At 60.6% G+C, this 56038-nt stretch carries 56 protein-coding genes, 4 tRNA genes and 2 pseudogenes (2 of these 62 only partly in view); 40 read left to right on the plus strand and 22 right to left on the minus strand.

Annotation, left to right across the window (positions count from 1 at the left end; translation table 11 throughout):
* A protein-coding gene (gene nadC, locus M6E97_RS29710; protein ID WP_023100228.1) for a carboxylating nicotinate-nucleotide diphosphorylase crosses the window boundary here: on the plus strand, positions 1 to 473 show its 3' portion. Its footprint begins 376 nt before the window's first position; only the last 473 of its 849 coding nucleotides appear in the window; the start codon falls outside the window, past its left edge; its stop codon occupies positions 471 to 473.
* A 221-nt stretch (positions 474 to 694) separates the two neighbouring features.
* Positions 695 to 1909 carry a site-specific integrase gene (locus M6E97_RS29715; RefSeq protein ID WP_023082006.1) on the plus strand — a complete coding sequence of 405 codons (1215 nt, stop codon included), beginning with the start codon at positions 695 to 697 and terminating at the stop codon, positions 1907 to 1909.
* Position 1910: 1 nt separating this feature from the next.
* Here M6E97_RS29715 and M6E97_RS29720 read toward each other — a convergent pair whose 3' ends face one another.
* Positions 1911 to 2453 carry a hypothetical protein gene (locus tag M6E97_RS29720; RefSeq protein ID WP_123809552.1) on the minus strand — a complete coding sequence of 181 codons (543 nt, stop codon included), beginning with the start codon at positions 2451 to 2453 and terminating at the stop codon, positions 1911 to 1913.
* 143 nt (positions 2454 to 2596) lie between these two features.
* Here M6E97_RS29720 and M6E97_RS29725 point away from each other — a divergent pair, with 143 nt between their 5' ends.
* The 12 genes from M6E97_RS29725 (at position 2597) to M6E97_RS29780 (ending at position 9831) form a co-directional block, all read left to right on the plus strand.
* Complete coding sequence (locus tag M6E97_RS29725) at positions 2597 to 2797, plus strand: helix-turn-helix domain-containing protein (protein ID WP_023082007.1); 201 nt, start codon at positions 2597 to 2599, stop codon at positions 2795 to 2797.
* Complete coding sequence (locus M6E97_RS29730; RefSeq protein ID WP_034054964.1) at positions 2794 to 3210, plus strand: hypothetical protein; 417 nt, start codon at positions 2794 to 2796, stop codon at positions 3208 to 3210. Before M6E97_RS29725 ends, M6E97_RS29730 begins: the two co-directional genes overlap by 4 nt.
* Positions 3203 to 3436 carry a hypothetical protein gene (locus tag M6E97_RS29735; RefSeq protein ID WP_031653969.1) on the plus strand — a complete coding sequence of 78 codons (234 nt, stop codon included), beginning with the start codon at positions 3203 to 3205 and terminating at the stop codon, positions 3434 to 3436. The genes M6E97_RS29730 and M6E97_RS29735 overlap by 8 nt, the downstream gene beginning before the upstream one ends.
* Positions 3433 to 3681, plus strand: a complete 249-nt coding sequence (locus tag M6E97_RS29740; RefSeq protein ID WP_031653970.1) for a hypothetical protein — start codon at positions 3433 to 3435, stop codon at positions 3679 to 3681. The genes M6E97_RS29735 and M6E97_RS29740 overlap by 4 nt, the downstream gene beginning before the upstream one ends.
* A complete protein-coding gene (locus M6E97_RS29745; RefSeq protein WP_023109345.1) occupies positions 3678 to 3983 on the plus strand; it encodes a hypothetical protein in 306 nt (101 codons plus the stop codon). Before M6E97_RS29740 ends, M6E97_RS29745 begins: the two co-directional genes overlap by 4 nt.
* Positions 3984 to 3985: 2 nt before the next feature.
* Complete coding sequence (locus M6E97_RS31155) at positions 3986 to 4423, plus strand: hypothetical protein (RefSeq protein WP_305956564.1); 438 nt, start codon at positions 3986 to 3988, stop codon at positions 4421 to 4423.
* A gap of 38 nt (positions 4424 to 4461) precedes the next feature.
* Positions 4462 to 4929: a hypothetical protein gene (locus M6E97_RS29755; RefSeq protein ID WP_031629313.1), complete on the plus strand. Its 468-nt coding sequence runs from the start codon at positions 4462 to 4464 to the stop codon at positions 4927 to 4929.
* A 6-nt stretch (positions 4930 to 4935) separates the two neighbouring features.
* Positions 4936 to 5889 (plus strand): DUF3631 domain-containing protein, encoded by a 954-nt coding sequence (locus M6E97_RS29760; protein WP_371245790.1) that lies wholly within the window; start codon positions 4936 to 4938, stop codon positions 5887 to 5889.
* Positions 5889 to 6182, plus strand: a complete 294-nt coding sequence (locus M6E97_RS29765; RefSeq protein ID WP_023082016.1) for a hypothetical protein — start codon at positions 5889 to 5891, stop codon at positions 6180 to 6182. The genes M6E97_RS29760 and M6E97_RS29765 overlap by 1 nt, the downstream gene beginning before the upstream one ends.
* A gap of 55 nt (positions 6183 to 6237) precedes the next feature.
* A complete protein-coding gene (locus M6E97_RS29770) occupies positions 6238 to 7134 on the plus strand; it encodes a hypothetical protein (RefSeq protein WP_023082017.1) in 897 nt (298 codons plus the stop codon).
* A 923-nt stretch (positions 7135 to 8057) separates the two neighbouring features.
* The gene (locus M6E97_RS29775; RefSeq protein ID WP_153519866.1) at positions 8058 to 8222 is read left to right on the plus strand and encodes a hypothetical protein; all 165 of its coding nucleotides are present in this window, start codon (positions 8058 to 8060) and stop codon (positions 8220 to 8222) included.
* A 16-nt stretch (positions 8223 to 8238) separates the two neighbouring features.
* A complete protein-coding gene (locus M6E97_RS29780) occupies positions 8239 to 9831 on the plus strand; it encodes an anti-phage dCTP deaminase (protein WP_023082018.1) in 1593 nt (530 codons plus the stop codon).
* Between the two features lie 802 nt (positions 9832 to 10633).
* Here M6E97_RS29780 and M6E97_RS29785 read toward each other — a convergent pair.
* Positions 10634 to 11140, minus strand: coding sequence for a GNAT family N-acetyltransferase (locus M6E97_RS29785; protein ID WP_034064628.1), 507 nt, complete (start codon positions 11138 to 11140; stop codon positions 10634 to 10636).
* Between the two features lie 772 nt (positions 11141 to 11912).
* Between M6E97_RS29785 and M6E97_RS29790 the strand changes: the two genes are divergently transcribed.
* A complete protein-coding gene (locus M6E97_RS29790; protein ID WP_224429311.1) occupies positions 11913 to 12182 on the plus strand; it encodes a hypothetical protein in 270 nt (89 codons plus the stop codon).
* Complete coding sequence (locus M6E97_RS29795) at positions 12182 to 12418, plus strand: hypothetical protein (protein WP_034026025.1); 237 nt, start codon at positions 12182 to 12184, stop codon at positions 12416 to 12418. Before M6E97_RS29790 ends, M6E97_RS29795 begins: the two co-directional genes overlap by 1 nt.
* 133 nt (positions 12419 to 12551) lie before the next feature.
* On the opposite strand, the gene M6E97_RS29800 is transcribed toward M6E97_RS29795, so the two are convergent.
* From M6E97_RS29800 to M6E97_RS29815, 4 genes and pseudogenes are all read right to left on the minus strand, one after another.
* On the minus strand, positions 12552 to 12884 hold the full coding sequence (locus M6E97_RS29800) for a hypothetical protein (RefSeq protein ID WP_034064631.1): 333 nt from the start codon (positions 12882 to 12884) through the stop codon (positions 12552 to 12554).
* Positions 12877 to 15546: an RHS repeat domain-containing protein gene (locus M6E97_RS29805; protein ID WP_181855834.1), complete on the minus strand. Its 2670-nt coding sequence runs from the start codon at positions 15544 to 15546 to the stop codon at positions 12877 to 12879. The genes M6E97_RS29800 and M6E97_RS29805 overlap by 8 nt, the downstream gene beginning before the upstream one ends.
* A gap of 14 nt (positions 15547 to 15560) precedes the next feature.
* A pseudogene (locus M6E97_RS31275) lies at positions 15561 to 16112 on the minus strand (RHS repeat protein); the annotation flags it as partial.
* Between the two features lie 997 nt (positions 16113 to 17109).
* A pseudogene (locus M6E97_RS29815) lies at positions 17110 to 17262 on the minus strand (hypothetical protein); the annotation flags it as partial.
* Positions 17263 to 18721: 1459 nt separating this feature from the next.
* On the opposite strand from M6E97_RS29815, the gene M6E97_RS29820 reads away from it, so the two are divergent.
* Positions 18722 to 18964 (plus strand): hypothetical protein, encoded by a 243-nt coding sequence (locus M6E97_RS29820; RefSeq protein ID WP_023109353.1) that lies wholly within the window; start codon positions 18722 to 18724, stop codon positions 18962 to 18964.
* A gap of 130 nt (positions 18965 to 19094) precedes the next feature.
* Here the strand turns inward: M6E97_RS29820 and M6E97_RS29825 are convergent.
* From M6E97_RS29825 to M6E97_RS29835, 3 genes are all read right to left on the minus strand, one after another.
* A tRNA-Thr gene (locus M6E97_RS29825) sits at positions 19095 to 19170 on the minus strand.
* A 36-nt stretch (positions 19171 to 19206) separates the two neighbouring features.
* A complete protein-coding gene (locus M6E97_RS29830; RefSeq protein ID WP_223677410.1) occupies positions 19207 to 19905 on the minus strand; it encodes a hypothetical protein in 699 nt (232 codons plus the stop codon).
* A gap of 63 nt (positions 19906 to 19968) precedes the next feature.
* On the minus strand, positions 19969 to 20508 hold the full coding sequence (locus M6E97_RS29835; RefSeq protein WP_033938465.1) for a pilin: 540 nt from the start codon (positions 20506 to 20508) through the stop codon (positions 19969 to 19971).
* A gap of 228 nt (positions 20509 to 20736) precedes the next feature.
* Here M6E97_RS29835 and pilB point away from each other — a divergent pair, with 228 nt between their 5' ends.
* Genes pilB through yacG form a run of 5 tightly spaced genes read left to right on the plus strand, consistent with a single transcriptional unit; the run spans position 20737 to position 25341 of the window.
* The gene (gene pilB / locus M6E97_RS29840; RefSeq protein ID WP_003116249.1) at positions 20737 to 22440 is read left to right on the plus strand and encodes a type IV-A pilus assembly ATPase PilB; all 1704 of its coding nucleotides are present in this window, start codon (positions 20737 to 20739) and stop codon (positions 22438 to 22440) included.
* A gap of 3 nt (positions 22441 to 22443) precedes the next feature.
* Positions 22444 to 23661, plus strand: a complete 1218-nt coding sequence (locus tag M6E97_RS29845; protein WP_003116250.1) for a type II secretion system F family protein — start codon at positions 22444 to 22446, stop codon at positions 23659 to 23661.
* 2 nt (positions 23662 to 23663) lie between these two features.
* Positions 23664 to 24536, plus strand: a complete 873-nt coding sequence (gene pilD, locus M6E97_RS29850; RefSeq protein WP_003116251.1) for a type IV prepilin peptidase/methyltransferase PilD — start codon at positions 23664 to 23666, stop codon at positions 24534 to 24536.
* On the plus strand, positions 24533 to 25144 hold the full coding sequence (coaE, locus tag M6E97_RS29855) for a dephospho-CoA kinase (RefSeq protein WP_003094654.1): 612 nt from the start codon (positions 24533 to 24535) through the stop codon (positions 25142 to 25144). Before pilD ends, coaE begins: the two co-directional genes overlap by 4 nt.
* On the plus strand, positions 25141 to 25341 hold the full coding sequence (yacG, locus tag M6E97_RS29860; protein WP_003094656.1) for a DNA gyrase inhibitor YacG: 201 nt from the start codon (positions 25141 to 25143) through the stop codon (positions 25339 to 25341). The genes coaE and yacG overlap by 4 nt, the downstream gene beginning before the upstream one ends.
* A gap of 36 nt (positions 25342 to 25377) precedes the next feature.
* On the opposite strand, the gene M6E97_RS29865 is transcribed toward yacG, so the two are convergent.
* The 4 genes from M6E97_RS29865 to M6E97_RS29880 form a co-directional block, all read right to left on the minus strand.
* Entirely contained in the window at positions 25378 to 25587 is a 210-nt protein-coding gene (locus tag M6E97_RS29865) for a hypothetical protein (protein WP_003094660.1), read from the minus strand.
* A gap of 105 nt (positions 25588 to 25692) precedes the next feature.
* Positions 25693 to 26382: an energy-coupling factor ABC transporter permease gene (locus M6E97_RS29870; RefSeq protein WP_003094662.1), complete on the minus strand. Its 690-nt coding sequence runs from the start codon at positions 26380 to 26382 to the stop codon at positions 25693 to 25695.
* Positions 26379 to 26849 (minus strand): hypothetical protein, encoded by a 471-nt coding sequence (locus tag M6E97_RS29875; RefSeq protein ID WP_003094664.1) that lies wholly within the window; start codon positions 26847 to 26849, stop codon positions 26379 to 26381. Before M6E97_RS29875 ends, M6E97_RS29870 begins: the two co-directional genes overlap by 4 nt.
* Complete coding sequence (locus tag M6E97_RS29880) at positions 26846 to 27271, minus strand: GNAT family N-acetyltransferase (RefSeq protein WP_003103865.1); 426 nt, start codon at positions 27269 to 27271, stop codon at positions 26846 to 26848. Before M6E97_RS29880 ends, M6E97_RS29875 begins: the two co-directional genes overlap by 4 nt.
* Before the next feature lie 132 nt (positions 27272 to 27403).
* Between M6E97_RS29880 and M6E97_RS29885 the strand changes: the two genes are divergently transcribed.
* The 4 genes from M6E97_RS29885 (at position 27404) to M6E97_RS29900 (ending at position 30046) form a co-directional block, all read left to right on the plus strand.
* Entirely contained in the window at positions 27404 to 28033 is a 630-nt protein-coding gene (locus M6E97_RS29885) for a DUF1780 domain-containing protein (RefSeq protein ID WP_003094668.1), read from the plus strand.
* Positions 28030 to 28479 (plus strand): MOSC domain-containing protein, encoded by a 450-nt coding sequence (locus M6E97_RS29890; RefSeq protein WP_023100233.1) that lies wholly within the window; start codon positions 28030 to 28032, stop codon positions 28477 to 28479. Before M6E97_RS29885 ends, M6E97_RS29890 begins: the two co-directional genes overlap by 4 nt.
* 25 nt (positions 28480 to 28504) lie before the next feature.
* Positions 28505 to 28675 carry a DUF3094 family protein gene (locus M6E97_RS29895; RefSeq protein ID WP_003094672.1) on the plus strand — a complete coding sequence of 57 codons (171 nt, stop codon included), beginning with the start codon at positions 28505 to 28507 and terminating at the stop codon, positions 28673 to 28675.
* Positions 28676 to 28738: 63 nt separating this feature from the next.
* Positions 28739 to 30046 carry an NAD(P)/FAD-dependent oxidoreductase gene (locus tag M6E97_RS29900; protein WP_003112837.1) on the plus strand — a complete coding sequence of 436 codons (1308 nt, stop codon included), beginning with the start codon at positions 28739 to 28741 and terminating at the stop codon, positions 30044 to 30046.
* 39 nt (positions 30047 to 30085) lie between these two features.
* On the opposite strand, the gene zapE is transcribed toward M6E97_RS29900, so the two are convergent.
* The gene (gene zapE / locus M6E97_RS29905) at positions 30086 to 31177 is read right to left on the minus strand and encodes a cell division protein ZapE (RefSeq protein ID WP_049311027.1); all 1092 of its coding nucleotides are present in this window, start codon (positions 31175 to 31177) and stop codon (positions 30086 to 30088) included.
* 547 nt (positions 31178 to 31724) lie between these two features.
* Between zapE and M6E97_RS29910 the strand changes: the two genes are divergently transcribed.
* Entirely contained in the window at positions 31725 to 33362 is a 1638-nt protein-coding gene (locus M6E97_RS29910; protein ID WP_033938456.1) for a ShlB/FhaC/HecB family hemolysin secretion/activation protein, read from the plus strand.
* Positions 33363 to 33410: 48 nt separating this feature from the next.
* Complete coding sequence (gene tpsA4, locus M6E97_RS29915) at positions 33411 to 37691, plus strand: two-partner secretion system exoprotein TpsA4 (RefSeq protein ID WP_034005155.1); 4281 nt, start codon at positions 33411 to 33413, stop codon at positions 37689 to 37691.
* Positions 37692 to 37922: 231 nt separating this feature from the next.
* Here the strand turns inward: tpsA4 and M6E97_RS29920 are convergent.
* From M6E97_RS29920 to rluD, 6 genes are all read right to left on the minus strand, one after another.
* Positions 37923 to 37998, minus strand: a tRNA-Lys gene (locus M6E97_RS29920).
* A 10-nt stretch (positions 37999 to 38008) separates the two neighbouring features.
* Positions 38009 to 38085: transfer RNA gene (locus M6E97_RS29925), tRNA-Pro, on the minus strand.
* A 9-nt stretch (positions 38086 to 38094) separates the two neighbouring features.
* A tRNA-Asn gene (locus tag M6E97_RS29930) sits at positions 38095 to 38170 on the minus strand.
* 234 nt (positions 38171 to 38404) lie between these two features.
* Positions 38405 to 40969: an ATP-dependent chaperone ClpB gene (gene clpB, locus M6E97_RS29935; protein WP_003094682.1), complete on the minus strand. Its 2565-nt coding sequence runs from the start codon at positions 40967 to 40969 to the stop codon at positions 38405 to 38407.
* A 155-nt stretch (positions 40970 to 41124) separates the two neighbouring features.
* On the minus strand, positions 41125 to 41853 hold the full coding sequence (gene pgeF, locus M6E97_RS29940; protein WP_015503650.1) for a peptidoglycan editing factor PgeF: 729 nt from the start codon (positions 41851 to 41853) through the stop codon (positions 41125 to 41127).
* Positions 41850 to 42812, minus strand: coding sequence for a 23S rRNA pseudouridine(1911/1915/1917) synthase RluD (rluD, locus tag M6E97_RS29945; RefSeq protein WP_003094686.1), 963 nt, complete (start codon positions 42810 to 42812; stop codon positions 41850 to 41852). The genes pgeF and rluD overlap by 4 nt, the downstream gene beginning before the upstream one ends.
* 145 nt (positions 42813 to 42957) lie before the next feature.
* On the opposite strand from rluD, the gene M6E97_RS29950 reads away from it, so the two are divergent.
* From M6E97_RS29950 to pilR, 4 genes are all read left to right on the plus strand, one after another.
* Positions 42958 to 43983 (plus strand): outer membrane protein assembly factor BamD, encoded by a 1026-nt coding sequence (locus M6E97_RS29950; RefSeq protein ID WP_003102590.1) that lies wholly within the window; start codon positions 42958 to 42960, stop codon positions 43981 to 43983.
* A gap of 156 nt (positions 43984 to 44139) precedes the next feature.
* Positions 44140 to 44385 carry a PP0621 family protein gene (locus M6E97_RS29955; protein ID WP_003102591.1) on the plus strand — a complete coding sequence of 82 codons (246 nt, stop codon included), beginning with the start codon at positions 44140 to 44142 and terminating at the stop codon, positions 44383 to 44385.
* On the plus strand, positions 44375 to 45967 hold the full coding sequence (gene pilS, locus M6E97_RS29960; RefSeq protein ID WP_003094692.1) for a two-component system sensor histidine kinase PilS: 1593 nt from the start codon (positions 44375 to 44377) through the stop codon (positions 45965 to 45967). The genes M6E97_RS29955 and pilS overlap by 11 nt, the downstream gene beginning before the upstream one ends.
* A gap of 14 nt (positions 45968 to 45981) precedes the next feature.
* On the plus strand, positions 45982 to 47319 hold the full coding sequence (pilR, locus tag M6E97_RS29965; RefSeq protein WP_003094694.1) for a two-component system response regulator PilR: 1338 nt from the start codon (positions 45982 to 45984) through the stop codon (positions 47317 to 47319).
* 45 nt (positions 47320 to 47364) lie between these two features.
* Here the strand turns inward: pilR and thiO are convergent, their stop codons facing one another.
* On the minus strand, positions 47365 to 48459 hold the full coding sequence (gene thiO, locus M6E97_RS29970; RefSeq protein ID WP_003141551.1) for a glycine oxidase ThiO: 1095 nt from the start codon (positions 48457 to 48459) through the stop codon (positions 47365 to 47367).
* Between the two features lie 139 nt (positions 48460 to 48598).
* On the opposite strand from thiO, the gene M6E97_RS29975 reads away from it, so the two are divergent.
* From M6E97_RS29975 to M6E97_RS30010, 8 genes are all read left to right on the plus strand, one after another.
* The gene (locus M6E97_RS29975; protein ID WP_016254062.1) at positions 48599 to 49099 is read left to right on the plus strand and encodes a GspH/FimT family pseudopilin; all 501 of its coding nucleotides are present in this window, start codon (positions 48599 to 48601) and stop codon (positions 49097 to 49099) included.
* Between the two features lie 122 nt (positions 49100 to 49221).
* Positions 49222 to 49710 (plus strand): GspH/FimT family pseudopilin, encoded by a 489-nt coding sequence (locus M6E97_RS29980; protein WP_003141552.1) that lies wholly within the window; start codon positions 49222 to 49224, stop codon positions 49708 to 49710.
* Between the two features lie 9 nt (positions 49711 to 49719).
* Positions 49720 to 50244, plus strand: coding sequence for a type IV pilus modification protein PilV (pilV, locus tag M6E97_RS29985; protein WP_003116261.1), 525 nt, complete (start codon positions 49720 to 49722; stop codon positions 50242 to 50244).
* A gap of 8 nt (positions 50245 to 50252) precedes the next feature.
* Positions 50253 to 51068, plus strand: coding sequence for a PilW family protein (locus tag M6E97_RS29990; RefSeq protein WP_016254061.1), 816 nt, complete (start codon positions 50253 to 50255; stop codon positions 51066 to 51068).
* Complete coding sequence (locus M6E97_RS29995; RefSeq protein ID WP_003116263.1) at positions 51065 to 51670, plus strand: pilus assembly PilX family protein; 606 nt, start codon at positions 51065 to 51067, stop codon at positions 51668 to 51670. Before M6E97_RS29990 ends, M6E97_RS29995 begins: the two co-directional genes overlap by 4 nt.
* A gap of 13 nt (positions 51671 to 51683) precedes the next feature.
* Positions 51684 to 55160, plus strand: coding sequence for a pilus assembly protein (locus tag M6E97_RS30000; protein ID WP_023100239.1), 3477 nt, complete (start codon positions 51684 to 51686; stop codon positions 55158 to 55160).
* A 2-nt stretch (positions 55161 to 55162) separates the two neighbouring features.
* Positions 55163 to 55489 carry a PilY2 family type 4a fimbrial biogenesis protein gene (locus tag M6E97_RS30005; RefSeq protein WP_016254060.1) on the plus strand — a complete coding sequence of 109 codons (327 nt, stop codon included), beginning with the start codon at positions 55163 to 55165 and terminating at the stop codon, positions 55487 to 55489.
* A complete protein-coding gene (locus M6E97_RS30010) occupies positions 55486 to 55911 on the plus strand; it encodes a type IV pilin protein (RefSeq protein WP_003116267.1) in 426 nt (141 codons plus the stop codon). The genes M6E97_RS30005 and M6E97_RS30010 overlap by 4 nt, the downstream gene beginning before the upstream one ends.
* A 68-nt stretch (positions 55912 to 55979) precedes the next feature.
* Here the strand turns inward: M6E97_RS30010 and ispH are convergent, their stop codons facing one another.
* On the minus strand, positions 55980 to 56038 hold the final stretch of the coding sequence (gene ispH / locus M6E97_RS30015) for a 4-hydroxy-3-methylbut-2-enyl diphosphate reductase (protein ID WP_003094724.1). Its footprint extends 886 nt past the window's final position; the window shows 59 of its 945 coding nt (coding positions 887-945); its start codon lies beyond the right edge, outside the window; it ends in the stop codon at positions 55980 to 55982.

Raw genomic sequence — 56038 nt, forward strand, 5'->3', positions numbered from 1 at the left:
TCGCCGGCACCACGGTGAAGCTCCTCGACACGCGCAAGACCCTGCCCGGCCTGCGCCTCGCGCAGAAGTACGCGGTCACCTGCGGCGGTTGCCACAACCACCGCATCGGCCTCTACGATGCCTTCCTGATCAAGGAAAACCACATCGCCGCCTGCGGCGGTATCGACCGGGCAATCGCCGAGGCCCGGCGCATAGCACCCGGCAAGCCGGTGGAAGTGGAAGTGGAGAACCTCGATGAACTGCGCCAGGCGCTGGAGGCCGGTGTCGATATCGTCATGCTCGACGAACTCAGCCTGGACGACATGCGCACCGCCGTCGCCCTCACTGCCGGCCGTGCCAAGCTGGAAGCTTCCGGCGGAATCAACGAGAGCACCCTGCGCAACATCGCCGAGACCGGCGTCGACTACATCTCCATCGGCACCCTGACCAAGGACGTCAGGGCTGTCGACCTGTCCATGCGCCTCACCCTCTGAACGAATCGCAGGCGAAAAAAAGCCCCGCCGAAGCGGGGCTTTTTATGCGACTGGTGCCGGATAGAGGAATCGAACCCCCGACCTTCTCATTACGAAAGCGATCAAGCCCTCAATCAATTCAATCACTTACGTTATAAATCAGTAGCTTAGCGTATGGTTGTGTCCGACAAAACAGCCTGATACTGTCATTTCTGCTGTCACCATGCTGTCACGGGCTACCAATGAAAACCAAGATCACCAGTCGAACCCTTTCCACACTGACCGCCAAAGATAAGCCCTACCGCATCCATGACACCGCCCAGCCAGGTCTATCGATTCGTGTGCTGCCCAGCGGACACGCCAGCTACATGGTAAGTTGGGGAAGAAACCAAGCCGCGACCCTCGGGCGTGTCGGAGTCATGACGCTGGAGCAAGCCAGACGGGAAGCAGCACAATACCTGGCTGAAGCACATGAGCACGGAGCCCCCCTGGCAGTGACTCTGGGCCGGCGGTCCGCAAACTCCCTAACCCTCCGCGACTTCATTGACGATCATTACTCGCCCTGGATGGCCACCAACCTCAAGAGCGCCGACAAGACCCTGAACCTGCTCAATGTCGGCTTCGCCTCCATCATGGGCAAGCGTTTAAACGAGATCAGCCAGCGCGACCTTGAATCGCAGCGCATGGCCTGGCTGAAGGCCGGGAACACCGACAGCACGGCGAATAGGAAGATGGCTTCGATGCGTGGGGCCCTGTCCAGGGCCATCGAGTGGGGCTTTCTGACCGAGCACCCGATGACACGCCTCAAGCAGCTCAAGACCGACCGCAAGGGCCGCATCCGTTACCTGCTGCCCGACGAAGAGGCTCGCTTACGCCAAGCTCTGGACGACCGCCAAGAGACGATCCGCGCCGAGCGCGACAGTGCAAACAAGTGGCGGGAAGAGCGCCACAAAGCACGTCTACCCGACTTAAGGGAAGTCGCGTTTCCCGACCACCTCAAGCCCCTGGTGCTGTTATCGCTGAATACCGGGATGCGCCGAGGCGAAGTGTTTAACCTGACCTGGGCAGACATTGACCTGGAGAACAAGCTAATAACCGTCGAAGGCGACACTTCGAAGTCAGGACAAACCCGACATATCCCGATGAATAAGGAAACGGTAGCGACCATTGAGGGATGGAGAAAGCAACATCCCCGCAATTCCGGGTATGTATTTCCCGGCAAAGACGGCAAGCGGCTGGATAACGTAAAGAAGTCTTGGGATGGGCTTTTGAAGCTGGCGCGAATTGAGAGCTTTCGGTGGCATGACTTGCGACACACGTTTGCGTCGAAGCTGGTGATGGCCGGCGTTCCCCTGAACACCGTTCGCGACCTGCTAGGCCACTCAGACCTAGCAATGACGCTGCGTTACGCCCACCTGGCACCAGATAGCAAGGCGGCAGCGGTGGAGCTTATCTAGCCTAGTTCTTGAAGAAAATAGTGTGAATGAAGCCTTTGTAGTCAATTTCGATATCTGGATTTTTCTTTATAAAGTCCACATACCGTTTTAGAACGTTTTCCGAGCTTCCAAGTGTTAGCGTATCTATACTTGGCAGCTGCTTTGACTTTACAACCCCCCCGCACTTCTCATCAAAAATCTTTTCCTCTCCTCTAAATATTGATGCTGGCCTAGCCAAGTCCTCAAGAATGATTTCACACATTATTTTATCATCCTCAGACACTGCGTCCGGGACAAGTATAAACAGCCGAAGCTTGAACAATAAAGCATTGTCCGTATATATGGATTCCATTAATTCTTTTAGGTTTATACGGCCATTAACTATTTTCTTTTCCTGAATAAAATTAGGCGCTGGTAATTCTGTCTCCGAAATTGCCAAAGAGAGCAGATCCTCAATTACAGCAGTAGCTGTTTTTCCATTGAGCGCAGCCAATACATCAAGCGTTGACCTGACAAATGGAGTGGTCCGCAAGTGAATTGTCTCTGACCTTTTTCTAACAGCCATTGATCGATCTCCTATCACGTGGTGACGCGAGACTGCCACACGAAGCCACGTCAACACAACCGGATGTGTTGACACGATATGTGGTGCCACAATAGAGTGTTGCCACCTGGCACCTCCCAACCCCGCCAGGCAGGAGAACCCCAATGACCCAAGCAGCACCCCTGGCCCCTCTGGCCGTATCCCCCGAAGACGCTGGCCGCATGAGCGGACACGCCCGTAGCGCGATTTACGAAGCACTGGCGAGCGGCCAACTGCCCTCGTTCAAGTCTGGTCGCCGCCGCCTGATCCTTGTTACTGAACTGAACGCATGGCTGCACCGCCTGGCCAAGGAGAACGCCCGATGAACACGAACGCACCGCAGACAATTGAGTGCCCGGTCTGTGACTGGCTGGAAAACTTGGAAGGTGATGACTGGAACGCCGCGTGCGAAGAGATCGCGGCTTTCGCCAAGCAAGGAGGGAAGGAAGTGCCTGAACAGAGCGGCAACTCTGTCCAGGCGATGACTGTACTGGGAAGCAGAGTCAAGCCTAGTGTGGCAGGCCGAGTGGGGTGTGACAACCGTTCCCCCACCGCCCTGGCAGCTATCGCTACCCTCGGCGCGGAGCTGATCGCTTACCGGGTCAACCGTCGCCCCGAGCAACGCACCCACCTGCTGGCGCTGTTCCGCCGTGCAGCCCGTATCGGAGCCCTTTGTGCGAGTGATCGCGCCACCCTGCGGGCCAGCCTCTTCGCAGGTCAGGAGGTGTCCCATGCGTAACCTGGTGAAGCTCTCCGACTCCATCGGCGGCAACCTGACCGGCGCGGGCTTCGCCTTGGAAACCATCGCCAACCTGCTTGGTGCCGACGGTTGCGAACACTTCCTCAACAAGGACCACATCAACGGTCTGGTCCATGCGGTCCTGACGATCTCGGTCTACGTCAAAGACGCTGGTTACGACCTGTGCGAGGCAGCCGAGATTGCCCAGGAAGGAGGTGTCCAATGAGCATTCGTCCCCTCGAGCGGATCGCCGACGACGCGGTGGAAGCTGTGAGCTATGGTCGGGAGCAGACTCAGTGGCTCGCTGCTCTGGCGGCGGCTATCAAGCTTGACCTCCGGCACGGCAAAGGCGTCCATGCCGAGGCCCTGGCCGGTCTGTCGCACTACTTGAGCTATGACTGCGCGAACTACCTCGACTGCGAGGTCGAGCGCCTGCGCAAAGAGCTTGATGCCGCGGGAGGTGCCCAGTGATTCGGTACTACTGCATCCAGGCCCGCGACAAGACAGCATTCCCCTACGGCAAGGCCGGCCCGATCCGCACCCTGGTTGAGGCAAGCCGGGCCCTGCGCATGCTGCGGCGCGAGCACCCCGGCCAGGCGCTGGAAATCTACGAGTGCGTCTGGTTCCTCGGCGTGGGCGAGTTGGAGTGGGACGAGCGATTCGCCCCCAAGCGAGGTAAGCGCAAAGCCCCGGCGCCCAGGCGCGCATCCAGGGCGGCGGTTCAGACTCCCGCCCTCTCCCCCGGCCTGACCAGCACCGCCCAGGAGGCCTAACCATGACCAATATCCAACAGCGCCGCGAGGCGCTGACGGGATCGGCTTGCCCGGAGAGCGCCGCCCAGCCGGTCGAACTGTTCTACGTCCATCACCCCGAGGTCAGCCGTGCGCTGCTCGGCCCCTTCCTCTCCCGTGCCGATGCCGAGTGCGGTCGGAAACTGCTGCGCAGCGCTGATGCCGTTGTCAGATCCGCCCTGGTCGATGAGGTCAGCCAGTCCACTCGCTGGCATGCCTGGAACAACGGTGAGGTCTGCCGCGCCTTCTTCCAGAGGCAAGAAAGGGTGTCTGCGGCATCCCCATCGCCGAGACAGAGTCGAGATGCTGTGACGGCGAATGCGCCTGAATCGCCAGCCCCGAAGAGGCCACTAAGCAACGGCAGATTCCTGAAAAGCGGAGGAACCAATTGCCGCCCGGATGAACACACGAGCGCGCAATGACCTGTATCGACAGAGCAAGGGTGTAGGGGCGAATAGGCGTGGCCAGAACCCTGAGAAAGTCAAAGGGACGCAACCCAGCGGGAACCTTCGCAGCCTTGCCGCACGTGGTGATGGATAGCGAAGACTTTCGGTCCCTATCAGGAGGTGCGCTCAAGGTGCTGCTGGGTTTGCTCCGGCAGTACCGCGGCGTGAACAACGGCGATCTCAGCGCCACCTTCGCCAGTGCGAGCGAATGGGGCATCGGAAGCAAGGCCACCCTCGCCAAGGCCCTGGAAGAGCTTCAGGAGCGCAACCTAATCATTCGCACCCGAGAGGGCAGGTTTATCAAGCCAGGTGGCTGCTGCGCACTGTATGCGCTCACCTGGCGCCCTATCGATCCGTGTGACGGAAAGATTGAGGTATCGCCTACCACTGCCCCACCACGCAAATTCAGCCTCGAAAGAGCAAAACACCCGGTACAGAAACTGTACCGACAGGGTACAGAAACTGTACCCATGGAGGGCTGACGGACCATGAAAAACACGCTCATGGGTACAGAAACTGTACCGATGGAGAGGTTTCACTTGGTACAGAAACTGTACTCCTTCTTAGATATACCAGGCGCAGCCTGGGATTTAGATCTTCTGATCTACCTCTTTTGCAGTTCAAGAAAGCCCTCAGATGTGCGCGGCATCCGCATCCTCGCTGGCGCTGGAGCCGATCTGGCGCGAGCCCACATCATCCAGGGCCGGATCAACCCTCAAGGTGAGGTCGAGCCATTCGACCCGGCCAGCGATATCGACCTGCTGCGCGAGACCGCTGAGGCCATCGGCAAGGCAAGGCCGGCCCCCATCCCTGGCCTGAACGACCGCGCCAACGACGCTTGGGAGCCTCTGCTGGCCATAGCCGACCAGGCCGGCGACCACTGGCCGAAGTCGGCCCGCAACGCTGCCATCGCCCTGCACGGGCTGGAAGGTGAATCTCCTAGCATCGGTGCCGAGCTGCTGGCAGACGTAAAGGCGGTGTTCGAGGCGAAGAGCGCCAGCAAGGTATTCAGTGCCGATCTGCTCGAAGCACTGGTTGCCGATGAGGAGGCACCCTGGGCGACCTGGAACCGAGGCAAGCCGATGTCGCCCCGACAGCTCTCCGCAAAGCTGGCTGATTTCGGTGTGAAGTCGGGGACTGTCCGCGTCGGTGTCATGACGAAAAAGGGCTACTCCCTCGAGCAGTTCCGTGACGCTTTTGATCGATACCTTTCCCCTAGCACCCCCGTCACAAGCGTCACATCGGCACAAGCCAGTAACGGCGCGGCTTCCAGCCAATCTGGAAGCGTCACACCGCCCCCATCCGTGACGGATAAAAAACAGCTGAAAGCCACGGCTGGCGCGGGCTGTGACGATGTTACGGATAAAACACCCCCTACAAGGAAAGGGACAGGCAAGGCAAAGGCGACTCCCCACGATGAAACCGACCGGGAGGAGCTCTGATGTCTGCTCTCGACTTCCTCACCGAACGCGGTTTCGCCGCCCGCATCAGCGGCAACAAGGTCAGCATTTCACCCGGTAGCCGGCTCACCGAAGAGGTCCGCCAGTACGTCCGCCGGCACCGCCTCGAACTGCTCGCCGAACTGGGCTCGATGGATGGCAAAACGCGCCGCATGCACTGGGCGATCACGCTGGGCGGCAAGCCGCTCTGCACGATGATCACGCCGCCCCTGACATTCGAAGAGGCCCTGATCGAAGCGCGCTGGCGCTGGCCCGGTGCTGGGATCACTGAGTAACACCGACCCTGCGCTGGCCGCAGGGCTGGCGCTTACTTCGACCTATGGAGGTCACATGAAAGCTGCAACCCAGAAACACCCGCGGTCCAACCGCACTGAACAACTGCTCCAACAGCGAGGTGAATACCTGGAAGAGATCGAGCAACTGGAGGCACGAGTCCCAGGCTTGGAAACCAAACTCGCTGAACTGAGAAAGAAGGTCGTGCATACCACCTCGCATCACATCGGCAACGGCAGCCATGAGGTGATGGAGGATCTGTCCAGCACCAGAGCGCGCATCAATGCCCTACGCGGCCACGTGCAGGAGATCGAGCGCAGCTTGGAGCTTGTCGAGAAAGCCGAGTCGGCGGCTGCCGCTATTGCCCAGGCCATGGAGCTGATCAATACCGAACAGCGCCTGCAGGCGTCGCTGCAAGCACGAATCGAACAGGCAGCAACGCGAAGCCAGGGCATCGAAGAGGAAATTGTCACAGCGCAGTCCGCGGCAGAATCGGCTGAGCAAGCTGCCGGCCATGCGCTCGCGCAGGCAGAGGACGCCAAGGCCGAGAAGGCTGCACGTACGCAACTGGAGAAAGCTGTGGAGCTGGCGCTGGCGACCGAGGCCATCATCCGCGTAAAGCGCCGCACCATTGAGACCATGGACGGCGAGGTGGCCAACATGAAGCAGCAGGCCGCCGACTCTAGGCAGCGCGAACAGGTGGCCAAGGCTGCGCTGTCGGAGGCGCTGTGGAGCAAGTACGCCGAGGAGTGGAACGCTGCAGCCAAGACCTTGGCCAGCATCGGCGCTCACCTGGTCGCGGCGGATCGGATCAATGGAGGCTGGGGGACGCACCTGACGAAGCTGCACATCCCACTGTTCGGCACGCTGGACCGGGAAACCCTCACCCGCACTGAAGTGGTGGACGCCTCCGATGAAGTTTCACTGGATGATCTGGTGAAGGGCACGGCATAAGCCCTGTAACGAAAAAGCCCGGCCAGTAGCCGGGCTTTCTACATCGAGTCAATCACTGCCGTCAGGAGCGGCTAATCGAAAGATCCTCTACACCAACCGCCGCCAATCGTGAGTCCACCAACTCATCCACTGAAGCGTTCGACCCAGGACCTTTGTGGTCTGCATCAGGCGCACCTAGGTGGTTCGCGAGCAACACCTTCACCTGCAGATCCGGTAACCCACCGGCTCCTTCCATCACGACGACCTTCGAATCGTCGCCAACCCTGTAGCTAACTACCGTCGCCATAGCCTCGTCCGTGAAGAGTGGATGTCTGGCGACGATAGCATGACGCGATTTGAGGGAGGGACCCTGACCAGCCTCCCCTACCGCGGGGAGGCGTCGAGCCGCGCGGTAGGGCAGAAATTTTCGTTTTTTCGGATGCTCCACCACAGCCCCCTAAGCTAATCGCTGAAAGCCTCGCGGATTCTGGGCTACAGCGATTTTCCAAGTATGAGCAGGTTGAGCATTTCCAGTTTTACGATGTACAAGGGGTAAAAGAGCCAGACTTCTCTGCAAGCCAAAGCAGGCGTGGTCTTCAGCGAGGAGGATGGTTTGCTGCCCTATACATCGCCAGAAAAGGAGGGCAACGCGAATTTTTCACGGACTGCGCCTCAGCGTCTTGTGGTACAGAGGCGCAATTTGAGTGGGAAGCGCTCTGCGAAAACCTCGACTTTTCGGATCACCGGAGTTTTTCGCTTTTGGTGCGCTTTTTGCGTTCATTTCTTTTAGATGCCACTGGTCAGGTAGGTTGCAAAAAATTCGGAGCAAGCTATTCCTACTGGAGGTCTATAAGCATTATTATGCTGCAGCGCCGAAAGTGCGACTCGCTAGCATAATTTGACACAGCAGTCAAGCGATATTGCATAGACGTTGAGAGAAGAAGATGAACAGCCAAGATAGAGCAGCAAGGATAGAGCGGCCGTCTTACAACGCTGAAGAGAAGGCAAAGGTTGTCTATACCGATGCCTTTGAAAAAAAGAAGAAGAAACAGGATTACGATACTGCGCTGGAGCGAATTTTGGCGAGGGCTCGTAAGACCGACTGGTAATTCTCAAGGATGGTCGATGGCTGATGCAGCAGTAGTACAGCTTCCCGCGCAGGGAAAGCAGGGAGAAGAGCCGGATGGTGCCGCTGACAAACGCGGCGACCTGATGCAGAGAATTCGCTCCAGGCAATCCAAAGAGCTAGTTATTGGTCTGGCCGGCGCAGTGGGTTGTAATCTTAAAGATGTATATTCCCAACTTCGACGTCAGTTCGAGAATTTCGGCTATGATGTTCGCCTGGTAAAAATTAGCGACATCATCAAAGATTATTACAAAACTCATCCTATTCCCCCTCAGCTCTCGCATATTAAGGCTGAAAGCCTTGATTCGCTCACGTCCTCTGCCCGTTACAAGGCTCTGCAAGATCTCGGAAACGATATTCGATCTACCATTGCACCTTATGCATTGGCTACTCAGGCTATTCGCACGATTTCGCTTGAGCGCGAAAGTCAATTGGTAGCTAACGGACAAGATGAGCCTCCGCGCACTGTCTATATCGTTGATCAACTGAAGCATCCTGCCGAAGTTGCTCTGTTTAAGAACGTTTATCGGAATGTCTTTTATCTTATTGGCGTTTTAAGCCCTGAAGAAGCCCGCATTAGTCAGCTGAAGCAAGAAGATATGGATGCTGTGGCTGCTCAGGAACTGGTCGAGCGTGACAGGAATGAGAATGATGATTGCGGGCAGAAGCTTGAAAAAACAATCCAGCACGCGGACTTTTTTATTCGTCATGCATTGGGTGGAATACAGTCGCTAACCGCGCCCTGCGAGCGATTCGTCGGTTTGGTGCATGGTAAAAATGGTCTAACACCCACCGTCGATGAGGCCGGTATGTATGCTGCCTATTCCGCCTCGCTAAAATCCGCCTGCTTGAGCCGTCAAGTTGGGGCATCTATTGCTGATTCGAAGGGGAATATTGTTTCTCTTGGCTGGAATGATGTGCCTAAGGCTGGTGGGGGATTATATGGGGCCGATGATGGTGAAGGCGATCAGCGCTGCGTGCATAAAGGTGGGAAATGCCAGAACGACCACCACAAGAATCGATTGGTTGAAAAGGTCGTAAGTCTTATTCAGAAGGAGTTAAAGATCGATGCAGAGACCGCGCGCGGACTCTCTGGCAAGATTATGCAGCATACTCCGGTGGGATCGCTGATTGAATATTCTCGAGCAGTTCATGCGGAGATGGAAGCGATTCTGAATCTCGCGAGAAAGAAAAGCGGGACTACCAGCGGAGCTACACTGTATTCAACTACATATCCATGCCATAACTGTGCAAGACATATTATCGCAGCCGGAATAATGCGTGTGGTTTATATTGAACCATATGAGAAATCCTTGGCAACTACCCTTCACTCTGATGCGGTTTCTAAGAATAAATCAGACGACCATATGGTTGTCTTTGAAAATTTTGAAGGTGTTTCGCCTAAGCGCTATGCCGCCTTCTTTGGCGGTGGCTCTGATAGAAAAGATCCACATGGAACAGCCCTTCACATTGTATCTCGTGAGGCTAATTTGATCTCTACCGAACTCTTGGACTCGTATATCGATGTAGAGAGCAAGGTCGTTCAACTAGCTGTGGATGAGTTCGGGCATCCATACGGCGGTCAAGCCTGACTCAGGTTGCTCTTCAGAGCAGCCGCTTCGCTGCTTCCCTGATCGCCCAGTGGCGCATATCTGTCGGAAACTGACAAAAAGGCCGTCTTGAGGCACGCCTACGCTCTGCTTTTGTGGCCCATTGAGAGGGGGCGCAGTCTTCCGTCCTGATTCTGGAAGCGCGCTCTCGCCAACCTTGAATGGAAAGGTAGATCTGCCTGGGGCCCCTGGCGTATCTGAATGGCTTGGGGGTAATTCGAACCCCGGTCTCTACCTACATACAGAATTTTTTCGGGGGTTGGTTGTTGTTTAGTCGTAGCGCTGTAACCCGCGTCGTTGCTGGCTTTCGTCGATTCAATACAACAACCAAAGGGGTAGGCGCTTCCGGTTCTCATCAGCAGCAGACCCAGCAGCCATGCTGGCTTTCAGGAGAAACCGGAACCGGCTTATCGTCAAAGAATTCTGCATGTAGACCGAAACCGAGAGTCCGCGCATCCGTATCCACGCGATTCACCTAGGGGCCCCACGGTTTGATGTGAAGTACGTCGCGACCTTCTGGACGGCTAGGGCCCTTTGAAGAGCACGAGCGGGGCGCCCCGCAGTTACATACCCGGCTATCCGGAGATGTTCCAACAGAGATGATCCCTCCAGTTCCGGATGCACTCGCCATTGGCTGAAGCCCTGACTTGCAGCCGGTTGGTTTGAACAAGGTGTGCAATGGCACATACTTGACCACCTGATTGCATTCGACTTGCCCCATCATTTGCATCGGATCAGACCATCACACTGCGCAGCCATAACCGGCAGAGAACGGCGAGATGGGTCATTGGCTTGGCTCCGTTACCTCTTGCTTGAAAATGCGAAAGCCGCGCGCCTGATAGTTTCCAAGTGCAGCCGGATGGTCGAATGTACAGGTATGCACCCATACCCGCGTTGTACCAAGCCATTGCCATGCTGATTCGATGGCATGGCTCAACAGCGCACCGCCGAAGCCGTGCCCTAGAAACTGAGATGCCAGCCCGAAGTAACGGATTTCGGTGTTGCAGCCGTCAGGCCGATACAGTTCGTAGTAGCCAGCGATTGCTCCGCGGTGATAGGCCACCCAGGTCCGATGGCAGTCCTGCTCGACAAGTGTCTGCCAATCGGTATCGCTCCAGACATCCAGATCTCCCCATTCCCAGGGTGTTCCAACCAACTCGTAGAGAAACCGATTGAATGCTGCCTGAGGCACTTCACATTCGATGATCTGAAGATCGTGCGGCTGTGGCTTTGCTCTCAGCGCGGCAGCCGAGGTCATTTCCAGGTAGTAAGTGGTGTAACTCCGGTCCATCAGTAGATTCCCCATATGCCCTGGAGGCTGTTGGGCAAGCATGCTCGCAGCCGCCCCTCTCCGTCATCACCCATTCAAACCTGCTCCCAGCCGGTTTTACCTCGCAGGGGCCGAACCAACGATGGTGGACGATACTGCACCGCTTGCTGAAGTCTCGAACCGCGTCCACGGCGGTTTGATGCCGGATTGTCCAGCAACAGTAAAAGGGGGGCGCGCCTCGCTATGCCCTTGGGGTCGAAGAACGCTACCCCAGCAAAACCGGCAAATCGCCGGTTTGGACCAGCGCACCAGTCGGACGCCGCACGTACGCTTGTCCCCGCGCGCTCAAATCCTCCAGATTTGGGTATTACGAAACTTTCGTAATAATCATGCCCTCAGTTTTGAGGCTATGCTGAGCCCGCAGAGTTGCCCGGTCTCTGGCGAGTTGGCTGCTCCCGATGCGGGCGTGATGGTGATCCGTCACGGACCTGTCACAGTGTGACAGGCAGTGCCTCGACTGGGCCGGATCATCGACTTGGCTGAGGCCTTACGCTTGTCCGGCAGCCTGCGGTTGCGCAGTTGCCACTCCATAACCTGGCCCAGGATTTCTAGGCCGCCAGCCACGCTCGACGCCGACGAATCGACCGTCAGCCGCGTGATCACCTCGGGCAGCATAGCGACCAGGCCGGAGAGCGTAAGGGCCGGATAGCTCCCACCTTGCGCCAGGCCTCGCCGACCACCATGAACCACTACCGCCGGCGAGGAATCGGCGCCCGACGTCATGGAGGACTGGATGACCGGCACCGAGGTGGCGCGCTCGCTCGGGATCTGCGAGCTGTCGAAGGGCGGTAACCAGGCGATCGAGACGCGGCGCATCCCGCTATTCCAGAAGGACGACGGGGTACCGGGTCTGGTGCAGCCGGGAATGCTGGTCGAGGTGAGGGACGAACAGGCGACGTGGCGCGGTCTCTGCCTGGCCACCGATATCTCGGCCGAGGGGGTAGGGGCTAGCCGCGTGTGGCAGCCCCTGCGCATCGAGCGACACTATCCGGGAGGTTCCTGATGGCGACGGTCAATCCCTGGCGTCGGTTCATCGGGCTCTTACCGGGCGGCGCGCGCACGGTGGGGGAGGTGGTCGACGTCGACGAGGGCGCCGGCACCTGCCGCGTCCGCCTGCGAAACAACGTCGTGATCGCGGCCCGGGGCACGGCGGTGCCGGCTGGGCAGATGGCGTTCATCAGCGATGGCATGGTGACCGGGCCGGCGCCGCAGCTCCCGCAGTTCGATATCGAGGTTTGAATGAGTGACTTACATACCTGATGGTTCCGCTACTACCCTTGATGAAGTCAGATTGGCAATCTAATCAACCAAGATGCTCGGCAGGTGGGGCTGGGCACTTTGCTAAACCCGGAAGACCATCTTTAGAAACTCCTCAGTTTTTTATTGTGAGCTGTAAGATCATCAAGGCGATGAATGCAATAATTAAGGTGGAGCAAGTTGATTGCAAGTAGAGGAGTTGTCTCCCTATTTTTCTGATTTCGTTATTTTTCAAGGTATTGTATTGCTTTCGGAATATAAATTTCTCAAGCTTGAATCCGTCTATTTTTACTAGATAGGATAAGAAATACCCTGATGGCCTGCCAAGCTTCTCCCAGGTGCTTGGCTCTTCTTTCTTTAAAATCCTTATGAATATCGTTCTTTTTAGCTCTAAGACTACCAGTGTGATGGCACACAGAACTGCTATTATGTTGTAGAGGCTACTCATTGTTGCTTCCCTCTTTTTCGCAGCTTGGTGCTCTATTGCACTCTTGGCTGCAAGATGCTCCGCAGATCATTACTATTGTGCTATTGCATACTACCCCTCCAAAGAACGGAGTAGTGGCTTTGCTACATAGAGCGCCCACAAGGAAAGACTTTCCATTTCCAGTAAATTTTTTTTTGCACTCCAATGTACATGTGCAGTTGGTGTCAGGTGTATAGATCAGATTGTCCGTAGGGCTTGGTGAAAGGCCATGCTTGTCGATTTTTGCAGTTGGGTTGTTATCGGAGTATGTGTAGTTATGATTCGGCGTGAATCCATGTTCCCAATACGGAGTGGCTTGCAGTACGCTCTCGCCAGAATTTAAAAATGTCATTTCAGGGTTGTTTAGCTTTCTTAGAGTTTCTACTGGATCACTCTCCACATACCGTCCAGTCTCCGGATCATAGTCGCGGAAGTAGTTGTAGTGCAGCCCGCTCTCCGCATCGTAGTACTGCCCGGGGAAGCGCAGGTTGACCTGGGTGCTGCCCTGGCTCAGCGCTTCGCCGCGGCCAAAGGCGTCGGACTGCCACTGCCAGGCGATCTGGCCGCTGGCGTCGGTGGCCAGGCGCGGGGTGTCGAGGTGGTCGCCATGGAGGTAGAGCAGGGTCGGGTTGCCGACCTTGCCCTGGGCGTCGTAGTCGGCGTCGATGGTGGCCAGCGGCAGGCTGTCCAGCCACAGGTAGTACTGGGCTCGCAGTTTCCGGCCGCTGCCGTCGTGTTCGGCTTCGCCGAGCAACTGGCCGTCGGGACCGTAGAGGTAGGTGGTGACGCTCTCGGGGGTGAGCTTGACGATGCGCTGGCCGAGGGCGTTGTAGCGGTATTCGGCGACCTGCTGGCCGTCGAGGCTGACGCTTTGCAGGCGGCCCTGGGCGTCGTAGGCCAGTTTGCGCGCGGCGCGGTCCTGGGTGAGGTTGCCGGCGGCGTCGCTGGTCACCGCTTGCGCGCCGATGGCGGTCAATCGGTTGCTGTCGGGCGCGTACTGGTAGTCCTGGCTGCTGGAGGTGCCGCCTGAGGCGGGGTTGTCGCTGCGTTGGGTGCGGTTGCCGACCGCGTCGTAGGCGTAGCTGCGCCCGCCCTGGACGCCGTGTTCCTCGGTCAGGCGGTCCAGCGGGTCATACTGGTAGTCCAGGGTGCCCCAGAGGCTGTGGCGGTGCTGCTGGATATTGCCATTGGCATCGTGCTGGTAGTCGCTCTGCCAGGGGCCGACCTTCTGCCGCAGCAGTTGGTAGTCCTGGTCATACTCGCGGCTGAGGGCGATGCCGTTGCCCCAGGTCAGGCGCAGCAGCGGGCCGAAGGGCAGGTAGGCGATCTGCCCGACCAGGGTGCTCGGCGCCTTGTCGCCTACTGCCAGGGTCACGCTGGCGACCTGGCCGCCGGCGTTGCGCGGGTAGCCGATGGCGAGGCCGGAGGGGTAGCCGATCTCCAGCAGTTGGTTGGCCGCGTCGTAGCGGTAGGTCACGCGGTCGAGCAGGGTCTGCTGGTCGAGGCGGATGCTGCGCACCTGCTCGACCAGGTTGCCGCGCTCGTCGTAGCGGTACACCAGGCTGTCGCGAGTGCCTTCGATGGCGCCCAGGCGGCCGATGCCCTGGTTGCCGTCGGCGGTGAAGTCGTAGCGGTACTGTACGTCGAGGCTCGGGTCGCTCGGCGAGTGGCGCTCGATCAGGCGATTGAGGGCGTCGTAGCGATACTCGGTGACCGTACCGCGAGCGTCGGTGCGGCGGATGACGTTGCCGGCGGCGTCGTGCTCGAAGGTGGTGGTGCCGCTGTCCGGGCTAACCAGTCGGGTCAGGTTGCCGAGGCCGTCGTATTCGTAGCGGGTGGTGACGCCGCGCGGGTCCTTGACCTCGGTGAGGTTGTCCTGGGCGTCGTAGGCGAGTTGGGTCTTGCCGCCGAGGGGATCGCTCTGGCCGACCAGCCGGTCGAGGGCATCGAAGGCCTGGCTGTGGGCGAACTGGCGCGGGTTGGTTTCGCCGACCGGATTGTCGTTGAGGTCGTAGGCGAAGCTGCGTGTCTGGCCGCCGGCGCCGACCGCGCGGAGCAGCCGGCCAAGCTCGTCGTAGGCCCATTGCTGCTGGCGCACTAGGCTGCCGCTGGCGTCCTTGATGCGCTGGGCGGTGCGATTGCCCTTGGTGTCGACGTCGTATTCGAGGCGTTCGCCGAGGTTGTTGCCGATCGCCAGCAGGCGTCGTGCGTCGTCGTATTCGTAGCTCAGCCAACTGCCGTCGCCACGGGTGACGCGGGTGATCTGGCCGACCGCGTCATAGTCGAAGCGGGTGGTGCTGCCGGCGGTGCTGACGGAGGCCAGCCAGCCGTCGACGCCGGTGTAGGCGAGGCTGCTGGTGACGCCGTTGGCATCGGTGATGCTGCCGGGCTTGCCGCGCTCGTCATAGTCGCCGAGGCGGGTGACCTGGCCGAGGGCGTTGGTCACCTGGGTCAGGTTGCCGCGACTGTCGTAGGCATAGAGGGTGACGTCCTGCACATCGGTGCGCGGACCGTCGGCGCGCTCGATCAGGCCGAGGGCGTTGTAGCTGTAGCTCCAGGCGCGCTCGGCCGCCTGCGCGGGCAGGGCGAGGGCGCAGGCCAGGGCGAGGGCGCCGAGACGGGGGAAGTATGGGGGGATGCGCATGGGTGTCGTCCTTGTCAGCGGGTGGTGACGGTCTCGCCGGTCTTGCGTCCCTCGGCGTCGTACTGGTAGCGGGTGATCCGGCCGGGCTCGCTGACCTGCACCGGGAGGAACAGGGTCGGGTGCCAGTCGGTTGTGATGGTGCGCGCCTGCGCAGTGCCGGCGGCCTCGGTGCGCGAGGTCTCCAGGCCACGGGCGTTGTACTGGTAGGTGGTCAGGTTGCCGTTGTTGTCGCGTTTGCTGCTGAGCAGGCCGCGTTCGTCATAGGTAAAGGTGGAATTGCTGCTGGGGCAGTTGGGAGAGGGTTCGCCTTCGATGGCGACGATGCGCTTGATGCCCTGGATCACCTGGAAGCGGTAGGTGGCCTGCTTGCCGTATTCGTTGGTGACGGTGGTGGAGCCGTCATCGTTGTAGGCGAGGGAGACCTTTTCGGCGCCGTTGGCGTGTTCGCTGGAGATGGCGCGGCCTTGGTTGTCGTAGGTCCAGGTGGCATAACGGATGCCGCGCTCGTCGGTGATGCCGGTGAGAAGTTTAGCGTTGTTCAAGTCTTCGTAATGATAAGACCTAGTTTCTGTAGCTGCCTCATTTCGATATTTTGAGACTGACAGCAGCATGCCTTCCTTGTAAGTGTATTGAATTGATAGCCCTGGCGCCTCTACCGTCAAAGGTTGTCCTGCTTTGTCTTCTTTTATTTTCAGGACTCTGCCGAAATCGTCTCTGGCTTCTATCCACTCCGGTTTTTTTGTAAAAATGATCCTCCTGTTTTCTCTGTCGATTTTCTCTACTATCTCTCCATTTTTATTGAATTTATATTGTTCTCCGCTCATGGACTTGTAACGCCATGCCGATGCTGATTCTGTTAAAGTTCCAGAGTCTTTTCTGGTCGATTTGTACTCAACGCCGTTTTTGGTGAAAAATTCTTCTTTTCCGTTCTCTAGTACGACGGAGTAGTATTTTTCACTTACTGAGCGCAGCTTCGTATAATGGCTGCCTCTCCAGAGTTTGTCCAAGCTGTTATAGCTTCTCGAAAAATAAAGCCCGTTATGGGAGCTATAGTCTTCTTCATATTGGTATTTGTTGGCGGTTAGTATGTCTATTGGGTTTCCAATGCAGCTTAATGGCTCGGGAGGACCCTTTTGTTGGTCGTTGGAGCATGTTCCAGTGGTGATGTTAAGCACAAGCCCTGAGGGACAGGTTCTGCCGTAGAGCTGTAAGTCGGGATCTGTCCAGGCGTGCGCTTCGCCGAATTCAGATGTGTCTAGTCTTATTTGCCAACATTTTGTATGGAAGGTTCCTCCAAGATTCTCCCATATCTCAACCCTGCTTAGTTTATAGGGGATGTTGGAGGAATTGTTGTTCCATACAGTGAGACGAGTGTTGCAAAAATCCTGTGGAGAGTTGTGTATCGTGCCGTTCCCCTCTTTCCATACGTAATAGTAATTGGCTTCAGCAGTGACTGTTTCTGAAATGCATAGGGTTGTTAATAAGAGTATTAATTTTTTTATGCTCACTGCATGTTCCTTTTGTTTTGCTATGGCAGTCTCGCCCACTTTGTTACCGTTGCCGTCATACCAGTAATACGTACTGCGGCCCGCCTCTTCGAGCCGCACTGGAAGTGCCAGGCTCCAACCAATACAACTCCTCATCTGGTTTCTCACGCAGCTGGCAACCGAGTCTCGTACAAAAATTCACTGTATTCCGTGAGCCAGTCTTAAGAACCTACGGTTTCTACGCAACTTGCAGTCCGTGATCCAGGCGGGAGCAAGTGCCGCGATCAAAGAGACCAAGCCAGGCACCCGCATCGACGTCGGACGAGGCGGCCCCCATGGGGGCAAACCTCCAGCGGAGGACGGACACCTTCGCCACTGGCTGAAGCGTCGAACCGGCGGAACGCCCGCCTGCATCCTGCCCAAGGGCCTGCGCAATCCGCAGCCCCTTTTGGACACACTGCCCGATTTGTGTAGTGCTTGGCCGCTGCCCCACCAATGGTGGATGAGTATGCTCAAAACTGAGCACACCCAGCCGCCGTTCAAATGCGGGTGGCCGGGCTTGATGCCGGATCATCCGTCTTCAGATTGAGGTCCGATAATCGGACGTCCCAGGATACCCAGAAAGCTTTGGGCGTCCGCCCCCATTGGGGGAATACCTGTCACGGAGATAGATTTCAACGAATGTCGGCGACGCATCGGCAAATGGGGGGCTGCCCCGTTGGCCCCGGGGTCGAGAAACACTACCTCGGCAAAACCGCTAAATCCGCTGTTTTGGATCTCCTGCAATGCAGGTAAAGCCTCCGGCATCTCGCCCAGGCAAAAGGACGCAAAACGTTGTTTTGACTGCGGATGAATTTCGTCGGAACAACCAGCCGAACGCCATGCGTACGCTTGGCCCGCGCGCCCCTGATTCGGAGTATTACGAGAATTTCGTAAAACCCTCACGCCGGACGGCTGAAGCCACCACTACGAAACTTTCGTAGTGAACATGCCCTGAATTTTCAGGAGATGATCGAGCGACCGTGCCCGCAATTTTGAGGAGACGGTCAGGCCCCGCAGAATTGCGGCCTCTGGCGGGACGTCCGCGGAGTTTCCACTTCGGATGCGGACAGGTCACGCTCCTGTCACAGGGGCAGGTCATGCACCTGAACGCGTTTCAGAGGCATTGCCTGAACACTGCCTGGGCGTCAACGTTGGAGCAACGTTGGCTAACGGTGGACTAACGTTGATCGCGTTACCGGGAAGGGTCGCATTTCAAGTGCGCCCCCTTGGCGCGACCAGCGATGGCTCCGAACTGAGCCAGGGGCTAACGCTGCGTTATCTCACAACCACCAATGGGGGAAGTGAGAAGATCCCACCTTGCCGGACCAATCGCCAGGGGATCGCCCCCCGATACGGGCGCAAAGCGTGCCCGTCGCATGTGCCAGAGACTTTCCCGCCACATCAGCCGAATTTTCGGCATGTCTCAGCCAGGGGGCTGCAATATTTTTGCATCCCTCCCCCGAAGACATGTGCCGGAAGTCTTCCCGGCACATCGGCTGATTTTCCAGCCGATCTCCAGCGCCTCATTCGCCCGACTGTAATCTGCCGGAAGAAACCTTCGACACGAGGTCTCGTCGAGCCCAGCCCTCGATGTAATGGTAGCGGGCTAGAATTACCCGGGTAACCACAATGAGGATGTGTTCACGATGAAGGTAAAAGATCTGATCGATCAACTCTCGAAGCTGGATCCAGAACTGCTCTTGGTAGGCTATTCGGAGGATGAAGAGGTGCGCGAAGTCGGCCAGCTCGTTCGGCTTTTCGATATACGGGCCGTCACCGCCGAACAGTGCAACCGCAGTCGCGATGAGAGCGGGAAAGCGAGGATCGAGCTTACCGGGAGCGACGCAGGCCACCCGGTTGCCCTGCTGGAACTGACGACAGACATTTGAGCTGGCCGGCATAGAAAAGCCCCGCCTGAACGATTCAGGACGGGGCTTTCTTTTGGAGCGTCTGCTGTCACCCTGCTGTCACAGCTTCATTTGCTGTCACATCCAGATCAAGCGGAACCCCCGATTTTACTGGTGCCGGATAGAGGAATCGAACCCCCGACCTTCTCATTACGAATGAGCTGCTCTACCGACTGAGCTAATCCGGCGGCGGCGAGCAAACTACCACCCTGCAGCCAAGCAAATCAAGTCGCAGCATCACTCTTGCGGAAGTCAAAGAAAAAACGGCGAGCTTTATCGAAACAGATCGTTCCCGTTTCGTAGGCACTTTCAATATCCAGACGAATACAACCTGGCCCAACGGAGTGAGCATTCCTCCCCACTATCCGCTCAACTTGCCCTGCCACCACCGGCAATGTCTTGTAGCGCTCCAATTGGGTCTGTAGCGGTCGTCCATCGAGCATTCCTTTTACATGCAGTTCAAGGAACTCGGTTTTCTCCGCAGGCAAGTCGATATAAAAATACTCAGGAGAAAACACTTTAAACCTCATCAACTCTTCAGAAGAAAGGCCAGCCTGCAGATAAGACGCCCTATTCAACACATGAAACGTATCAAACACATGAACAAGAGCAAGCGGCCTCGCCTGATAGACAACATAAACTCCCGCCGACAGGCAGGAAAACTGAAATAGAGCAATGACACCCAAGTCACGCACTAACTCCATGGCTGGCTTTCTCATATCATAGACAACCAGAGTCAACAACGGCCCCAAAACCAAGTCGACAGCGGCAACGATGCGCACCCCCTGCCATCCTCCTGCTATTTCGAACAAAGCACCGGGATACCACCACAAACAGATGATTGCCAGCAATACGATAAAAATTGCCAGACTAATGAGTAGATGGATAGAAAAGGCTCTCCAACGACTTCCAGCGAAATGCACTATAACCACTCTCCCACATAAAAAAAGCCCCTCTTAGGAGGGGCTCTTTTCAGCATTAGCCTATTAGCGGCATTCGCTCGGAGCGAAACGAGCCGGCAGGGTACCTGCAGTCAGGGCAGGCATATTGCGGTCGGGACCACTGGAAACCGCATTGGATTGCGATGCACAACCCCAGTCAATAGAGCCAGTCACACCGGCAGCATAACTGGCACCCAATTGAGTCGGGGCACCGGCAGCATTCTGCACATAGGGAGTAAATACCAGGGTAGAGTCAGCCGGAATATTACCCACGTTTGTGGCATTGAAAGTAACAGTGATTTCACCAGTCGCCTCTGCAATTCGTACAGAGGTCACATACTTACTGGTAGCACCGGCGTTACCGGCTTGAGCATTCCAGACCCTTGCCGAAGCGGCTAGCTCACCGGCAGTGGCAGAGCTATCGCCAATAAGCGTCTTGGCGCTGGCAGCCAGACCAACCCCCTCTGTCACGCGAGCACGAATGGTGTAATCCTGATATGCCGGCAAAGCGACGGCAGCAAGAATACCGATGATCGCAACCACGATCATCAGTTCGATCAAGGTAAAGCCTTTCTGAGCTTTCATGTATCTCTCCATTGATATATCCAGGCCTAACGCCTGACGACCATAAAGCATCTTGCATGCCAACCTGAAAACTCCATAGCTACGAAGCCGGTTCAGCCTCTCCCCTCCAGCGGCAGCCCCACAAACCGACAATATGTGACGCTTTTCGGCAGTCCGACCTTCTCGGTTTGGCAGCCCTCCTCTTCTGCGTTATAAGGCAGCATATCTAGCCTTATGCGACCACTCCCAATGAACGACACAATTCAACTCAGCGGCTTGGCTCGCCAGCTCGTCCTGCATGAACTTCTCGATGAAAAGGCCGCCCAACAGGCCCAATCGCAGGCCCAGCGCAACAAGTTGTCGCTGGTAACCTATCTGGTACAAAGCAAGCTAGTGAAAGGGCAGGCCTTGATCGAACTGGCTGCGGATCAATTCGGTATCGCCTACTGCGACCTGAACAGCCTTGAGCGGGACAGTCTGCCCAAGGATCTGATCAGCGAGAAGCTGGTGCGCCAGCATCGAGTAGTTCCGTTGTGGCGACGCGGCAACAAGCTGTTCGTCGGCATCTCCGATCCAGCCAACCACCAGGCGATTAACGATGTGCAGTTCAGCACAGGCCTGACTACTGAAGCCATCCTGGTCGAGGATGACAAGCTCGGCATCATCATCGAGAAACTATTCGAAAATGCCACTGACAGCCTTGCAGGACTGGACGACGTGGATCTGGAAGGCCTGGATGTCGGTTCCGGTGCGGGCGCAAGCCAGGATGATGATTCCAGTGCAGAGACAGACGACGCCCCGGTGGTGCGTTTCGTCAACAAAATGTTGTTGGATGCGATCAGAGGCGGCTCCTCCGACCTGCATTTCGAGCCCTATGAAAAGATTTACCGCGTACGTTTCCGCACCGATGGCATGCTCCATGAAGTAGCCAAGCCGCCGATCCAGTTGGCCAGCCGTATTTCCGCGCGACTCAAGGTGATGGCCGGCCTGGATATCTCCGAACGGCGCAAGCCGCAGGACGGGCGGATCAAGATGCGCGTGTCGAAGACCAAGTCCATCGACTTCCGCGTCAACACCCTGCCGACCCTGTGGGGCGAGAAGATCGTGATGCGTATCCTCGATTCCTCCAGCGCGCAGATGGGCATCGACGCCCTCGGCTACGAGGAAGACCAGAAGGAACTCTACCTGGCTGCGCTCAAGCAGCCGCAGGGCATGATCCTGGTCACCGGGCCCACCGGCTCGGGCAAGACGGTCTCCCTGTACACCGGCCTGAACATCCTCAACACCACCGACATCAACATCTCCACTGCCGAAGACCCGGTGGAGATCAACTTGGAAGGCATCAACCAGGTCAACGTCAATCCGCGCCAGGGCATGGACTTCTCCCAGGCGCTGCGCGCCTTCCTGCGCCAGGACCCGGACGTGATCATGGTCGGCGAGATTCGCGACCTGGAGACGGCCGAGATCGCCATCAAGGCGGCGCAGACCGGGCATATGGTGATGTCCACCCTGCACACCAACAGCGCCGCCGAGACCCTGACCCGCCTGCTGAACATGGGCGTGCCAGCGTTCAACCTGGCGACCTCGGTGAACCTGATCATCGCCCAGCGACTTGCGCGAAAACTCTGCTCGCACTGCAAGAAAGAGCATGAGGTACCGAAGGAAACACTCCTCCATGAAGGCTTCCCCGAGGATCGGATCGGCACCTTCAAGCTGTATTCACCAGTAGGCTGCGACCATTGCAAGAACGGTTACAAGGGCCGTGTCGGTATTTATGAAGTGGTTAAAAACACCCCGGCCCTGCAGCGGATTATCATGGAGGAAGGCAACTCCATCGAGATCGCCGAGCAAGCCCGCAAAGAAGGCTTCAACGATCTGCGCACCTCAGGCCTGCTGAAAGCCATGCAGGGGATCACCAGCCTGGAGGAAGTCAACCGCGTGACCAAGGACTAATCCATGGCGGACAAAGCGTTAAAGACCAGTGTCTTCATCTGGGAAGGCACTGATAAGAAAGGCAGCAAGGTCAAAGGAGAGTTGGCCGGGCAAAACCCTATGCTGGTGAAGGCTCAACTGCGCAAACAGGGTATCAACCCACTAAAGGTCCGCAAGAAAGGTATCACCCTGTTTGGGGCAGGGAAGAAGATTAAGCCCATGGACATCGCCCTGTTCACTCGGCAGATGTCTACCATGATGGGTGCCGGCGTACCGTTACTGCAATCTTTTGACATCATCGGCGAAGGATTCGAAAATCCAAACATGCGCAAGCTAGTCGATGAGATCAAGCAGGATGTTGCCGCCGGTAACAGCTTAGCCAGTTCACTTCGAAAGAAACCCATTTACTTCGATGATCTCTACTGCAACCTGGTCGATGCTGGCGAACAGTCCGGTGCTTTGGAGACATTATTGGATCGGGTAGCAACTTATAAAGAAAAGACAGAATCCCTGAAAGCCAAAATTAAAAAGGCCATGACTTATCCCATTGCAGTAATTGTAGTGGCCCTTGTGGTGTCGGCGATCCTTCTGATAAAAGTGGTCCCACAGTTCCAGTCCGTATTTGCAAATTTTGGCGCCGAGTTGCCGGCCTTTACTCAAATGGTCATCAATCTTTCCGAGATTCTTCAAGAGTGGTGGCTCATAGTGCTTATTGGTCTTTTTGCCGCAGCTTTTGCATTTAGGGAAGTTCATCGGCGCTCGCAAAAACTGAGAGATTCAGTAGATCGGGGCCTGCTGAAACTACCTATCATCGGCGGGATACTTTACAAATCAGCTATCGCCCGCTACGCCCGAACGCTATCCACTACCTTTGCGGCTGGAGTGCCTCTGGTAGAAGCTCTGGACTCCGTTTCCGGAGCAACTGGCAACGTGGTATTCAAGAATGCCGTTACCAAGATCAAACAAGACGTGTCCAGCGGCATGCAATTGAACTTTTCCATGCGCACCACCAATGTTTTCCCCAGTATGGCTATCCAGATGGCTGCAATTGGCGAGGAATCAGGTTCGCTAGATGAGATGTTAGGAAAAGTTGCCGGTTTCTATGAGGAAGAAGTCGATAACGCCGTCGACAACCTGACAACGTTGATGGAGCCGATGATCATGGCCGTGCTCGGCGTACTGGTCGGCGGCCTGATCATCGCTATGTATCTACCGATCTTCCAACTGGGTTCCGTTGTGTAAAGATGGAACTCCTCGACTACCTGGCCAGCCATCCGCTGGCCTTTGTCTTGTGCGCCATCCTCCTTGGCCTGCTGGTCGGCAGCTTCCTCAACGTCGTCGTGCATCGCCTGCCGAAGATGATGGAGCGCAACTGGAAGGCCGAAGCCCGCGAAGCGCTCGGGCTGGAGCCGGAACCCAAGCAGGCGACCTACAACCTGGTGCTGCCGAATTCGGCGTGCCCGCGCTGCGGCCACGAGATCCGCCCCTGGGAAAACATCCCGCTGGTCAGCTACCTGGCGCTGGGCGGCAAGTGCTCGTCCTGCAAGGCCGCCATCGGCAAACGCTACCCCCTGGTGGAACTGGCCACCGCGCTGCTTTCCGGCTACGTCGCCTGGCATTTCGGCTTCACCTGGCAGGCGGGCGCGATGCTCCTGCTGACCTGGGGTCTGCTGGCGATGAGCCTGATCGATGCCGATCACCAACTGCTGCCGGACGTGCTGGTGCTGCCGTTGCTCTGGCTGGGCCTGATCGCCAACCATTTCGGCCTCTTCGCCAGCCTCGACGATGCGCTGTTCGGCGCGGTGTTCGGCTACCTGAGCCTGTGGTCGGTGTTCTGGCTGTTCAAGCTGGTGACCGGCAAGGAGGGCATGGGCTACGGCGACTTCAAGCTGCTGGCCATGCTCGGTGCCTGGGGCGGCTGGCAGATCCTGCCGCTGACCATCCTGCTGTCGTCGCTGGTCGGGGCGATCCTCGGGGTGATCATGCTGCGCCTGCGCAACGCCGAAAGCGGCACGCCGATCCCCTTCGGTCCCTATCTGGCGATTGCCGGGTGGATTGCTTTGCTCTGGGGTGATCAAATAACCCGGACCTATCTGCAATTCGCCGGATTCAAATGACCCAACCCTGGATACTAGGCCTCACGGGCGGTATCGGCAGCGGCAAGAGCGCAGCCGCCGAGCATTTCATTTCCCTCGGCGTCCACCTGGTGGACGCCGACCATGCCGCCCGCTGGGTGGTGGAGCCGGGGCGTCCGGCCCTGGCGAAGATCGTCGAACGCTTCGGCGACGGCATCCTCCTGCCCGATGGCCAGCTCGACCGCGCCGCCTTGCGCGAGCGGATCTTCCAGGCGCCGGAGGAACGGCGCTGGCTGGAGCAATTGCTGCACCCGCTGATCGGCGCGGAGATCGTCCAGTACCTGGCCAGGGCCGAATCGCCCTACGCCATCCTGGTCTCGCCGCTGCTGGTGGAGTCCGGCCAGCGCCAGATGACCCAGCGCGTGCTGGTGGTGGATACCCCGGAACATCTGCAACTACAGCGCACCATGCTTCGCGACAAGGTCTCCGAGGAGCAGGTGCGCTCGATCCTCCAGGCCCAGGCCCGGCGCGACGAGCGCTTGAAGCACGCCGACGACGTGCTGGTCAACGACGGCGACCTGTCCCACCTGCAGCGTGAAGTCGAACGACTGCACGCCTTCTACCTGACCTTGCGAGGAGGCCGAGCATGAGCCAGCCCCTGACCGTGGAGTGCCCGACCTGCGGCGCGCCCGTCGAATGGAAAAGCGACAACAAGTACCGCCCCTTCTGCTCCGACCGCTGCAAGCTGATCGATCTCGGCGCCTGGGCCGCCGAGGAACATGCGATCCCCGGCGACACCCTGGAAGACGATATCTTCTCCGCCGACCTGCCGCCTCGCGAGCATTGAACGCAACGGGCCAGCCAATCCGGCTGGCCCGTTCCTTCAGGGACGCATGAAAGCGTAGTCGCGCTGGTCGTCGAGATTCTCCGCAAGAAATTGCAGTTCGCTGGCCAGGTCGCCAGCATCGCGCTCCGCCCGGTTCAGTTCGACGATTGCGCTGAGCAACGCGCGCAGGCGCATTGCCCGGTCCGCCTCGTCGCTCTTCGACAGTAACTCTCGCAGGCCCTCTCGGGCCCATTCATGGACACCCATGTTCCGCTCCTCACCTGGGAAAACGGCAGGATCGCGGCCGGCTTCGTCCGAAACACTGACGCAAGTCAGCCGCCGCCCGCCATGAACCTGGCGAATGACTGGTCATCAGGGCTTGCGCTCTTCGTCCTTCCAGGGCGCCTGCAGGTAGCGCGTGCGATTGAAGGTTTCCAGCCACTCCGGGTAGTAGACCACCAGGCCGGTGATCACCGTGCCGTTGATGAAGGCCTCGGGGAACATGATCAGCCACAGGTAACCAGCGAAGTCCTCCAGCCAGGGCGGCATCGGGAAAAGGCCGTCGATCCAGACCACGCCAAGGCCGAGCAGCAGGACCACCACCGCGGTGAGGGCCGCCGGGAAGAAACCGCAGCAGAAGATGTAGACGAACAGATTGCGCGGCTGGCGCTTTTCCACGAACAACGCCGCCAGCTCCGCGATCAGCGCGGGGATCGCCACCAGCAGCACGCCGTTGACGCCGATCGCCAGCCAATCCTGGCGACCGAGCAGGCACAAGCCCAGCTGCGCCACCAGCCCCACCACGATCGCCAGCGGCCAGTCGAGCAGCAAGGTGACGGCGGTCATGCCGATGAAATGGAAGGACAGTCCCGACTCGAAGTCCCGGCGCACCAGCCAGAGCAGGAACAGCCCGAGCATGGTACCGAACACCAGGTGCTGGCGGCGGGTATCACTGACCAGCTCGACCCAAGGCGCGCGCCAGGCGGCGAGCAGCAGCAGCGGCGCATAGATGGCCCAGCCCAGTTCCAGGCTTTCCGCCGACAGCAATTCGGCAGCGATCACGGCTGCAGTTGTTCCAGGGCGATGCGCAGGGCCACCGGCGAATCCAACTGGCGGGTTTCCAACACGCGGCGCTGCTCCAGCCTGACCCAGAGCACCTTGCCCTCGTCCGAGGCATAGCGAGAAGCGATGGCCGCGTCGCGATCGAGCAGCACCGGATAACTGTAGTCACGCATGGCCGGCACCGCGAAAAGCCGGGAAATCAGCGCCGGCATGCGGCTGATGTCCGCCAGGAACAGCGCGTGGCGCGCCTCCAGGTAGCCCTTTGGGCGCTCCGCCAGCGCCGCCTTGACCAGCTTCGAGCCGTCCATGTCCCGCGCCACCAGCAGGACCCGGGTGGAGTCGTCCAGCGAGTGCGCCTTTTCGAACTGGTCCTGCAACGTCCAGGGCTCCAGGGTGGAGCCCTTCTCCACGGCCAGCGCCAGGCCGGGCAGCAGCATGCCCAGCAGAACCCAATGCAATCGTTTCACGCGTGTCCCTCCCGAGTGGAAAATACCTGGATGTCCTTGCGCCGCTCCCAGTCCGACTGGGCTCGCCAGAATGCCTGTGCCTCCTCGGCGGCATCCAGGACGAACACATGGGATTTGCCGATCCCCTCCCTCGCCAGACGCGCCAGCACTTCGTCGAGCATCCGCCGCGCCAGCCCCAGCCCTCGATAACCGGGATCGACCACCAGGTGCTGGAGGTAACCACGGCGACCGTCATGCCCGGCCATCAGGCAGGCGATCACCTCCCCTTCGGTTTCGACCAGCAGGCTCAGCCCGGGGTTGCGTTGAAGGTAGGCGAGGAAGAAGGGATAGGCGTCCTCCGCACGGAGGCGGATACCTGGCGTTCGCGACCACAGCGCGAAGAGTGCCGGGTGATCGGCGGCGATGACGCTGCGAAGTTGCATCGGAACGGCTCCGGCCCAAGGGGAACGGCAGTGTACACCGAGCCTCGCCGCTGGCGCGCTCCGGGACGGATTGTCGCAGCCGGAGCGCCTGCGGGCTGGAAAGCGGGCCCGCCGGCAGACTAAGCTGAGCCCATGAACGAAGCGGATTATCTGCGCCTGCTCACCCGTCAGGCCGAACAAGCCAACGACTTCCTCTCCAACGCACGTAAATGGGACCGCGAGCGCTGGGTCTGCCAGCGCTTCCTCGAAGCCCTCAACGTGCCCTATCGCCAGGAGGATTTCGCCGCCCCCGGGGAGCAGCCGCCGGACGTCCTGTTCAAGGGTGCCGGCTTCGAGGTGTTCTTCGTCCTCGATGAAGGTCGCCGGCTGAACGAGGAGTGGCGCGAGGAACTGACCCGTCGCCGCCAGGCCGTCAGCCTGCGCCAACTGATCCGCCGCGAAGAGCGGCCACAACGGATCGCCGCCGCCGAGCTGCAGGCACGGCTGGCGCCAACCCTGCGCAAGAAGGCGCACAACTATAGCGAGCGCGGCATCGACCACGGCGAACTGGACCTGCTGGCCTTCGTCAACCTGAAGCGCGCGGTGCCCGATTTCAATACGCCCTTCCCGCCGCCCACCGAATACCTGCGCCAAGGCTGGCGCTCGCTGTCGATGGTCGGTCCGACCTTTGCCCGGGTGCTCTTCGCTCACTCCGGCGCCCCCGAATTCCTGCGCGCCAACCTCGGCCGCAGCATCCTGTTCGACGCCGGGGTAGGCCTGTGAGCGAAGGGCGGGTGAAGTGGATCGGCGTGCGCTCCGGCAGCCGCGCGCCGATCCAGGAACTGGAGGTGGTGGAGGCACGGCGCGGCCTGGGACTGACAGGCGACCACCCGCACCCGCCGCGCCAGGTCACCCTGGTGCAGTGGGAACACATCGAGGCCCTCGGTACCCTGCTGGGCAGGCCGCTGTTGCCCAACGAGATGCGCCGCAACATCGCCGTCGCCGGCATCAACCTGCTCAGCCTGAAGGACCGTCGCTTCCGCCTCGGCGGCGCGCTGCTGGAAACCACTGGCTGGTACCAACCCTGCGGACGCCTGGAAAAGCACATCGACCACCGCACGCTGAAGAGCGTGCGCGAACAGGGCGGCATCACCGCGCGGGTGATCGGCAGCGGAGTGATCCGCCTCGACGATCCGCTGGTGATCGAGCCCCCTGTCTGTCTAGAATGACCGACATCGAAAACGGAGGCCTGCCATGTCCAGCCGACTGAGCCCCGAAGACCAGCAGAAGGTCGAGCAGTACCTCGCCTCGCCGCTGCACCAGGTCGAGCGTGCGCCGTTCCGCCCGTGGTTCCTGATGTTCGTCCTGCTCGCCGTGGTCATCGGCCTGGGCCTGCTCAGCCGCCTCCTCAGCTACCTGGCCTGAGTCGTCCGGTCGAGCCACGCTCCCGACGACCGCCTCACGGAATTCCCACTATGAGATATCCACATGTCCCATCGCATCGTGATCGTCGGCGGCGGCGCCGGCGGGCTGGAGCTCGCCACCCGTCTCGGCCGCACCCTGGGTAAACGCGGCAAGGCCCAGGTCACCCTGGTCGACGCCAACCTCACCCACATCTGGAAACCCCTGCTGCACGAAGTCGCCGCCGGCTCGCTCAATTCCTCCGAGGACGAGCTGAACTACGTCGCCCAGGCGAAATGGAACCACTTCGAATTCCAGCTCGGCCGCATGCAGGGCCTGGATCGCGCCGGCAAGCGGGTCCGCCTGGCCGCACTGGTGGACGAGAATGGCGTTGAGCTGGTTCCCGAGCGCGACATCGCCTACGACACCCTGGTGATCGCCGTCGGCAGCACCACCAACGACTTCGGCACCGAGGGCGCTGCGGAACACTGCATTTTCCTCGATACCCGCGCCCAGGCCGAACGCTTCCATCGCCAGCTGCTCGGCCAGTACCTGCGTGCGCATACCGGGCACGACGCGAACAACAACGCAGTGAGTATCGCCATCATCGGCGCCGGCGCCACCGGCGTCGAACTGGCTGCGGAACTGCACCACGCCGCGCAGATGCTGGCCGCCTACGGGCTCGACCGGATCCGCCCGGAAGACCTGCACATCAGCCTGGTCGAAGCCGGCCCACGGGTGCTGCCGGCGCTGCCCGAGCGTATCAGTCAGCCGGTACACCAGACCCTGAGCAAGCTCGGCGTACGGGTGATGACCGGCTCCGCGGTGAGCAAGGTAGATGCGGACGGCCTCTGGACCGGCGACGGCGAGTTCGTCCCGGCGACGCTCAAGGTCTGGGCGGCGGGCATCCGGGCTCCGGCCTTCCTCAAGGAACTCGACGGCCTGGAAAGCAACCGTATCAACCAACTGGTGGTCCGCCCGACCCTGCAGACCACCCGCGACGACGACATCTTCGCCTTCGGCGACTGCGCCGCCTGTCCCCAGCCGGCGCAACCGGGAGAGCAACCGCGCAACGTGCCGCCACGCGCCCAGGCCGCGCACCAGCAGGCCTCGCTGCTGGTGAAATCGCTGCGTGCCCGTCTCGAAGGCAAGCCGCTGGGCGAATATCACTACCGCGACTACGGTTCGCTGATCTCGCTGTCGCGCTTCAGCGCGGTCGGCAACCTGATGGGCAATCTGATGGGTAGCGTCATGCTCGAAGGCTGGCTGGCGCGGATGTTCTACGTATCGCTATACCGCATGCACCAGATGGCGTTGTACGGTCCGCTGCGCACCGCGATGCTGATGCTCAGCGGCCGCCTGCGCAGCACCGAGCCACGCCTCAAGCTGCACTGAGCCATTACGCCCCGTTTGCCGTCGGCGCGGGGCGTTCCTTCAACAGCGAAGCTGGCGCAACTGCGCCAGCCGACTGGCGGTACGCTGCATGTCCGCAGGCAGGTCGCTGCCCTCGACCAGGTCCGGCAGCGCCTTTTCGGCACTCAGGAAAAAACGCCGGTCATTGTCGTAAAGGACGTCGACGAGATTGATGAAGCGCTGCTGGGCGGCGACCGAACAGCGCGCCATCGGCGGTACGCCCTCCAGCACCCAGGTAGAGAAGCGTTCGCCGAGGGCAAGGTAGTCCATCACCGCGGTTGGCGCCTCGCAAAGGTCGGCGAAGGCGAACCACACCAGGTCGCCGCACACCGCGCGCGCCTGCAACGTCCTCGCGCCGCTTTGCAGGGTCACGCGTTGCGAGGGCTCGGGCGCGGACAAGCCCAACTCATCCAGGCAAGCGCATGAGGCTGGCCAGCAATACCCGCCGCTGGCATAACCGGAAGCGATCTCCTGCCGCGGCGAAATCGTCCGGTAGTCCCGGGCGCCGGCTACTTCCAGCACTTCCATGCGCGTCTCGATCAACCGGATCGCCGGCAGGAAGCGTTCGTGGTAGAGCGGATTGGGCAGCAGTTGCCGCGGTGCGTAGTTGGAGGTGCAGACCAGGGTGATCTTCCTGCGGAACAGCTCCCTGAACAGGCGTGTTATCAGCATCGCGTCGCCGATGTCGTAGACATGGAATTCGTCGAAGCAAAGCAGCCGGCAATCTCCCAGCAGTTCGTCGAGCGCACCGCCCAGGGCATCGGGCCGCCCCTGGCGGCGGAACATGCCGTCATGAAGCTGGCGAAAGAACGCATGGAAATGCGTCCGGCGCAGGCCCTGCAAATCGGCGCTGCGAAAGAAGCCATCCATCAGCCAGCTCTTGCCGCGCCCGACCGGCCCCCACAGGTAGAGGCTGCGCGGCGCTTGCCGGAATAGCGACGGACCTCGACGCAAGCGCTCCGCCAATCGATCGAGATGAAGAATGGCATTGCCCTGGGCTGCGTCCAGCACATAGCCGCGCCGTTGCGCCTCTTGGTGGAAATAGCGGGCTACGGGCGTTGTGGGCTTGGTGCCGGTCATGGGTGAACGCCGCGAAAAAGAACCGAAAGACACACGCCGTTGATGCTCAGCCTGAGAGGGACCGTAAACCGAGACGGAATTCTAGCGCTGCGTCCTGCCCATGCTCCAGCCGCCAGATCGAACGGCGGGCGATAGTCGGACAGGCCCTTTGATCATGACCGCCACGGTCGCGATACGGAATCGCGCTCAGCCGCTACTTCCGCCCCACTGTTTCCGCCGCTTCCGCAGCCGAGCCCGTTATCACCGGAGTTTTTTCCTACAGCAGTCCTCCCAGTCCCCTACGAAAACCAAGAAGTTCTACCGGCCAACGCCAGAAAACTACGATTGTCGCCGTTTCAGCCTCGCCCCAGGCTATCGCCCACTCGATTCTCCGCCTTGAAACCGATCGTTCTGCACATGCCTGCGGATATCGGCTTCTTTTCCCTGCAAGAACCGCGCTCCGGGCCGATTGACCATGCATCCAGCTTTTCCGCGTAACCAGGCTAGCCTTTCTTTCCCGCCGCCCTCCCCAAAGCCTTCCGGCAGTTCCACTTCGATCGTTCCATCCCTCAGGGCCGGACCGTTGCTCCGTACGGGCCTCATGGGAATGGCCATGCTGTCGTCCGGCCTTGCCAGTGCCGCCCCGGATGCGGGGCAGGCGCTGCGTGACGTGGAAAGCCGACGCCTGAACCTGCCCGCGCCGGTGGAACTGGACGCCGAGCGCCCCAGCCCCGAGGACGGCGTATCACGGGCTGCCGAAGAGGGCGGCCCGACGGTGCTGGTCAAGCGCTTCCAACTCAGCGGCAACAGACAGTTCGACGATCGACGCCTGCTGGCGCTCCTGCACGACCTGCCGGGCCAGGAACTCAACCTGAGCCAATTGCACGCCGCCGCCGCCCGCATCGGCGATTTCTATCGGGAAAAAGGATATGTGCTGGCGCGCGCCTTCCTCCCGGCACAGGAAATCCAGGATGGAACGGTACGCATCGAAGTGCTCGAGGGACGCTACGGCAGGATCGAACTGCACAACACGTCCCGAACGCTGGACCGCGTTCTACTCCGCCCCTTGAGCGCACTCGAACGAGATACCGCGGTCCAGGGCTCGGAGCTGGAGCGTGCGCTTCTGCTCCTGAGCGACATTCCCGGCCTCCAGGCCAAAGGCACCCTGCTGCCGGGCCAGGCGCAGGGAACCACGGACTTGCGCGTCGAGGCCCGCCCCGGCCCGCGGGTCGGCGGCAGGCTGGAGGCAGACAACTATGGCGGCCGCTACATGGGGGAATATCGCCTGGGAACCACCCTCGACTTCAACAGCCCGCTGCGACTGGGCGACCAGGCGAGACTGAGCCTGCTGGGCAGCGATCGGCACCAACGCTACTACCGTGCAGCCTATCAACTGCCCCTTGGTTCCCGAGGCACGCGCATCGGACTGGCCCACGCCGAGACGACCTATCGACTGGTACGCGACTTCTCGCGCCTGGACGCCCATGGCCGGGCCATTACCGACAGTCTGTTCGTCAGCCAGCCCCTGCTGCGTAGCCGCAGCTTAAGCCTGTCCACCCAGTTGCAATATGAAAACAAGCGACTTCGCGATGACCAGGAGCGTACCGGGAGGCATAGCCGCAAGGAGATCCGCCTGTGGACCGCCAGCATCAGCGGAAACGCCCAGGACCGCTTGTTCGGCGGTGGACAGAGCGGCTTCTCGCTGGCCTATGCCCACGGCCAGCTCGCCATCGACTCCGCCGAAGAGCGGCTGCTGGACCGCTACACCATCGGTACCGCCGGCAGCTTCGACAAGATCATGCTCAACGCCGTACGCCTGCAGCACCTGGGCGACCGCCTGCAGTTGTTCGCCCAACTCAACGCCCAGTGGAGCGGCGGCAACCTCGACAGCGCGGAACAGTTCGACATGGGCGGCCCCTACGGCGTTCGGGCGTTCCCCCTGGGCAGCTACAAGGGCTACGGCGACGAAGGCTGGCAAGCCAGTGCGGAGCTGCGCTACAGCCTGGCTCCGGGCTGGCAGCTGAGTTCGTTCATCGACCAGGGCGCGGTGAAATTCCTCAAGCACCCCAACACCAAGGAAGGCAATCGCAACCGCATGGCCGCCGTCGGCAGCGGCGCAACCTGGTACGGAACGGATCACCAGGTCAGCCTGACCGCCGCCTGGCCCCTGAGCCAGGAAAACAACATCGAGCCCGAGCGCACTCCCCGGCTGTGGTTGCAAGCGACCCGCTACTTCTGAGCAAGCTCCCGCCCGCCATGCCGGCGGGCCCCACTGAAAGGAAAAGCCATGAACAAGAGCTATACGCTGGTCTGGAACCAGGCCACAGGCTGTTGGAACGTCGCAAGCGAAGGTGCCCGTCGGCGCAGCAAGAGCGGACGCGGCAAGGCGCTCGTAGTCGCCGGAGCGTCACTGCTCGGCCTGTTCTGCCAGGCCCCCGCCTTCGCCCTGCCCAGCGGCGCCACGGTCGTTTCAGGCGATGCCGGATTCCAGACATCTACCGATGGCCGGCATATGGTCATCGACCAGCAGAGCCACAAGCTGATCACTAATTGGAACGAGTTCAGCGTCCGTGCCGATGAGCGGGTCAGCTTCCAGCAGCCGGGCCAGGACGCCGTCGCCCTGAACCGGGTGATCGGCCGCAACGGCAGCGATATCCAGGGGCGGATAGATGCCAACGGCAAGGTCTTCCTGGTCAATCCCAACGGTGTGGTCTTCGGCAAGTCCGCCCAGGTAAACGTAGGCGGCCTGGTGGCTTCCACCCTGGACCTGGCCGACAGGGACTTCCTCGCCGGCAACTACCAGTTCTCCGGCGACTCCGGCGCAACCGTAAGCAATGCCGGCAGCCTGAAAGCCAGCGAAGGCGGCAGCATCGCCCTGCTGGGCGCCCGGGTCAGCAACGACGGCGTGATCCAGGCGCAACTCGGCGACGTGGCCCTGGGCGCAGGCCAGGGCATCAACCTCAATTTCGACGGCGACGGCCTGCTCAACCTGCAGGTGGACAAGGGCTCGGTCGACGCTCTTGCACACAACGGCGGCCTCATCCGCGCCGATGGCGGCCAGGTGCTGATGAGCGCCCGCAGCGCCGACAGCCTGCTCAAGACCGTCGTCAACAACCAGGGCACCCTCGAGGCCAGGACGCTACGCAGCGCGGAAGGACGCATCGTCCTCGACGGCGGCGAACAGGGTACCGTGCGGGTGGCCGGCAAGCAGGACGCCAGCGCCATCGGCGGAGGCAATGGCGGCCTGGTGCTGAACCAGGGCGCGAACGTAGAGATACAGCGAACCGCGCAGGTGGACACCCATGCCGACCAGGGCGCAACCGGCACCTGGAGGATTCTCTCGCACGAGGTCAGCGTAGCCGCTGCCGGCCAGGCAAACGCTGCCGGTGATGGTTCCGGCCAGGTCCATGTAGCGCAGGGCCCAGCCGGGGCCAATGCGTCCGATAGCAACGGCGTGACCATCGTTCAGCAGCAGCCGGCCGTCAACCTCGCCGCCGGCGCCAACGGTATCTCCGCAGTGCAGAGCCAGAGCGGCGCCAACATCGGTTCGGGTGCAAGTGGCATCAGCGTCGTGCAAAGCCAGAACAGCCCCAATATCGGCTCGGGCGCCAATGGCATCAGCGTCGTGCAAAGCCAGAATGGCGCCAATATCGGCGCCGGCGCGAGTGGCATCAGCGTCGTGCAGAGCCAGAACAGCCCCAATATCGGCTCGGGCGTCAATGGCGTGACTGTCGCGCAGAGCCAGAACGGTGCCAATATCGGTTCGGGCGCAAGTGGCATCACCGTTGTGCAAAGCCAGAATGGCGCAAATATCGGTTCAGGCGCGAGTGGCATCAGCGTCGTGCAGAGCCAGAGCGGCCCCAGCATCGGCTCGGGCGTCAATGGCGTCAATGGCGTCAATGGCGTCAATGGCGTCACAATCGTGCAGAGCCAGAGCGGTGCCAACATCGGCCCCGGCGTCAGCGGAATCGATGTCGTCCAGACCCAGACTCTCCCCAACCTGAGCCCAGGCGCCAATGGCTCCAGCATCGTCCAGGTCCAGACGCTACCCGATATCGCCGCCGACGCCGGCAATGTGCATGTCGTGCAGGTCCAGACCGGCGGTAACAAGGTCTTCGGCAACTCCGCCACCAACGTCAGGTCACGTACCGTTCAGACCCGGAGCAACGAGAATGTCGGTTCCGGCCTGGCGAATCCAAGCAGCGCGGGAAAAGGCCCGACGTTGCATGCCGATACCCTGGCCCGCAACCTTTCCACAAGCAACGTCGAAGTGGTCGCCACCCGGGGCAACGCGCATGTCGGCGCGCCGCTGTCCTGGGACAGCGGCAACGGCCTGACGCTAACCGCCGAGCGCGGGGACCTCAGGATCAATGGCGCGCTGACGGCCCAGGGGGAAAACGCCAGCCTTACTCTCAATGCCGGGCAGCGCCCTCTCCGTATCGACAACAGCCTCTCTCTCACCGGCCAGGGAGCCCGGGTCGAATTCAATTCGGACAAGGGTTATGCCCTGGCCGAAGGCGCCCGGATCACTCTGTCCGGCAAGAACGCAGGATTCCGCGCCAATGGGCGGGACTACAGCGTGATCCAGGACCTGCAGCAGTTGCGCGGCATCGATAGGAACCTGGGCGGCAGCTATGCCCTCGGCAATCGAATCGCAGGCGGCCATTCCAGCTTCCTGTCGATAGGCAACGCCAGCGCCTTCGGCGGTACCTTCGACGGCCTGGGCAACACCATCGATAATCTCGCCGTCTACGGCACCGGCGCCTACTCCGGCCTGTTCAGCGTCAACCGGGGCACCCTTCGCAACCTGAACCTGGAACGCATTTCCGCCGATGGAGCACAGGCCACCCACTACAACGTCCAGGTCGGTAGCCTGGCCGCCGTCAACCTCGGTCGCATCGACAATGTGAACGCCAGCGACATCCGTATCGCCGCGGCCTCGCAGCTGAACAGCCTCGGCGGGCTGGTCGCGCTGAACCTGGGCAGCATCGACAACGCCAGCGCCAGCGGCACGCTGGTCGGCAACCGCCACACCTATGCTCTGGGCGGACTCGCAGCCGAAAACATCAGCACAGCCAGGGGCGTGGCCAGCATCTCCAACAGCCGGGCCGATTTTGCCATCTCCGGCCAGTTGAAGGACCATGCCAGCCACTACGGCGCGGGGGGCCTGGTAGGCAGGAACCGCGGCGGCCTCATCCGCAGCAGCGGCAGTCAGGGAACGCTGTCGCTGAGCGGTCACGGGATGAACCTGGGAGGACTGGTCGGATACAGCTCCGCCGGCGGACTGGCGGACGTTTCCGCCTCCGTCGACGTCTCAGGCAACGGACAGCGCGGCCTGTACGGTGGGCTCATCGGCCTCAACGTAAACAGTGGTATTGCCCACGCCACGGCCAGCGGCAAGGTCCGGGGCACAGACGCGGAAGCACTGGGCGGGCTGATCGGCCGGAACCTGAACGCGGCCATCACCAACGCCAGCGCCCATGGCGACGTCGTCCTGCAAGCCGGTCGCTACCTGGGAGGCCTGATCGGCCACAACCAGGCAGGCAACCTGGCCAACGTCAGTGCCAGCGGCAACCTGAGCGGTGGGTCGCTGCTCCAGGCCGGCGGCCTGATCGGTCTCAACGCCAATGCCTCGCTGGTCAATGCCTCCGCCAAGGGCAACGTCGCTACCCGCGGAGCAGAAGCGGTTGGCGGTCTGCTCGGCGAAAACCTGTACGGCTCCATCATCAACGGTTCCGCCAGTGGCGAAGTCACCGACGGTAGCGGTAAAACCCTGGGTGGCCTGATAGGGTCCAACCTCGGCGGCAATCATTCCAACCTGAAGGCCTCCGGGTGGGTATACGCAGGGGCGAACAGTGACGTGGGAGGGCTGATCGGCCACAACCGGGGCGGCAACCACAGCACCCTGGCCGCATCCGGCAATGTCACCGGGGGCAAGGGCAGTCGCGTCGGCGGACTCGTCGGCTACAACGATGCCGCCTCGCTGACGAACGTCTCGGCTTCGGGCAACGTCAGCGCCAACGGTTCCAGGGCCATCGGCGGGTTGCTCGGCAGCGATCTGCGAGGCTCGCTGATGCTCGCCAGCAGCCATGGGACGGTGATCGACATGACCGGCCACAACCTGGGAGGACTGCTCGGCCGCGGCGAAAATACCTCGATCCGCTCCGCCAACGCCACTGGCGCGGTCACCGGGGGCGGCGGCGCCAGTGTCGGCGGGCTGGTCGGCTCCCTGGAAGGCTGGCGGGCTCTCGTCCTGGGGGCATCGGCCAGCGGCGATGCGAGGGCGGGATACGACAGCTATATCGGCGGGCTGGCAGGCTTCAGCACCGGCACCATCAGGGGCGCTTCCGCTTCCGGCAAGGTCGGAGGCTCGGGCCTGCTGGGCGGCCTGGTCGCCTGGAACCAGGGGAATGTCATGGGTTCTTCGGCCAGCGGCAGGCTGGAGCCACAAATCCCCAACCAGATCCATGGCGGACTGATCGGCATCAATTTTGGCTGGCAGTCCTGGAACTCGGTATACGGGGCTGCGGCGACCGTTCCCATGATAGGTCGCCACTACAACCTGTGAATCGATCCTCCCGGTACCCGTACCGGGAGGCTTCCTGTTCGATGGAGCGGCCGGGCCTCAGGGCCCGCCGCCTCCAGACGCTCGATGGAATGCCATGCTGGAAGGCCAGGCGTCGGGAGAAACTGGGCTGGAAGAGCGGACCATCCGCCTTCCCACAGGCCAGCATTCGGAAAGTAATGGCACAGAAACGAAAAAGCCCACCTTTGCAGGTGGGCTTTTTCGTCTTGAATATGGTGGGTCGTGTAGGATTCGAACCTACGACCAATTGGTTAAAAGCCAACTGCTCTACCGACTGAGCTAACGACCCAAGTATGAGGTGGTCGGGGTAGAGAGATTCGAACTCCCGACATCCTGCTCCCAAAGCAGGCGCGCTACCGGACTGCGCTATACCCCGATTGGAAGTTGGCTCCGCGACCTGGACTCGAACCAGGGACCCAATGATTAACAGTCATTTGCTCTACCGACTGAGCTATCGCGGAACGTCTTTCTTCCAACCCTGGACGCTTCCGGTGTTGCTGGATTCGCGTCTCAGAGGCGCGCCATTTTACGGATGCGCGCGGGCATGTCAACCCTCTGATCCAAAAAGTTTTTCTTCTTTTTCCACGAGCGACAAAACGGCCCTTCCACTGCATGCGGCAGCGCTCTCGCGCCTACCGGACGCCCATGAAAAAGCCCCGCCGAAGCGGGGCTTTCCCTGTCCGCCCCCGAAGAGGTCAGGCGAAGACGATCTCGTCGCCTTCCACCTTCGCCGAGATACTGGCACCCGGCGCGAATTTGCCGGCCAGGATCAGTTGCGCCAGCGGGTTCTCGATCCAGCGCTGGATGGCCCGCTTCAGCGGGCGTGCGCCATAGACCGGGTCGAAGCCGACGGCGATCAGCTTGTCCAGCGCCTCCTGGCTCAGTTCCAGGCTCAGCTCGCGCTCGGCCAGGCGCTTGCGCAGGCGACCGAGCTGGATCTCGGCGATGCCGGCGATCTGCTCGCGAGCCAGCGGCTCGAACACCACCACTTCGTCGATCCGGTTGATGAATTCCGGACGGAAGTGCGCATTGACCGCGTCCATCACTGCGGCACGTTGCGCCTCGCGGTCGCCGGCCAGCTCCTGGATCTGCGCCGAACCGAGGTTGGAGGTCATCACCACCACGGTGTTGCGGAAGTCCACCGTACGCCCGTGACTGTCGGTCAGGCGTCCGTCCTCGAGCACCTGGAGGAGAATGTTGAATACATCCGGATGGGCCTTCTCCACCTCGTCCAGCAGCACCACCGAGTAGGGCTTGCGGCGGATCGCCTCGGTCAGGTAGCCGCCTTCCTCGAAGCCGACGTAGCCCGGAGGCGCGCCGATCAGGCGGGCCACCGAGTGTTTCTCCATGAACTCGGACATATCGATCCGCACCAGCGCCTCCTCGGTATCGAAGAGGAACTCGGCAAGCGCCTTGCACAACTCGGTCTTGCCCACCCCGGTCGGGCCGAGGAAGAGGAACGAGCCGCTCGGCCGGTTCGGATCGGCGAGGCCGGCGCGCGAACGGCGCACGGCGTTGGACACGGCGACTACCGCCTCGTCCTGGCCGATCACTCGCCGATGCAGCTCCTGCTCCATGCGCAGCAGCTTCTCGCGCTCGCCCTCGAGCATCTTCGACACCGGGATACCGGTCCACTTGGAAACCACTTCGGCGATTTCCTCGTCGGTCACCTTGTTGCGCAGCAACTGGTTCTCGGTCTTGCCGTGCTGGTCGACCATCTGCAGGCTGCGCTCCAGGTCCGGGATGGTCTGGTACTGGATGCGCGCCATGCTCTCGAGGTCGCCCTTGCGCCGCGCCGCCTCCATTTCCTGCTTGGCCTGCTCGATCTTCTGCTGGATCTGCGCCGAGCCCTGTACCTCGGCCTTCTCGGACTTCCAGATCTCCTCGAGGTCGGCGTATTCGCGCTCGAGCTTGACGATATCCTCCTCCAGCTTGGCCAGGCGCTTCCTGGTGGCTTCGTCGTCTTCCTTCTTCAGCGCCTCGCGCTCGATCTTCAGCTGGATCAGGCGACGGTCGAGACGATCCAGTTCCTCCGGCTTGGAGTCGATCTCCATGCGGATGCGGCTGGCGGCCTCGTCGATCAGGTCGATGGCCTTGTCCGGCAGTTGCCGATCGGTGATGTAGCGGTGCGACAGCTTGGCCGCGGCGATGATCGCGCCGTCGGTGATGCTCACCCCGTGGTGCACTTCATAGCGTTCCTTGAGGCCACGGAGGATGGCGATGGTGTCTTCCTCGCTCGGCTCGTCCACCAGCACCTTCTGGAAGCGGCGCTCCAGCGCAGCATCCTTCTCGATGTACTGGCGATACTCGTCGAGGGTAGTAGCACCGACGCAGTGCAGCTCGCCGCGCGCCAGAGCCGGCTTGAGCATGTTGCCGGCGTCCATGGCGCCTTCCGCCTTGCCGGCGCCGACCATGGTGTGCAGTTCGTCGATGAACAGGATGACCCGACCTTCCTGCTTGCCCAGTTCGTTCAGGACCGCCTTCAGGCGTTCCTCGAACTCGCCGCGGAACTTGGCACCGGCGATCAGCGCCCCCATGTCCAGGGCCAGCAGGCGCTTGTCCTTGAGGCCGTCCGGCACTTCGCCGTTGATGATGCGCTGGGCCAGGCCCTCGACGATGGCGGTCTTGCCGACGCCGGGTTCGCCGATCAACACCGGGTTGTTCTTGGTCCGCCGCTGCAGGACCTGGATGGTCCGGCGGATCTCGTCGTCGCGACCGATCACCGGGTCGAGCTTGCCTTCCTCGGCGCGCTTGGTCATGTCGACGGTGTACTTGTCCAGCGCCTGGCGCGACTCCTCGACGTTCGGGTCGTTCACCGCTTCGCCGCCGCGCAGGTTGGCCACGGCATTCTCCAGCGCCTTGCGCGACACGCCCTGGCCGAGCAGCAGCTTGCCGAGCCTGGTGTTCTCGTCCATCGCGGCCAGCAATACCAGCTCGCTGGAGATGAACTGGTCGCCCTTCTGCTGGGCCAGGCGGTCAGCCTGGTTGAGCAGGCGTGCGAGATCCTGGGACAGGTTCACGTCGCCGGTCGGGCTCTGGATCTTCGGCAGCGCGTCGAGTTCTTTGTTGAGGCCGCTGCGCAGGGCGGCGATATCGAAGCCGACCTGCATCAGCAGGGGCTTGATCGAACCGCCTTGCTGCTCGAGCAGGGCGGAAAGCAGGTGCACCGGCTCGATGGCCGGATGGTCATGGCCAACGGCCAGGGACTGGGCGTCGGAGAGCGCCAGTTGCAGCTTGCTGGTCAAACGGTCTATTCGCATGGGTCGTCCTTCCTTCTATAGAGCGGGCCGGAACGATGGGTGTCCCTGATGAAGAAAAGCCCGCCGAGATGACTCAATAGATAAGGGCGATTTTCCGCGGTTCAAGCGACCGGGCCGTGACATCGGTCAGTTGCCGCCGGATAACCTGCGCGTGCCTAGTCCTGGAGCCAGACCAGGCTGGCAAAACGGCCGGTACGCGACGAGCGGCGGTAGGAATAGAAGCGCTCGGTATCGCTGAAGGTGCACAAGCCGCCGCCATGCACGGCGGTGACGCCATGGGCGCCCAGGCGGATCCGCGCGAGTCGGTAGATGTCGGCCATGAAGCGGCCCGGATTGGCGCTAGGTACGAAAGCCGAGCGCGCCTCGGCGTGCGCAGCGACGAATGCATCGCGGACCTCGCCGCCGACCTCGAAGGCCTGCGGGCCGATCGCCGGCCCCAGCCAGACCAGCAGTTCGTCGCCGGGCACGCCCAGGCTGTCCACCGTCGCCTCCAGCACGCCCGCCGCCAGCCCGCGCCAGCCGGCATGGGCCGCGGCCACGCGGGTGCCCGAGCGGTCGCAGAACAACGCCGGCAGGCAGTCGGCGGTCATGATCGTACAGGCAACGCCCGGCATCGCGCTCCAACTGGCGTCGGCCCTCGGCACCCGGCTCGGGTCGGCCTCCACCACCGTCACTCCGTGCACCTGTTCCAACCAGCTCGGCCGGCATTCCAGGCGTTCGGTCAGGCGTCGGCGGTTTTCTTCCACGGCGCGCGGATCGTCGTCGACGTGGGCGCCAAGGTTCAGACTGTCGAAGGGTGCCTGGCTGACCCCGCCACTGCGCGTGGTCACGCAGGCCCGCACACGGGCCGGCGCCGGCCAGTCGGGGGTCAGCCAGGCGTTCATCCGACGAACGCCTCGCGATCCTGGCGCAACAGGCTGAGCAGCCAGAGGAAGTCTTCCGGCAGCGGCGACTCCCACTTCATGCGCACGCCGGTGGCCGGGTGATCCAGTTCGAGGAAGCGCGCGTGCAGAGCCTGCCGGGGGAATTCGCGAAGAGTCTGGACCAGGGTCTGGCTGGCCACCGGGGGAATCCTGAAGCGCCCACCGTAGACCGGATCGCCGACCAGGGGATAGCCGATATGGCTCATGTGCACGCGGATCTGGTGGGTACGCCCGGTCTCCAGCTTGACCCGGGTATGGGTGTGCGCACGGAAGCGTTCCAGCACGCGGTAATGGCTGACCGCCACCTTGCCGGCGTCGACCACCGCCATCTTCTGCCGCTGCACGCCATGCCGTCCGATCGGCGCATCGATGGTGCCGCCGGAGGTGATCACGCCGATCACGATCGCCTCGTAGATGCGGCTGACCGACCGTGCCTGCAGTTGCGCCACCAGCTTGGTGTGGGCCTCCAGCGTCTTGGCCACTACCATCAGGCCGGTCGTGTCCTTGTCCAGCCGGTGGACGATCCCGGCGCGCGGCACATTGGCGATGTCCGGGACATGGTAGAGCAAGGCATTCAGCAGGGTGCCGTCCTGATGGCCGGCAGCCGGATGGACCACCAGGCCGGCGGGCTTGTCAATCACCAGGATGTGCTCGTCCTCGTAGACGATTTCCAGCTCGATGTCCTGTGCGAGCCACTCGCCCTGGGCTTCCTGCTCTGCCTCCAGGACCAGTTGCGCGCCGCTGTGGACGATGTCGCGCGGGCGCAGCACGGCGCCGTCGACGGTCAGGCGACCGTCCTTGATCCAGCCGGCCAGACGGGAGCGGGAGTGTTCGGGAAAAAGCTGGGCGGCGATCTGGTCGAGACGCTGGCCACCCAGCTCGAACGGCACCTCGGCCGCGCGTTGAATCATATCGGACATGAGTAGGAGACGATGCTCAGCGCGGCTTTTGGAATCGGCTACGCGCTGTGGTTAAATACGGGGTCTTTGTCCCAGGGGGTGCCTGGGGCGCCAATCATAACAGACGGTTGAGGCCAAGCCGACCGTCCCAGGGACGCAAGCCGCCATGCAAGTGAAACACCTGCTGCTGATCGCCATCCTCGCCCTCACCGCAGCCTGCTCCTCGAACAAGGAGACTGTCGACGAGAACCTGAGCGAGAGCCAGCTGTACCAGCAGGCGCAGGACGACCTCAACAACAAGAGCTACAACAGCGCCGTCACCAAGCTGAAAGCCCTCGAATCGCGCTATCCCTTCGGCCGCTACGCCGAGCAGGCCCAGCTCGAGCTGATCTACGCCAACTACAAGAACATGGAGCCCGAAGCCGCCCGCGCCGCCGCCGAACGCTTCATCCGCCTGCATCCGCAGCACCCCAACGTCGACTACGCCTACTACCTCAAAGGCCTGTCCTCCTTCGACCAGGACCGCGGCCTGCTGGCGCGCTTCCTGCCGCTGGACATGACCAAGCGCGACCCGGGCGCCGCCCGCGACTCCTTCAACGAGTTCGCCCAGCTCACCAGCCGCTTCCCCAACAGCCGCTACGCCCCGGACGCCAAGGCGCGCATGGTGTACCTGCGCAACCTGCTGGCGGCCTACGAAGTGCACGTCGGCCACTACTACCTGAAGCGCCAGGCCTATGTCGCCGCCGCCAACCGCGGTCGCTACGTGGTGGAGAACTTCCAGGAAACCCCGGCCGTCGGCGATGGCCTGGCGATCATGGTCGAAGCCTACCGTCGCCTGGGTCTCGACGACCTGGCCAGCACCAGCCTGGAAACCCTCAAGCTGAACTATCCGGATAACGCCAGCCTCAAGGATGGCGAGTTCGTCGCCCGCGAAAGCGAGGCCGACACCCGCTCCTGGCTGGCCAAGGCCACCCTGGGCCTGATCGAAGGCGGCGAGCCGCCGCCGCACATGGAAACCCAGGCCGCCAAGGACGTGATCAAGCAGTACGAGGATGCCGAGCGGGAGATCCCCGCCGAACTGAAGCCGGAAAACCAGGATCACAGCGCCGACGACGAGAAGCCGGAGAGCGATGACGACGAGGACTCCGGTCGCTCCTGGTGGAGCTACATGACCTTCGGTCTCTTCGACTGATCGCACGAAACACCGAAGGGAGGCGCAGGCCTCCCTTCTTTTTGCCCGCCGCCATGCCTCTCCCAGCGCCAAACGCCGCACAGCCTGGACCTTCCCGTCTGGGATCGAGCCGGCGGCTTGGCTAAACTGCAGCTTTCTCCAGCCTCCGAGATCACCATGGGCCTTTTCCGCCTCCTGTTCTGGATCGCCCTGATCGCCATCGCGTTCTGGCTCTGGCGTCGCTTTACCCGTCCCACTCCGCGCCAGCAGCAACGTCCGCAGGACGAGCCGAGCGCATCGCCGATGGTCCGCTGCGCCCATTGCGGCGTCCACGTGCCGCAGGCCAACGCCCTCGCCCACGAACAACGCTGGTATTGCAGCCAGGCGCACCTGCGCCAGGACCAGGGCGACCGTGCGCGCTGAACGGCTACGGCTGAGCGAGGAGCAGGGGCAACGCATCCTCCGTCTGTACCACCTGTACCGCCTGACCATCGGCCTGGTACTGGTCCTGCTGATCTCCAGCGAACTGGAAGATCAGGTCCTCAAGCTCGTCCACCCTGAACTGTTCCATGTCGGCAGTTGGTGCTACCTGGTCTTCAACATCCTGGTCGCGCTGTTCCTGCCGCCGTCGCGGCAATTGCTGCCGATCTTCATCCTCGCGCTCACCGACGTGCTGATGCTTTGCGGCCTGTTCTACGCAGGTGGCGGCGTACCCAGCGGCATCGGCAGCCTGCTGGTGGTGGCGGTGGCCATTGCCAACATCCTGCTGCGCGGGCGCATCGGCCTGGTCATCGCGGCGGCGGCCAGCCTCGGCCTGCTCTACCTGACCTTCTTCCTCAGCCTGAGCAGTCCGGACGCCACCAACCACTACGTCCAGGCCGGCGGCCTCGGCACCCTGTGCTTCGCCGCCGCGCTGGTGATCCAGGCTCTGGTGCGGCGCCAGGAGCAGACCGAAACGCTGGCCGAAGAACGCGCCGAGACGGTCGCCAACCTGGAGGAACTCAACGCATTGATCCTGCAGCGCATGCGCACCGGCATCCTCGTGGTCGATAGCCGTCAGGCCATCCTCCTCGCCAACCAGGCCGCCCTCGGCCTGCTCAGGCAGGACGACGTGCAGGGCGCCAGCCTCGGCCGCCACAGCCCGATGCTGATGCACTGCATGAAGCAATGGCGCCTGAATCCCAGCCTCCGTCCGCCGACGCTCAAGGTGGTGCCGGATGGCCCGACGGTGCAACCCAGCTTTATCAGCCTCAACCGCGAAGACGACCAGCACGTGCTGATCTTCCTCGAAGACATTTCGCAGATCGCCCAGCAGGCGCAGCAGATGAAGCTGGCCGGTCTTGGCCGCCTGACCGCCGGCATCGCCCATGAGATCCGCAACCCGCTGGGCGCGATCAGCCACGCCGCCCAACTGCTGCAGGAGTCAGAGGAACTGGATGCCCCGGACCGACGCCTGACGCAGATCATCCAGGACCAGTCGAAGCGGATGAACCTGGTCATCGAGAACGTCCTGCAGCTCTCCCGTCGCCGCCAGGCCGAACCGCAGCAGCTCGACCTGAAGGAGTGGCTTCAGCGGTTCGTCGACGAATACCCCGGCAGGCTGCGCAACGACAGCCAACTGCACCTGCAGCTCGGTGCCGGCGACATCCAGACCCGCATGGACCCACACCAGTTGAACCAGGTGCTGAGCAACCTGGTGCAGAACGGTCTTCGCTACAGCGCCCAGGCGCACGGGCGCGGCCAGGTCTGGCTGAGCCTCGCGCGCGACCCGGAGAGCGACCTGCCGGTGCTGGAAGTCATCGACGACGGTCCCGGCGTACCGGCGGACAAACTGAACAACCTGTTCGAACCCTTCTTTACTACAGAAAGCAAAGGCACCGGCCTGGGCCTCTATCTCTCCCGCGAACTCTGCGAGAGCAACCAGGCACGGATCGACTACCGCAATCGCGAGGAAGGCGGCGGCTGCTTCCGCATCACCTTCGCCCACCCGCGCAAACTCAGCTGACGGAAGCCGCACGCATGAGCCGACAAAAAGCCCTGATCGTCGACGATGAACCGGATATCCGCGAACTGCTGGAAATCACTCTCGGCCGCATGAAGCTGGACACCCGCAGCGCCCGCAACGTCAAGGAAGCCCGCGAGTTGCTGGCCCGCGAGCCGTTCGACCTGTGCCTCACCGACATGCGCCTGCCGGACGGCAGCGGCCTCGATCTGGTCCAGTACATCCAGCAGCGCCATCCACAGACCCCGGTGGCCATGATCACCGCGTACGGCAGCCTGGACACCGCGATCCAGGCGCTCAAGGCCGGTGCCTTCGACTTCCTCACCAAACCGGTCGACCTCGGTCGCTTGCGGGAGCTGGTGGCAACCGCCCTACGCTTGCGCAACCCGGAAGCCGAGGAAGCGCCGGTGGACAACCGCCTGCTCGGCGAGTCGCCGCCGATGCGCGCCCTGCGCAACCAGATCGGCAAGCTGGCGCGCAGCCAGGCGCCGGTCTACATCAGTGGCGAGTCCGGCAGCGGCAAGGAACTGGTGGCGCGCCTGATCCACGAGCAGGGGCCACGTATCGAGCGGCCGTTCGTGCCGGTGAACTGCGGCGCGATTCCCTCCGAGCTGATGGAAAGCGAGTTCTTCGGCCACAAGAAAGGCAGCTTCACTGGCGCTATCGAAGACAAGCAGGGCCTGTTCCAGGCCGCCAGCGGTGGCACCCTGTTCCTCGACGAAGTCGCCGACCTGCCGATGGCCATGCAGGTCAAACTGCTCCGGGCGATCCAGGAAAAGGCCGTGCGCGCGGTCGGCGGCCAGCAGGAGGTCGCCGTCGACGTGCGCATCCTCTGCGCCACCCACAAGGACCTCGCCGCCGAAGTCGGCGCCGGGCGCTTCCGCCAGGACCTCTACTACCGCCTCAACGTCATCGAGCTGCGCGTACCACCGCTGCGCGAACGCCGCGAGGACATCCCGCTGCTCGCCGAACGCATCCTCAAGCGCCTGGCCGGCGACACCGGCCTGCCGGCCGCCAGGCTGACCGGCGACGCACAGGAGAAGCTGAAGAACTACCGCTTCCCGGGCAACGTCCGCGAGCTGGAAAACATGCTGGAGCGCGCCTATACCCTGTGCGAAGACGACCAGATCCAGCCTCACGACCTGCGCCTGGCCGATGCGCCGGGTGCCAGCCAGGAAGGCGCCGCGAGCCTGAGCGAAATCGACAACCTCGAGGACTACCTGGAAGACATCGAGCGCAAGCTGATCATGCAGGCACTCGAGGAGACCCGCTGGAACCGCACCGCCGCGGCCCAGCGCCTGGGCCTGACGTTCCGCTCGATGCGCTACCGCCTGAAAAAGCTGGGCATCGACTGAAAGTGAAAAGGCCTGTCCGAAGACAGGCCTTTTGGTTTTCGCTCCTCAGAGGCGACCAGCCGGGGCGTAGGGGGCCGGGTCGATGATCGGTTCCCGCCCGCTCATGAGATCCGCCAGCAGACGGCACGACGCCGGTGCCAGGACCAGCCCGTTGCGGTAGTGCCCGGTATTCAGCCAGAGCCCGTCGAAGCCAGGCACCGGACCGATATAGGGGATGCCTTCGGGAGAGCCCGGGCGCAACCCTGCCCAGTGGGCCACCGGCTGCATGTCCGCCAGTTCCGGCAACAGTTCTGCCGCAGACGCCCTGAGGCTTTCCAGCGCCTCGTCGGTCGGCGTCTTGTCGAAGCCCGAATGTTCCAAGGTGCTGCCGATCAGGATGTGGCCGTCGCGCCGCGGAATCGCGTAGCGCCCCTTGGCCAGCACCATGCGCGGCAGGAAATCCGCCGCGCACTTGTAGAGGATCATCTGACCTTTCACCGGTACCACGGGCAGTTCCAGGCCAAGCGGCTTCAACAACTCGCCGCTCCAGGCGCCTGCCGCCAGCAGCACCTTGTCGCCACGGATCTCGCCACGCGAGGTCGCCACGCCGACCACTCGATCGCCGTCGCGCAACCAGCCGCGCACCTCCGTCTGTTCATGCAACTCGAGATTGGCGAATTGTTGCAGGGATGCCCGCAATGAGCGCGCCAGGCGAGGATTGCGCACATTGGCCACGCCCGACATGTAGACCGCCCGCTGGAAGCCTGCGCCCAGCCCGGGCACCGCCGCGTAGGCCTCCTCGATCGGCACTTCCTTCAACGGCCGGGTGTGGTTGCGTGCCCACTGCAGTGCCTCGGTCTGGTCGTCCAGGTCCAGCCAGTACAGGCCAACGGTATGGACCTCGGGATCGAGCCCGGTCTCGTCGAGCAAACGCTGCCCCAGGGCCGGGTAGAAGTCCTGCGACCAGTGCGCCAGGGCGGTCACCGCCGGGCTGTAGCGCCACGGATAGAGCGGCGAGACGATCCCGCCTCCCGCCCAGGATGCCTCACGCCCACTCTCGCCCCGCTCCACCAGGGTCACCCGCAGTCCGGCGAGCGCCAGCTCCCGGGCGGTCAACAGGCCGATGACGCCAGCGCCTACCACTACTACATCTCTACTCACCACAGGGCTCCTACCGATTTGCCAGGAACAGAGAAATATCACTCAAAGGGATCAGATGCTGACGAATTGCCTGCTTCAACGAACTCAGTCGAATCTGTCCCGGTGAAAAGCCCATCATACCCGCAGAGGTATTCATCCCATGAAATCGAGCGGCTTCAACTTGGTCGAACTATCGATAGTCCTATTGATCCTTGCGATAGGCCTGACAATTGCGCTGCCCACCCTCCACGACAGAATGAAGCGGGACATTAGCCGTGCTACTCGTGACAGCCTGACTAGTCATCTGATGGCTGCGCGGGCTAGCAGCATACAGAACGGCGTGATCATCGAGGTCTGCGGTAGCGGTGACGGCAGTACCTGCAGCGAGGAATGGCATCTCGGCTGGTTCAGCCGTAACGACAGGAGCCAACAGATACTGGCCCGGCATGAAAATACGAGTCGCACCGATATTCATTGGCGGGGCTTCGACAAGCGACTGCGCTACCTGCCTAATGGCACCAGCCCTACAGGTAACGGGCGTTTCTTCGAATGTAAGGACGATCGCATCGAGTGGCAATTGGTGCTCAATCGGCAAGGCCGCCTCAGGGTGGCGGGAAAGAGCGAAAATAAAAAGCTCTCTTACCTGTGCTCCAGGCGGTGAGAGAACTGTTTCACATACCGTTTGCCAGTCATCCCACTCTCCGCTCCGGCTGTCTCTGCTACAGGGACAATGCGCTCTCCACTAGGCAAGATTATCTGGCCCTTTTCCTTGTGGAGTACTGCATGCGCTCTATTTGTCGCAGCGCCGGCTTTTCCCTGATCGAGTTGATGATGGTGTTGGTTCTGGTCGCCATATTCGCCAGCATTGCCGTACCCAGTTTCAACGCCTTGATCGAGCGCAACCGAATCCAGACTGCCAGCGAGGAACTCTACAGCCTGCTTCAGTACGCTCGCAGCGAAGCTGTAAACCGTCATGCCAATGTGAGCATCAGGGCGACGCAGAACAATGACTGGGCAAAAGGCCTGGAAATCATCAGCGGCGCGACCACCGTGCAAAAGCACCAAGGTTTCCAGCAGGTCTCGCTATCCGCCAGCAGTGCGACTGCGGAGCTGACCTTCAACGCTACCGGCACACTTAGCAACCAGGCTGCAAACATTGACATAAAGGTCTGCTTCGCCGGTGACAAAAGTACAGGACGTCTGCTTACCGTTCAGCCCAGTGGACGCGTGATCCTGTACCCATCTTCAAAGCAACCGGACAGCTGTAACTGAGGAAAGCCCATGTCTCGAGAAACGGGTTTCAGCATGATCGAAGTACTGGTTGCTCTGGTGCTGATCAGCATTGGCGTACTGGGCATGGTTGCCATGCAAGGGCGCACGATCCAGTACACGCAGGAGTCGGTACAACGCAATGCCGCAGCAATGCTTGCTAGCGACCTGATGGAAATAATGCGTGCGGACCCAGATGCCGTACTCAATCTACGCGCCCAACTACGCGAAGACTCGGTCTACTACAAGGCCAAGGGCAGCGACTTTCCCGCAGCCCCAGCGCGCTGCGCGCCATTGCCAGCAGATGCTAAGGAACGTCTCGGCTGCTGGGCCCAACAGGCCTCGAAAGACTTGCCGGGAGCCTCCGCACTCTTGAATAGCCAATTCTACATTTGTCGCAGCCCAACCCCGGGTACCTGCGACAACACCAAAGGCTCGGCCATCGAAATCCAGGTTGCCTGGCGAGCCATGGATGGAGCGTGTTTCAACGCCTCTGACTCCACCTTGTGCACCTACAGCGTCCGCTCCGAATTGTGAGAACAAGCATGCTCTTCAGCAAAATGCAGAAAGGCCTATCGATGGTAGAACTGCTCGTGGCACTCGCTATAAGCAGCTTCCTGATCCTGGGGATCAGCCAGATCTACATCGACAACAAACGCAACTATCTTTTCCAGCAAGGCCAGGCCGGCAACCAGGAAAATAGCCGCTTCGTTCTTATGCTGCTGCAGCAACAACTGGATAAGACAGCCTATCGTCGCCTTCACGACGACAACATGGAGAATGCTTTCAAATCCGCGACATTCAATGGCTGTCGTGCATTTGTGGCTGGCGAGACTATCGCTGCGGCAACTGCCCTCAAGGCGGGTGAGTACGGTGTCTGCTTGCGCTATCAACCCGCCTACAAAGGGGAGCATGATTGCCTCGGTAATGAAATTACCGGAGTTCCGGAAAAGCCCTTCACAAATACTCCCCCTGTCGTCGTTCGCCTGGTCTACCTACCGAGCGCCGGTACCCTGAGTTGCAGTCGTCCCGATATCGCCCAGTCGAAATCGGGAGAATTGGTCAGTGGTCTCACAGACTTCCGCTTGGAAGCGGGGGTCGGGCCAGCAGATCGTAGCGAACGCAAAGTATCCAGCTTCGTCGCACTACAGGATGTCGCCGGTCGTCCTATCCGAGCATTGCGCTTCTCAATCCTGGCAGGCAGCGACAATACAAGCCTGCGCACAGGAGATGATAGCCAGGCACGCGATCGCTGGATCGTCCTTTATCCCGAGAGCAAAAGCGCCATCGAGGCCGCAGACAAAGGCCAGATTTACCAAATAGCGCGTGGTAACCAAACCATCAGGAATCTCATGCCATGACCCTGCGCCATACCTCTCGACAGCAGGGATCCACGTTGTTGATCTCGCTGGTTATCTTGTTGATGATCACGCTCCTCGCCGTTTCCAACATGCGCGAGGTGTCACTGGAAAGCCGTATCACCGGCAATCTCATCGAACAGAAGCGCCTGCGCAATGCGGGCGAAGCTGGGCTACGCGAAGGTGAACGACGCTTTTTCAATACCATCAAGCCCCCAGAGGTCGGCAGCGGATGCGCCGATAGCAATGTCAAACGGCCTTGCATACTGAACCTGAGTGCCCTCTCCGTACCCCGAGATGACGTGCACAACAATCCGGTGGCAGCCCTGAACGGCAAGACAGATAACGCCAATTCACGTGTCTGGATGCCCTACCGAGGCAGCGATCTGAATAACCCTACGCAGATCGACAAAGACCGCGCAGTCACCTGGCAGACCATCACGGTGCCCGCTGGCGAACAGAACAACGAAGCGGAAAATCCCGAGTACGGCAACATGATGCGCGGGGTCGGCACGTTCTACTACGAAACCAACAGCCGCGCCCTCAACAAGGCGGGCGGAGAGACTGTTCTACAGGCCGTTCATGCACGCCTGTATACCAACTGACTGGAGCCAGCGCATGATCCACCAGATTACCCGCGCAGGAAAAAGCCTGCTGGCTGCAGGTTGCACCCTGAGCATCCTGTTCGCCTCTGACAGTTATGCCGCCACGGCCCTGAATGTCAGCCAGCAACCCCTGTTCCTAACCCAGGGCGTTGCTCCCAACCTGCTGTTCACTCTAGATGACTCAGGCAGTATGGCCTGGGCTTACGTGCCCGACGGTATTAGCGGGAATAGCGGCAGAGCGGGACGTTCCAGCGATTACAACGCACTGTACTACAACCCCGATTATGCTTACCAAGTGCCCAAGAAATTGACACTGTCAGGCGATCAGATCATCGTTTCCGACTATCCAGTGCCACGCTTCACAGCAGCCTGGCAGGATGGCTACGCCCAAGGCTCCACCACCAACCTGAGCAATAACTATCGCCCTCAATGGGGAACCGGCTGGCTTGGTTGCATCGATAGCAGCTGCAATACCGGGAGAGCTTATTACTATACTTATAAGGTAAGCGCTAGCTGCCCTGCACAGCCGGTGAGCAGCTCCAACTCCTGTTATACCTACAATGCTCTTCCTACCAGTCAGGAAAGCAACTTTGCGATATGGTACTCCTACTATCGCAACCGCATCCTGGCCACAAAGACCGCTGCCAACCTGGCCTTTTACAGCCTGCCGGAAAACGTGCGTCTCACTTGGGGGGCCCTGAACACCTGTAGCATCGGCGCCAACAGCAGAAGCTGCCAAAACAATGCCCTGCTCCAATTCAACAAGCAGCACAAAATCAATTTCTTCAATTGGCTGGCGAACAGCCCGGCCAGCGGCGGTACTCCTCTGCATGCGGCTCTTGACCGAGCCGGACGCTTCTTGCAAACCAACGGCACAGCTTATACCACCGAAGACGGAAAGACATATTCCTGCCGGGCCAGCTATCACATCATGATGACCGACGGTATCTGGAACGGTCGGAACGTCACCCCCGGCAATCTCGACAACCAGAACCAGACCTTTCCTGATAGCACCCTCTATAGGCCACAGCCCCCTTATGCCGACAGCAATGCCAGCTCATTGGCTGACCTGGCTTTCAAATACTGGACCACAGACTTACGTCCCAGCATCGACAATGACCTGAAGCCTTTCATGGCCTACAAGAGTGGGGACGATTCCAAGGATTACTGGGACCCTCGCAACAACCCAGCCACTTGGCAACACATGGTCAACTTTACTGTTGGCCTAGGTCTTTCCTATTCGCTCACATTGAACTCTGCACCAACTTGGACAGGCAGCACCTTTGGCAACTACGAGGAGTTGATGGCTGGAAGCAAGGCTTGGCCCAGCGTCGGTAACGACGCCGCACCCGGTAACGTCTACGACCTCTGGCATGCAGCTATCAACTCTCGTGGAGACTTCTTTAGCGCGGAATCACCGGACTCTCTGGTTCAGGCTTTCAATAAGATCCTGACACGGATTTCCGAGCGCAACACCTCCTCCTCCAAACCAGCAATGACTTCCGCGCTGCAGGATGACGGAACCGGCGACAAGCTGATCCGCTACAGCTACCAGTCCAGCTTTGCCAGTGACAAGAACTGGGCGGGCGACCTTATACGTTACAAGGTGGAGTCAACTTCCACCGGTTCGACCAAAACCCAGGAATGGAGCGCCGGCGCACTGCTGGACAACCGAGCTCCCGCTACCCGTAATATTTACATCGCCAGCAATAGCGGAACCAACCGCCTTAAGCCTTTCACATGGAGCAATATTGAGGGAAGTCAGTTAGCCACTTGGCTGAACCGCAACCCGGACAAGGACAATCAGGCCGACACCAAAGGAGCACAGCGGGTCGACTTCATCCGTGGCCAGCAGAATATGGATGGATTCCGGCAACGACAGGCGGTGTTAGGGGACATCGTGCACTCGTCTCCAGCCGTGGTCGGACCGGCCCAATACCTCACTTATCTGGCCAACCCCATCGAACCCAGCGGCGACTACGGCACATTCAAGACAGAGGCAGACCAGCGCAGCCCTAGAGTTTATGTTGGATCCAACGATGGCATGTTGCATGGTTTCAACATCAAAACCGGCGTGGAAGAGTTCGCTTTCATCCCTACAGCAGTATTCGAAAAGCTTAACAAGCTTACCGGCATCAGCTACCAGGGCGGTGCCCACCAATATTTCGTCGACGCTACACCGGTCGTCAGCGATGCCTTTTTCGATGGAGCTTGGCACACTGTTCTGATCGGAACGCTTGGTGCTGGAGGTCGCGGCCTGTTCGCACTCGATGTAACCAAGCCGGACGATGTCAAGCTGCTTTGGGAATACGATAGCAGTACCGACTCGGACCTTGGTTACACCTTCTCCAAACCTACCGTAGCCAGACTGCACAGCGGACAATGGGCAGTAGTTACCGGCAACGGCTATGGAAGCGATAATGACAAGGCAGCTTTACTGCTGATTGATTTGAAAAAGGGAACGCTGATCAAGAAGCTGGAAGTCCAAAGCGAGCGCGGAATAGCCAATGGCCTATCGACGCCTCGCCTGGCTGATAACAACAGCGATGGCATTGCTGACTACGCCTATGCTGGCGATCTGCAGGGAAATATCTGGCGCTTCGATTTGATCGGCAATACCCGCAACGACGACCCAGACACAAATACCTCTATCAATCCCTTCAAGCCCGGAGATGTAGATCCTTCTGCTTTCAGAGTATCGTTCAGCGGCGCCCCGCTTTTCCGTGCTCGCGCCGACAACAATACTCGTCAGCCCATCACGGCTCCGCCTACCTTGGTACGCCATCCTAGCCGTAAGGGCTACATCGTCATCGTAGGTACAGGAAAATACTTCGAGGACGATGACGCTCAGGCCGATACCAGCCGAGCCATGACGCTCTATGGTATCTGGGATCGCCAGACCAAGGGCGAAAGCGCAAACAGTACCCCAACCATCGACCGCAACGCCCTCACAGCCCAAACCATGACAACAGAGGCGAACTCCACATTCGGTAGCGTGAACAGGAATATTCGGCTTATTAGCCAAAACCCGGTGAAGTGGTACAAAGACGGAGCAACCGGTACCGCGAACTCGGATGTGGCTAGCTATGGCTGGCGACTGAATCTGGAGGTCAATAGCAGCAAGAAAGGCGAAATGATGATCGAAGATATGTTCGCTGCCGGCCAAGTGCTTCTATTGCAGACCTTGACACCGAACGACGACCCTTGTGACAGCGGCTCTACCAGCTGGACCTACGGCCTCAATCCATATACTGGCGGACGTACCAGTTTCACCGTCTTCGATCTCAAACGTGCGGGTATAGTGGACTCTGGCTCGGATTACAACGGCTCGGTCGTATCCGCCTTCCAACAGGATGGACTAGGTGGCTTGGCCATTACCCAGAACGAACAGCGTCAATCCGAGGCTTGCACTGGTGATGAGTGCATCATCTTCAACCCCAGCGACAAGAGTAACGGACGACAAACCTGGCGGGTCGTCGAGGAGAAATGAACATGAACCCCTTACGTCTTCTCGCCACAGCTCTTGCAGCTCTAGCTCTGGCTTGCCCAACCTTTGCCTTGAGTGCCACGAATACGTTCGAGAATGTGGGCGTGGTCGAGGATGTTCATCCTGCCGCCGGTCTGGTAGTAGTCGATGGGCAGACATATCGCTTGCCCAACCGTGTCCAACAACAGGACTCGCCGGTCATATTCTTGGTACGTCAGGGACAGACAGTGTCTTTCTCCGGCAAACTCACCAGCGACCTGCCAGAAATCGAGTCGTTCTACATTATCAAGCAGGCCCCTCTCGTTCCCTTCGGATCGGAGCAGCAACAATGAAGTCGAACAGAGGCTTCACTCTCATCGAGTTGATGATCGTCGTAGTAATCATCGCTATTCTTGCTGGTATCGCCTACCCCAGCTACGACGAATACGTGAAGCGCGGGAATCGCACCGAAGGACAGGCATTACTCAGCGAAGCAGCCGCTACTCAAGAGCGCTATTTTTCACAGAACAATACTTATATCACTACCCAAGCCGACATCGGCAAGCTGCATATGCGCAACACATCGGGCACCACAGTGAAGTCCTCCACAGGCAAATACAGCCTTACCGTCGATACGGTAGCCAACGACGGAGGTTATCGCCTTATCGCCAACCAGGCATTCAACGATCTTGATTGTGGCAACCTGACCTTGACCGCCAACGGCGAGAAAGGCCGGACTGGAAGCAAGAAGAGCGTTGCAGAATGCTGGCGCTAAAGCGCCGAAACAAGAAAAAGGCAAAGCCCGGCATAAGCCGGGCTTTTTCAGGTGCGCAAAAATTCCGATTACAAAGCCTTGACCCGCAGTTCCTTGGGCATCGAGAAGGTAATGTTCTCCTCCCGTC

This window comes from Pseudomonas sp. B111 (assembly GCF_026428275.1).
In the GTDB taxonomy this organism is placed as follows: Bacteria; Pseudomonadota; Gammaproteobacteria; order Pseudomonadales; family Pseudomonadaceae; genus Pseudomonas; species Pseudomonas aeruginosa.

Bases quoted from the DNA above. Each gene is read 5' to 3' on its own strand.
- M6E97_RS29770 (WP_023082017.1), top strand. From the start codon at position 6,238: ATGAAAGCTGCAACCCAGAAACACCCGCGGTCCAACCGCACTGAACAA.
- M6E97_RS30010 (WP_003116267.1), top strand. From the start codon at position 55,486: ATGAAGTCGAACAGAGGCTTCACTCTCATCGAGTTGATGATCGTCGTA.
- M6E97_RS29730 (WP_034054964.1), top strand. From the start codon at position 2,794: ATGAACACGAACGCACCGCAGACAATTGAGTGCCCGGTCTGTGACTGG.
- M6E97_RS29760 (WP_371245790.1), top strand. From the start codon at position 4,936: ATGAAAAACACGCTCATGGGTACAGAAACTGTACCGATGGAGAGGTTT.
- M6E97_RS29800 (WP_034064631.1), bottom strand. From the start codon at position 12,884: ATGAGTAGCCTCTACAACATAATAGCAGTTCTGTGTGCCATCACACTG.
- pgeF (WP_015503650.1), bottom strand. From the start codon at position 41,853: ATGAACGCCTGGCTGACCCCCGACTGGCCGGCGCCGGCCCGTGTGCGG.
- M6E97_RS29980 (WP_003141552.1), top strand. From the start codon at position 49,222: ATGCGCTCTATTTGTCGCAGCGCCGGCTTTTCCCTGATCGAGTTGATG.
- M6E97_RS29785 (WP_034064628.1), bottom strand. From the start codon at position 11,140: ATGGACCGGAGTTACACCACTTACTACCTGGAAATGACCTCGGCTGCC.
- M6E97_RS29715 (WP_023082006.1), top strand. From the start codon at position 695: ATGAAAACCAAGATCACCAGTCGAACCCTTTCCACACTGACCGCCAAA.
- M6E97_RS29775 (WP_153519866.1), top strand. From the start codon at position 8,058: ATGAACAGCCAAGATAGAGCAGCAAGGATAGAGCGGCCGTCTTACAAC.
- M6E97_RS29995 (WP_003116263.1), top strand. From the start codon at position 51,065: ATGACCCTGCGCCATACCTCTCGACAGCAGGGATCCACGTTGTTGATC.
- pilV (WP_003116261.1), top strand. From the start codon at position 49,720: ATGTCTCGAGAAACGGGTTTCAGCATGATCGAAGTACTGGTTGCTCTG.
- M6E97_RS29835 (WP_033938465.1), bottom strand. From the start codon at position 20,508: ATGAAAGCTCAGAAAGGCTTTACCTTGATCGAACTGATGATCGTGGTT.
- M6E97_RS30005 (WP_016254060.1), top strand. From the start codon at position 55,163: ATGAACCCCTTACGTCTTCTCGCCACAGCTCTTGCAGCTCTAGCTCTG.
- pilB (WP_003116249.1), top strand. From the start codon at position 20,737: ATGAACGACACAATTCAACTCAGCGGCTTGGCTCGCCAGCTCGTCCTG.
- tpsA4 (WP_034005155.1), top strand. From the start codon at position 33,411: ATGAACAAGAGCTATACGCTGGTCTGGAACCAGGCCACAGGCTGTTGG.
- pilD (WP_003116251.1), top strand. From the start codon at position 23,664: ATGGAACTCCTCGACTACCTGGCCAGCCATCCGCTGGCCTTTGTCTTG.
- M6E97_RS29735 (WP_031653969.1), top strand. From the start codon at position 3,203: ATGCGTAACCTGGTGAAGCTCTCCGACTCCATCGGCGGCAACCTGACC.
- M6E97_RS30000 (WP_023100239.1), top strand. From the start codon at position 51,684: ATGATCCACCAGATTACCCGCGCAGGAAAAAGCCTGCTGGCTGCAGGT.
- rluD (WP_003094686.1), bottom strand. From the start codon at position 42,812: ATGTCCGATATGATTCAACGCGCGGCCGAGGTGCCGTTCGAGCTGGGT.
- M6E97_RS29865 (WP_003094660.1), bottom strand. From the start codon at position 25,587: ATGGGTGTCCATGAATGGGCCCGAGAGGGCCTGCGAGAGTTACTGTCG.
- M6E97_RS29990 (WP_016254061.1), top strand. From the start codon at position 50,253: ATGCTCTTCAGCAAAATGCAGAAAGGCCTATCGATGGTAGAACTGCTC.
- M6E97_RS29740 (WP_031653970.1), top strand. From the start codon at position 3,433: ATGAGCATTCGTCCCCTCGAGCGGATCGCCGACGACGCGGTGGAAGCT.
- M6E97_RS29790 (WP_224429311.1), top strand. From the start codon at position 11,913: ATGACCGGCACCGAGGTGGCGCGCTCGCTCGGGATCTGCGAGCTGTCG.
- M6E97_RS29895 (WP_003094672.1), top strand. From the start codon at position 28,505: ATGTCCAGCCGACTGAGCCCCGAAGACCAGCAGAAGGTCGAGCAGTAC.
- M6E97_RS29805 (WP_181855834.1), bottom strand. From the start codon at position 15,546: ATGCGCATCCCCCCATACTTCCCCCGTCTCGGCGCCCTCGCCCTGGCC.
- clpB (WP_003094682.1), bottom strand. From the start codon at position 40,969: ATGCGAATAGACCGTTTGACCAGCAAGCTGCAACTGGCGCTCTCCGAC.
- M6E97_RS29795 (WP_034026025.1), top strand. From the start codon at position 12,182: ATGGCGACGGTCAATCCCTGGCGTCGGTTCATCGGGCTCTTACCGGGC.
- M6E97_RS29885 (WP_003094668.1), top strand. From the start codon at position 27,404: ATGAACGAAGCGGATTATCTGCGCCTGCTCACCCGTCAGGCCGAACAA.
- yacG (WP_003094656.1), top strand. From the start codon at position 25,141: ATGAGCCAGCCCCTGACCGTGGAGTGCCCGACCTGCGGCGCGCCCGTC.
- M6E97_RS29880 (WP_003103865.1), bottom strand. From the start codon at position 27,271: ATGCAACTTCGCAGCGTCATCGCCGCCGATCACCCGGCACTCTTCGCG.
- M6E97_RS29765 (WP_023082016.1), top strand. From the start codon at position 5,889: ATGTCTGCTCTCGACTTCCTCACCGAACGCGGTTTCGCCGCCCGCATC.
- M6E97_RS29820 (WP_023109353.1), top strand. From the start codon at position 18,722: ATGAAGGTAAAAGATCTGATCGATCAACTCTCGAAGCTGGATCCAGAA.
- M6E97_RS29975 (WP_016254062.1), top strand. From the start codon at position 48,599: ATGAAATCGAGCGGCTTCAACTTGGTCGAACTATCGATAGTCCTATTG.
- M6E97_RS29910 (WP_033938456.1), top strand. From the start codon at position 31,725: ATGGGAATGGCCATGCTGTCGTCCGGCCTTGCCAGTGCCGCCCCGGAT.
- M6E97_RS29780 (WP_023082018.1), top strand. From the start codon at position 8,239: ATGGCTGATGCAGCAGTAGTACAGCTTCCCGCGCAGGGAAAGCAGGGA.
- M6E97_RS29900 (WP_003112837.1), top strand. From the start codon at position 28,739: ATGTCCCATCGCATCGTGATCGTCGGCGGCGGCGCCGGCGGGCTGGAG.
- pilR (WP_003094694.1), top strand. From the start codon at position 45,982: ATGAGCCGACAAAAAGCCCTGATCGTCGACGATGAACCGGATATCCGC.
- M6E97_RS29950 (WP_003102590.1), top strand. From the start codon at position 42,958: ATGCAAGTGAAACACCTGCTGCTGATCGCCATCCTCGCCCTCACCGCA.
- coaE (WP_003094654.1), top strand. From the start codon at position 24,533: ATGACCCAACCCTGGATACTAGGCCTCACGGGCGGTATCGGCAGCGGC.
- M6E97_RS31155 (WP_305956564.1), top strand. From the start codon at position 3,986: ATGACCAATATCCAACAGCGCCGCGAGGCGCTGACGGGATCGGCTTGC.
- M6E97_RS29845 (WP_003116250.1), top strand. From the start codon at position 22,444: ATGGCGGACAAAGCGTTAAAGACCAGTGTCTTCATCTGGGAAGGCACT.
- M6E97_RS29720 (WP_123809552.1), bottom strand. From the start codon at position 2,453: ATGGCTGTTAGAAAAAGGTCAGAGACAATTCACTTGCGGACCACTCCA.
- M6E97_RS29955 (WP_003102591.1), top strand. From the start codon at position 44,140: ATGGGCCTTTTCCGCCTCCTGTTCTGGATCGCCCTGATCGCCATCGCG.
- M6E97_RS29725 (WP_023082007.1), top strand. From the start codon at position 2,597: ATGACCCAAGCAGCACCCCTGGCCCCTCTGGCCGTATCCCCCGAAGAC.